Source organism: Ruegeria sp. BG11 (assembly GCF_056538565.1).
Map to the genome: position 1 here is coordinate 1 of NZ_JBQFTH010000020.1, position 47,421 is coordinate 47,421.

Below are 47,421 nucleotides of genomic sequence, written 5' to 3' on the forward strand. Positions count from 1 at the left end.
TGACAAACACGCCGAGGCACCACAGGCCGCAGAATAAACCCACCAAAACACAAACAAGCCAAGCGCCGCCCAAACACAGGGCGGCGCTTTTTTTGTTGATACAGTTGGACCCCGTAGAAAGGGCGCTTTCGGTTATCCGGCGACGACACGCTGCCGTTGCTCACCCAGCCCTTGTATTCCAAGCTCCATGCGGTCGCCCGGCTTGAGGTAGGTCTGCGGGTTCTGTCCCATGCCAACGCCCGGAGGCGTCCCGCTCGAGATCACATCACCGGGTTGTAGTGACATGAATTGCGACAGGTGCGAGATTACCTTCGCAACACCGAAATGCATCGTTTTGGTCGAGCCGTCCTGATACTGGTGCCCGTTCACCTCAAGATACATCGGCAGGTTCTGCGGGTCGGGCACCTCGTCGCGCGTCACTAAACAAGGGCCGATGGGGCCAAACGTGTCGGCGGACTTGCCTTTAACCCACTGGCCCGAGCGGTGCAGCTGAAAATCACGCTCGGACAGGTCGTTGACGCAATATCCAGCCGCATGATCCAGCGCTTCTTCCTCCGAGAAATACTTGGTCTTTTTCCCGATGACGACGCCCAGTTCGACCTCCTAATCAGTTTTGACCGAGCCGCGCGGAATTTCGACGGTATCGTCCGGGCCATTGATCGCTGAGGTGGCTTTGAAGAAAATCACCGGCTCTTGCGGCAGTTCCATACCGCTTTCGGCGGCGTGATCTGCGTAATTCAGACCGATGCAGATGAACTTTCCCACCTGACCACCGCAGGCTCCGATGCGGGGTGCCTTCGACCACTGGCAAGTTGGCGGGATCCAGCGCCCGCAACCGTGCAAGCGTTTCGTCCCCCAGCGCCTCGCCCGAGATGTCACCGACCGCCCCCGAAAGGTCACGGATCGTACCTTCGGTATCCAGTAGTCCGGGTTTCTCAGCACCCTTCGGACCAAAGCGGAGCAGTTTCATATCGAGTTCCTTCGTTGCTTGGATCGTTCAGCCACCGCCAAGGGCAAACGGCTTTTCGATGGTATTTCTGCTGACATCGCTCTCAAGGCGCATTCGGCGGTGTTAAACACCCTCGGGAAGCAGATCAGTGGGAATGTCCTGATAGCAGACCGGCCGCAGGAAACGACGGATCGACAGAGTACCAACCGATGTCGCGCCGAAATTTGTCGATGCCGGGTAGGGGCCGCCATGGACCATGCTGTCGCAGACCTCGACCCCAGTGGGGAAGCTGTTGGCCAGCAAGCGCCCAGCTTTACGCTCCAGCAGTGGCAGCAACGCCTGTGCATCGGGCTTGTCGCCCGGGTCCAGATGCAACGTGCAGGTCAGCTGGCCTTCGATCGCGCGGGCGATATGCTGCATCTGCGCCGTGTCGCGGACGCGGACGACGATGCCGAGCGGGCCAAAGACCTCCTCTTGCAGTTTGTGATCCGCCAACCAGTCATCGCCGGACACCGTGAACAAGTAGGAGGCCGCATCGCGGGTCGTGCAGCTGGTGCCCATGATCTGAGTGACTCCGGTGCCCGCCGCGACTCGAGAAACCCCCTGACGGAAGGCTTCTGCAATACCATCGGTCAGCATGGTTTGCTCGGCTATGGCGGACAGGCCAGCTTCGGCGGCGGACTGGAACGCATTCGCCTCGGGGCCATCGGTGATGACGGCAATGCCGGGATTGGTGCAGAACTGACCTGCTCCCATTGTCAAAGATCCAGACCAGCCGGTCCCGATCTCAGCCCCGCGCGCGGCGGCGGCTTGCGGCAGGATGAACATTGGATTGACCGAGCCAAGCTCACCGAAGAACGGGATTGGTTCGTCGCGTTGCGCACATAGATCGAACAGGGCGCGACCTCCAGCAAGGCTTCCGGTAAACCCAACCGCCCGGATCAGAGGATGCTGCACCAGACGCGTTCCCACGTCCCGTTTGCCGCCTTGCACCAATGAGAGCACACCGGGATGAACGCCTGTCGCATTGATGGCAGCATCAATGGCCTGCGCGACGAATTCACCCGTGCCTGGATGCGCCGAATGGCCTTTGACAACGACGGGACAGCCTGCGGCCAAAGCGGCCGCCGTATCGCCCCCCGCGACCGAGAAAGCCAGCGGGAAGTTGGACGCGCCGAACACAGCCACAGGCCCCAGCGGGCGCTGGATCATGCGCAGGTCGGGGCGGGGCAGGGGTGCGCGGTCGGGCATGGCCGGGTCGTGACGCATGTCCAGATAGTCGCCCGCCTCAATATGATCGGCGAACAGACGCAGCTGACCGACGGTGCGGCCACGTTCGCCTTGCAAACGGGCCTCGGGCAGGCCGGTTTCTTGCGTTCCGATTTCAGTGATCGCTTCGCCGCGTGCGTCAATCTCATCCGCGATCTTGCGCAGCAACTCGGCGCGCTCGGCCCGGGTTGACCATCCGAATGAGACAAAGGCCTCCTCGGCGGCGTCTACGGCACGGTCAACCAGCGCGGGCGTGCCCACTGCAAAGTCATAGCTTGGGCCATGGGCAGGTTCCGATGCGAAAGTGGCGTCTGCGCCGACCCATTCGCCAGCGATTAGGTGTTTTCCGGTTAACATGTTGGTTCTTTCTTAAAGCAGGTCGCGTTGGGCGAGGTTTCGCATCAGATGTGAGGCCCCGAAGGTCCATTCAGGGCATTCCGTGGACAGGCGCACCGTGTTTGTCAGTGCCCCAAGCTGGCCGTTGGCGATGGTGACGATATCGCCCAATTTATGAGTGAAGCCGCCTCCGGGTGTGTCGCGGTCCTGGGTTGGAGCAAAAAGCGTGCCCAAAAACAGCATCAGCCCGTCCGGATATTGGTGGTGCCGCCCGATTGTCTGTTTCACAAGATCCGCCGGATCGCGGCTGATCTGGGACATCGAAGACGCGCCGTTCAGAACAAACCCATCGGGCCCGGTGACAGTCAGCGTCAACTCGGCCTTTCGCACGTCGTCGAGGGTGAAGCCATCATCGAAGAGCCGGATCATCGGCCCGATCGCGCATGAGGCATTGTTGTCTTTGGCTTTGCTGAGCAACAGCGCCGAGCGCCCCTCGACATCGCGCAGATTCACATCGTTGCCCAGCGTCGCGCCCTTGATTTCGCCGCGTGAGGTAACGGCCAGAACCACCTCGGGTTCGGGGTTGTTCCAGGTGGAAATCGGATGCAGCCCGATATCCGCGCCCACGCCAACCGAAGACAAAACCTGCGCCTTGGAAAATACCTCGGCATCCGGTCCGATCCCGACCTCGAGGTACTGGCTCCAGAGACCTTCTTCGATCAGCGCCTCTTTGACCTTCGCGGCCTCATCCGAGCCGGGCGTGATATTGGACAGGCTGTCGCCGATACGCGCGCCGATGCGCGACCGTATCGCGTCGGCTTTGGCTGGGTCGCCTGCGGCCTGTTCCTCGATCACGCGCTCGACCATGGAACCGGCAAATGTGACGCCGCAGGCTTTGACCGCTTGCAGGTCACACGGCGCCAGCCAGTGGTGATCGGCGTCAAAAGGGCCAAGGTCTTCGCCTTGCGTCGCACGGACGTAGTCTGCTGCATCGTCCCGCTCAAGAATATCCCGAACGGTTGGCGCGGTTTTCGATGTGATATCGACCACGCGACCATCGCGCATGGTCACAACGCAGGGGCCAATCCCGGCGCGCTCAATACGTCCGAGCCACAGCCCGTTGGAGTCCAGATTTGGTAGAGTCATGTCAATCCCTGAGGTTATAGGCCCGCGCGGCGTTGCCACCCATGACAGCATCGCGTTCGGAGCTGCTGAGCTGGCTCAGCAAAAGGTCTGTGGTTTCAAGCCAGCGTTCGTAGCTGCTGGCCAAGGTGCAAACCGGCCAGTCGCTGCCCCAGATCAGGCGGGACGGGCCAAAGGTGTTCAAAAGGTGGTCCACGTAGGGGCGGAGATCATCGACGGTCCAATCAGGTGCGGCTTCGGTGACAAGACCAGACAGTTTGCACCATGCGTTGGTCTCACTGGCCAGCGCTACCATATCCGCGGCCCAACCCTCGAGTTTTGCGTCCCGGATCAGCGGCTTGGAACCGTGATCAATGACAACTTTCATATCCGGATGACGGGACAGTAGCTTTCTGAGCGGTCCCAGATGCTGCGGCAAGGTCAATGCGTCGAACGTCAGCCCCCGCGCTGTCAGTTCGGTAAAAGCGGGGGTCAGAGCGTCGCCGAGCATCCAGAGCGGGTCGGTAATGTCCTGAATCATCGGACGAAGCCCAACCAGTGCCGGGTGCTTGTTCAATGCTGCGATTTGAGGCGCCGCATTCGTGGCTTCGAAATCGGCCCAACCCACAACACCTTTGATAAATGAGGTCTCGTCCGCCAGGGACAGCATATATTCCGTCTCGGCCACCGTCGGAGCAGCCTGCACCAGCACGGTGCCTTTAATGCCAGCGTCTTGCAGCAATGGGGCCAGATCATCAGGAGTAAAGTCGCGGTATATCACGTTCAAGTCAGGCGTCAGCCAGCCATAGTCCCCCCGCGCCACGGCCCAGAAGTGCTGATGCGCGTCAATCTTCATCCGATCACGCCCTTTTTCAGGATGATATTGCCATAGAGCCTGCGCTCGCCCGTTTGAACGATGGCAAATGCATTGGCCGCACGCTCATAGAAGGCAAACCGCTCGAGCCCCTGAATCTTAGCAGGGTTGTCCGCTGTCGCGTCGATGATGTCCTGAAAATCGCCGACGGCTTCGGGAATTGCGTCCGGATCACCGACCACCTGCATGGTCAGGGCGGGGTCGATCACGAATGTATCCAGAGGCATCAAGGATAGAACGGCCCGCAGCATCTCACTCGCGGTTGAGCCATCCGCTCTGATACACTCAGGGCCGGTGCTTGTGCCGGGAAAATTCGCATCCGCGATCACGATTTCATCACCGTGTCCCATGGCTCTGAGCGCATGTAGCAGGCTGGGCGACAGAATGGGGTCGATGTTACGCAGCATCGGCGGCCTCGCTCGGCAACGGTGCATCCGGACGGATCAGCCCCTCGGACCGCAGATCAGACCAGAGGCCCGGGGGCACTTCCCGCTCTAGCAGGGCCACGTTGGATTGCACTTCGGCTGCGCTGACAGCGCCCGGCACGACTGTTTTGACGCACGGATGGCCCAGAACAAATTGAAGGGCCGCCGCGATCAGAGGAGTGTCATGCGCGGCGCAAACGGCCTCGATTTTGCGGACGCGCGCCATTATGTCCTCGGGCGCATCGGCATAGTTGTATTTTGCACCCGGCACGGCTCCGGTTGCGAGGATGCCGGAGTTGTAGGGCCCGCCCAGAATGATCCCCACGTCGCGCTTTTCACAAAGTGGCAGGAAGCTGTCCAATGCCTCTTGCTCAAGCAACGTATAACGGCCGGCTAGCAGGAAGCCGTCGAAATCACCCAAGCCCAGAAGCTTTTCACATACCTGCCATTCGTTCACACCTGCGCCGATGGCGGCGATCTCTCCGGCGTCGCGCAGCTCAACCAGTGCCTTGTAGCCGCCACCGTCGAACAGCTCACGCACTTTGGCGTCCGACATTTCCTGACTGCCCTGGCTGAACACGCAGACGTCATGCACCAGAAGGATGTCGGCATTGGCGACTCCGATCCGCTCACGGCTGGCCTCGTAGGACCGCATCACCCCGTCGTAGGTATAGTCGAACACGATCCGTTTTTGCGGAACGTCCACAAATGCTTCGGGCGTGACCTCATGGGGTTCGCAATCCAGCAGCAGACGCCCGATCTTGGTGGACAGCTGGATATTCTCCCGCCCAAAGCGGGCAGTCGCCTCGCCAAAGCGGCGCTCGGACCGCCCAAGCCCGTATTGCGGTGCGGTGTCAAAGAACCGAATGCCCGCATCGTAAGCGGCCTGAAGCGCGGCCTGCGCATCCTCATCCGGCACTTTGCGGTACAGGTTTCCCAGCGGGGCACCGCCAAATCCCATCCGGGTCAGCGGAACGGGCCGCGCGGTGCGGTGATTGAGCAATTCTGTCTGTGAAACGGTCATCCTGCCTCGCTGTGCGACTGTTGGGTGAGATTGAAAAGGTGGGGTTTTTGCTGCCTGAGTTCCTCGATGCGCGGCATCAACTGTCCCAAATGGGCGCGCATTGCGTCCTGAGCGGCCTGTTCGTTGCGGCTGCAAATCGCGTCAAAAATGGCTTTGTGTTCCGCCAGTGTTTCCGCAATCCGGCCGGGGGTCGGCAGCAACAGCATCCGCGCCCGGCTCACTTGAAGGGAAACGTTCTGCGCAACGTTGGCGAGGTGACGGAAGCCGGTGAAGTCCATCAGCATGCCGTGAAGCTCTTCGTCGGCCTGATAGAAGCCAGGAACATCGTCATCTTCGATCAAAAGTTCTTGCAGGCGCATATTGCGGCTGAGGCGTTTGCGCTGATCTTCGGTCAGGTCCCGCGTCACTTTGGCGACGGTTGCCAGTTCGAGTGCTTCGCGCAGAAAGGCACCTTCGCGGATCTCATCCATCGAGAAATAAGACACACGCGTCCCGGATTGCGGGACTACATCCACCAGACCTTCAGATGCCAGTCGGGCGATGGCGTCCGCAACAGGCGCGCGTGACACGCCTAAACGCTCGCAAACCGGGGCCTTCCGTAGGTTCGCGCCTGGCGGAAAGTCCAGCGCTAGAATCGCCGTTTTCAAAGAGTGGTGAACCCGCTGAGCCAGCGATCCTTCGGTGGTCGTAATCTCGGGCAGGAGAGAGGCATCAATATCTTGGAGCTTGTTCATGGTCAGAGTTTAACATTCTAACATGTTAGTTGACAAGAGAAGATGTACCACTTAGCAACATGGACCAAGCAAGCGGGGAAGTGATGCAAGCACACGACGGCATAAATGTTCTGGAAAAGGCGGCGCGGGACGTCGTTCAGCTTAACCCTGATGACAATATTGTTATTGCCCTGCGTGACTTGCAGGCGGGCGAGCAGCCGTCACATGTGTCGACACCTCTGACCTCGCAAGTGGCCCGCGGGCACAAGATTGCGACGATGCCGATTCGGGCTGGCGAAAACGTGATCCGTTACGGCCAGATCATCGGTCAGGCCAAAAGCGACATCGCACCGGGTGAGCACATCCATGTCCACAATCTGGGGATGGGCGCGCATCAACAGGACTATGCGCATGCCAGCGCCAATGCTCCGCTGCCAGCGCTCGGCGCGGATCGGACGTTTGACGGGTATCATCGTGCCGACGGTCGGGTAGGGACCCGCAACTATATCGGCATCCTGACCAGCGTGAATTGCTCGGGCTCGGTTGCAAGGTTCATTGCCGAGGCGGCCGAGAAGTCCGGGCTGCTGGACAGCTTTCCCAATGTCGATGGAGTGGTGCCCATTGTGCATGGCACGGGCTGCGGCATGTCCGGTAAGGATGAAGGCTACGCTACCCTGTTCCGAACATTGGCTGGTTACGCGCAGCACCCGAATTTCGGGGGTATCCTGCTGATTGGTTTGGGCTGCGAGGTCATGCAAGTCGCAGATCTTGTCGGAGGACGCCCGATCCGGTCAGACGGCGCGTTGCGCTACATGACCATCCAGAACGAGGGCGGCACGCGCCGCACCATCGAACGCGGGCTAGATGAACTGCGAGGAATAGCCGAGCTGGCCAATCAAGCCGAGCGCGCGCCCGCGCCTATCAGTGCGATCACCGTTGGAATGCAGTGCGGTGGATCCGACGGGTATTCCGGGATCACGGCCAATCCAGCCCTTGGGTATGCCTCAGACCTGCTGGTGCGCCACGGCGGAACGACGATCCTGTCCGAGACGTCCGAGATCTATGGGGCGGAGCATCTGTTGACCCGCCGCGCCGAGACCACCGAAGTGGGTGAAAAGCTTATCGAACGTATCCACTGGTGGGAAGACTACACCGAACGCAATGGCGGTGAGATGGACAACAACCCAAGCCCCGGCAACAAGCGCGGCGGGCTGACGACTATTCTGGAGAAATCGTTGGGCGCTGTCGCCAAAGGCGGCACGGCACCGCTGCGCGACGTCTACAAGTTCGGCGAGAAGGTGGACAAACACGGGTTCGTCTTCATGGACAGCCCCGGATTTGATCCATGCTCGGTTACAGGGCAGGTGGCATCAGGCGCGAACCTGATAGTGTTCACCACCGGCCGCGGTTCGGTGTCGGGTTACCAGCCGACACCCTGCATCAAACTGGCGACCAACTCGGAAATGTATGCCCGGATGGCAGAAGACATGGATCTGAACTGCGGCGACATCGTCACCGATGGCGTCAGCATCGAAGCCAAAGGCGAAGAGCTATTCGAGATACTGATCCGTGTCGCCTCAGGTGAGAAAACCAAAAGTGAGGAACTTGGCTTTGGGGGCGTGGAATTCGTCCCCTGGCAAATCGGCGCGGTGATGTAAGCCGCACCGCCCTTGGGGAGAGGGACAGAATGGGAGGAGAAATGACGAAACTGGTCGACATGACGGGGATTGATAAGCACTTCCCCGGTGTGCATGCGCTAAAATCCGTGCAGTTCGATCTGTTTCCGGGTGAAGTTCACGCGCTGATGGGCGAGAACGGTGCCGGGAAAAGCACGCTGATGAAGATTCTCTCGGGCATCTATCAGCGTGACGGCGGCGATCTGGTGATCGAGGGGCGATCTGTCAGCCCAACCACCCCGCGCGAGGCGCAGGATCTGGGCATTGGCATCATCCATCAGGAACTGAGCCTGATGAATGACCTGACCGTCGCGCAGAATATCTTCATCGGACGCGAACCGCGCAAAAGCTTTGGTCGTCTGGACGAAGCCGCGCTGAATGCGCAAACAGCCGATATCTTCGCCTCGATGAACCTGAACCTCGATCCCAAGGCGCTGGTCGGCAGCCTTACCATCGCAAAACAGCAGATGGTCGAGATCGCCAAGGCTTTGTCCTTCCGGTCGAAAGTTCTGATCATGGATGAGCCGACCGCGGCCCTGAACGACGCCGAAATCGCCGAGCTGTTCGTGATCATCCGCCGCCTCAAGGCAGAAGGTGTGGGCATCGTCTATATCAGCCACAAAATGGATGAGCTGAAGCAGATCTCGGACCGGGTCACGGTCATGCGCGACGGAGAATATGTCGGCACGGTGGGGGCCGCAGAGACCCGAATCAGCCAGATCATCGCAATGATGGTGGGGCGTGAGGTGAACGAGGAGCCCTTGGACGTTCCCGATCTGGGTGATGCCGAGGTTTCGCTACAAGTCACTGGCCTGAGCCGCAGCAAAGAAATCCAAGATGTCAGCTTTTCGGTTCAGAAAGGCGAGATATTCGGCTTTGCCGGACTGATGGGCGCTGGCCGGACCGAGGTCGCGCGAGCGATCTTCGGCGCTGATCCAAAAGATGCCGGTGAAATCCGGGTGCATGGTCAGGTGGTCTCGATCAAGTCGCCGACCGACGCGGTGAAGGCCGGGATCGGGTATCTATCTGAGGACCGCAAGCATTTCGGCCTCGCCACGGGGATGAATGTGCGGGACAATATCGCGCTGGCCTCGATGGATCTTTTCACAAGTACCGGCGGTGTTCTGAATGACAGTGAAATCAGCACCACCGCCAAAGGCTACATCGCGCAGCTGGGCATTCGGACGCCATCAGATGTGCAAGAGGTTCGGCTGCTGTCCGGCGGTAATCAGCAAAAGGTGGTCATCGCCAAATGGCTGCTGCGCGATTGCGATATCCTGATCTTCGATGAACCCACACGGGGCATCGACGTCGGTGCAAAATCCGAAATCTACAAACTGCTCGAGGAGCTGGCAGAGCAGGGCAAGACGATCATCGTGATCTCGTCCGAATTGCCCGAGATCATGCGCCTCAGCCACCGCATCGCCGTGATGTGCGAAGGCCGGCTGACCGGCATTCTGCCCGGCGGAAAAGACACCACACAAGAAGACATCATGCATCTGGCCACGCAACGTGCGGCGGCGATGCAGGTAACGGGGACAATTCAATGACCACAGCTACGGATATCGACAAGAAAAAGCCCCTTGGGGGTTTGTCGGAAAGCGGCGCCTACCAGAAAATGCTGGCCTTCGCGAGCTTGATCGCGTTGCTGATCGGCTTTTCGATCGCGTCGCCGAACTTCATGCAAACCTCCAACATGATTGCGATTTTGCAGGCGACCTCGGTCAACGGTGTACTGGCGGTTGCTGCGACTTTGGTGATCATCACCGGAGGGATCGACCTGTCGGTGGGCACGTTGATGACCTTTTGCGCGGTGATCGCGGGGGTGGTGCTGACATATCTGGGCATGCCGTTGCTATTGGGTGTTGCGGCCGCAATCGCGGCTGGCGCGTTCTGTGGCCTGTGTTCGGGGACCTTCGTCGCCAAGATGAAAATCCCGCCCTTCATCGCCACACTCGGCATGATGCTGATCCTCAAAGGTCTCTCGCTGGTGATCTCGGGGACACGACCAATCTACTTCAACGACACACCGGGCTTTGACCAGATCTCGCGCGGATCGTTGATCGGAGAGGTCTTCCCAGCGCTGCCCATCCCCAATGGCGTGCTGATCCTGTTCATCGTCGCGATCGCCGCCTCGTATATACTCAGCCGCACAGTTCTGGGCCGCTATACCTTTGCGCTCGGGTCAAACGAAGAGGCCGTGCGCCTGTCCGGTGTCAACACCGATATGTGGAAGATCCGCATCTATGCGCTGGCCGGAGCTATCTGCGGCATCGGCGGCATCCTGATCGCCTCGCGTCTGAACTCGGCTCAGCCTGCTTTGGGCCTGGGGTATGAGCTGGAGGCCATCGCAGCGGTTGTCATCGGTGGCACATCGCTCTCGGGCGGTCGCGGCACGATCCTTGGCACTTTGATCGGCGCCTTGATTATGGCGGTGCTGACAAACGGGCTGCGTGTCCTGTCCGTCGCGCAGGAGTGGCAGACCGTTGTCACCGGCGCAATCATCATTCTGGCCGTCTATGCCGACATGGCACGGCGCAAGAAATCCGGCTGAATCAACTAACGACAAAACGACCAACTGTGGAGGAGAAAACATGTTTTCACGTCGTTTCATTCTGGGGGCGCTGAGTGCGGCCACCCTGGCAGGTCCCGCCTCGATGGCGGCTGCCGAAGAAATCTATATCCCGCTGGTGTCCAAGGGCTTTCAGCACCAGTTCTGGCAGGCGGTTAAGTCTGGCGCAGAGCAGGCAGCGGATGAGTTTGACGTCACCATCACCTTCGAAGGCCCTGACAACGAAACCATGGTGGACCGTCAGATCGACATGCTGGCAGCAGCACTTGCCAACAATCCCAAGGCCATCGGTTTTGCCGCGCTGGACAGTCAGGCCGCGATCCCGCTGTTGAAACAGGCCAATGACAAAGGTATTCCGATTATCGCCTTCGACAGTGGCGTCGACAGCGACATCCCGCTTTCGACCGCAACTACAGACAATCTTGCGGCGGCCGGTCTGGCAGCGGACAAGATGGCCGAGAAGATCGGCGGTAAGGGCAAGGTTGCCGTTGTCGCGCATGACCAGACCAGCCGCACAGGGATCGACCGACGCGACGGGTTCGTAAACCGTATCGCCGAGAAATACCCGGATATCGAAGTCGTTACCGTTCAATACGGTCAGGGCGATCACCTCAAATCGACCGAGGTGACCAAGGCAATCCTGACTGCAAACCCGGATCTGAATGGTATCTTCGGCACCAACGAAGGCTCAGCTATCGGCGTTGTGAATGGCGTTCAGGAACTGGGCACCGAAGGTCTGGTCATTATTGGATATGACAGCGGCAAGGCGCAGAAAGACGCGATCAAAAGCGGTCTGATGGCTGGTGCGATCACGCAGAACCCGGTTGGTATCGGCTATGAAACCGTCAAAGCTGCCGTTTCGGCCCTGAACGGTGAAGAAGTGCCGAGCCTCATCGACACGGGCTTCTACTACTACGATGCCTCGAATGTCGACGACCCGAAAATCTCGGCCGTTCTGTACGACTAAGACCCACCACTCACGATAACCTGTCCGGCCTGTCCTTACTGGGTGGGCCGGATGCTTTAGAGGTAGCTCGGGTCAACTACTGGCCATGTGTCCTACGCCTGGGGTACGGGCCCGAGTGACTCGCGTATCTTTGTCGTGGCTTCGAGCTGTACACTTGACCCCGCATCCTCACCTTTGCGCAAAGCGACCAGCATACGAGCGGCCCCTTTACCCATGTTTCGATGAGGAACATGAACCGTTGTCAGGGTCGGTGTTACGATCTCTGCTATTTCAATGTCATCAAACCCGGTGATGGACACATCTCTCGGCACTTCAAGGCCCATTTTCCGGGCCTGCCTCAGAGCACCGGCGGCAAGAACATCGTTGCCACATAGGATTGCAGTGGGTTTCGGTTCCAATTCCATCGCCGCCTCAAGGGCGCGCGCTCCGTTGTCGATCGAGTAGGGCGTTTCGATGACGTGCAGGTTGCCGACGTCCAGGTTCCGAGACAGCATCGCTTGTTGCACGCCCTCACAGCGCAACCGTGCCCTGTCGTTGCCGTCCCGCTCCGCAGTGACAAAGGCAATGGCGCGATGTCCAAGGTCGAGAACCTGTTCGGTCAGCGCGCGCATGGCGCTTCGGTTGTCGAACCCGATGGACAGGTGCGTTTGGTCAGGATCGTAAACCCACGCAACCACACACGGGATCCGTTGTTTCTTCAGGAACTCGTAAACCTGTGGGGTCCGGTCAAAACCAATCAGCAAAAGCGCATCCGCACCGCGTGCCACAAGGCTGCGGATCTGCTCTTCTTCAAGCTCAGGATTATATGAAGAGCTGGCGACGAGGAGGGTTATGCCATGCCTCTGAAGCTCTTCCTGAAACGCTTGGAGGCCACGTGCGAAGATGGCGTTTTCCATCGTCGGGATAATTGCGCCAAAGGTTCTGGTGCGTTTGGCGGCAAGGGCCTGAGCCCCGAAGTTCGGTGTGTAGCCAAGTGTTTTTACCGCACTGAGGACCCTTTCGCGGGTTTTCTGGGACACCATTTTGGGATTGTTGAGGCACCTCGAAACAGTGGCCGTCGAAACGCCTGCACGTTGCGCAACGTCTTCCAGTGTCGGTGACGTCCGGCTTGGCTCGTCTGGAAATGGTGCCTTCGTCATCTACCTAAATACACTCGTGGTTTTGGCGCTCCATTTGCGCTCTTCGGAATGCGGGGTCAACTAGGGTGCCATTCTAGGTACAGTGTAAGCGCTTGCAATGCAAAATGTAAGCGCTTACAGTGGCTTCGAATCGGAGAGGAGGGGGTTTGGCAATGTTCATATTCGCGGCCATTGCGCTTTTTCTGGCGTTCCTGATCAACGTCGTCGCGGGCGCATTTGGCTACGGCCAGTTCCTGGGCGACGTAGGAGAGATGGTGTTGCTGTTCGCGGCATCTCTCGCATTCGTTGTCGTCACGCTAAGGAAAGAGGCGGCCGCACAATCAAAAAAACAATAAATGACATGACCCATAGGGAGGAAAACATGGATCGTGAAAAGCAGGAATTGGCTTCGGCTTCACGCCGGAACTTCTTAAAGCTAGCAGGAAGCGGCAGCTTTACTGCAGCGTTGGTAGCGGGCGCTGCGGGGACCTTGTGGTCCACCGAGGCCGCGGCACAGACCGCCAAGGAAGAGCGTGAACGCGAGGATGCAGCGGAATTCACGATGACCCTCGCGACGGCGTATGTCTTGGGTGCATCGCGCAGCTATCCGATCATGCAGTTGGACCTGAAGGAAAACATCCAGAACGCCACCAATGGCAAGGTCTATGTCAAGCTGGCACCGGGTGGTCAGTTGGGGGCCGGTGGCGCCCTGGTGCAAGCGGTACAGGCTGGCACCATCCAATGCGCGCAGCATTCCCTGTCGAATTTCGCGCCCTATGCGAGCGCGGCTGACCTGATCAACATGCCCTATTTCTGTGGCTCCAACCAGCGCTTCACCAACCTAGTGACCTCGGATGCGTGGAAAGCCGAAGTACACCCCAAGATCGAAGCCGCAGGTTTCAAGGCGCTTTTCTACATCAATATCGACCCGCGCGTTGTGGCTGTGCGCAAGGGCGGAAACGCCGTGATCACGCCCGGCGACATGGCAGGGGTCAAGTTCCGCGTGCCCGGCTCGAAGATGCTACAGCAGTACTATCGCATGGTCGGCGCGAACCCGACGCCGGTGGCCTGGGGCGAAACGCCTTCGGCGATCAAGCAGGGCGTGGCGGATGCTCTTGACCCGTCTGTTGGCGCGCTCTTTGTGTTTGGTTTCAAGGACATCCTGAGCCATGTCACCTTTACACAGGCGGTGCCGGACAGCCAGATTTACTCGATGAATCTGGAATGGTTCAACTCGCTACCGGCAGATGTGCAGGAAGGCATCGAGTTCGCGGGCGAACTGACCTCGCATCAGAACCTGGCCAAGGTTCCGTCTGCACGCACCTACGCAATGGCGGAACTGCGCAAAGCAGGTGTCGAGTTCCACAGCCTCAGCGAGGATCAGCTTGCGGAATGGAAAGCCGCTGGTGGATACCAACTGTCCGATTGGGACGAGTTCAAGGTCGAGCTCGCCGGTTCCATGGACAACTTTGCCAAGCTGGAAGAAGCGGCTGGCACGAAAGGACGCTACTACGTCCACGATGCTTGATACGCCTCGTCGCGTTTCAGGGGCGGCATAGTTTCTGGCCGCCCCAAAATCTGACGACAACTTGGAAATCCGGCTGCCGGCTGCCCTTGAGGTGTCGGTGAACGGGAGGATTGCATGCAACGAATACTGCAAGAACTGAACCGGAATGCCGAGCGCTGGCTGCTGCTCGTGTTCTACACGATGCTGGTGGCGACGATGTTCATCGAAGTGCTTCGGCGCGAGCTGTTGTCCTATTCCTCGATCTGGGGCGAGGAAATCGTCCGGTACTCGTTCATCTACCTCGCATGGATCGGCGCTGCAGCTGCGGTTCGTGAACGCGGACATATCCGCATTGACGTGATCATGCACTATGTCAGCCCGCGGATTAAGGCGCTGCTCTATCTCTTTGGGGATTTTGTAATGGTCGCCGTGTCGGTCGTGGCGCTCTACTACTCGTATGAAACAGTCCACGTTTCCGCAAAATTTGGATCTGTAACAGACGGTCTGCGCATCAGCCGTGTCTGGTTCCTGATGGCCGTTCCAATCGGTTTCGCACTGGTTCTGCTGCGCCTCTTCCAATCCATCCTCCGCGACATCGCGGACCTTCGTGCGGGTCGCCCCGTTTACGAAGGTGACAAACTGTTCGACTGAGGGGGCTGGACATGCTTTGGAACCAACTCGATCAATCCGTTGTCCTCGGCTGGGATTTTTATGGCCCGGTCATCCTGTTCGTCGTCCTTGTCGCACTTGCTGTTCCCGTCTGGGCCGCCATCGGTTCGGCCGCGATCCTGATGCTTGTCTGGTCAGGGGCTCTGCCTTTGAGCCTCGTCGGGGAAAAGCTGTTCTCTGGCATCGACTTTTTCGCGCTGACGGCTGTGCCGCTGTTTATCTTAACGGGTGACGTCCTAGTCAGAACGGGGCTCAGTCGAAAATTTCTTGATGTGGCTGAGGCTCTAACACAATTCGCCAAGGGCGGCTTTGGATCAGCCACGGTGCTTGTCTGCGGTATGTTCGCCGCGATTTCGGGCTCGGACGCCGCAGGGGCAGCAGCTGTTGGCCGCATGACGATCGACCGACTGGTCGAATCCGGCTATCCCCGGCCATATGCTTGCGCGCTAGTTGCGGCGGGTGCCTGTACCGGCATCCTGATCCCGCCATCGATCGCCTATATCATCATCGGCCTTGTTCTGGGCATTTCTGCCTCGACACTGTTCCTGGCCGCTCTGATCCCCGGCATCGCGATCCTTCTGTCCATTCTTGCCACCAACATCATCATGAACCGCCTCAAGGGCTGGGAAGGTGGCGGCAACATCAGCATGGGAGAATACTTCTCGCGGCTAGGCAAAGCCCTGAAGTCAGGTTGGTATGCCTTCCTGGTGCCCGGCATCATCTTCTACGGCATCTTTTCGGGTCGACTGACGCCGACCGAAGCAGGCGCTACAGCCGTGGTGGTGACGATCGTCATGGGGTTCATCCTGCGCACTCTGAGCCTGAGCGATTTTCCAGCGATGCTGGTTAGTTCAGCCAAGGTGAACGGGGTCATTCTGCCGATCATCGCCTTTTCGGCTCCCTTGGCCGAAGCACTGGCCATCATTGGCGTCCCGCAAGGCTTTGTGGCAGCCGCCACCTCGGTCAGTGACGAACCGCTCGTCCTTATCCTGATGATGGTCGGCATCCTGATCGCAGCGGGCTGCGTGATGGAGACCACGCCGAACATCGTGATCCTCGCGCCGATCCTGAAGCCTCTGGCGGATGACATCGGCATGAACGAGATCCAGTTCTGCATCATGATGATCACCGCCTTGGGCGTTGGCTTTATCACGCCACCCTTGGGGCTGAACCTTTTCGTGGTCGCAGGAATAACGGGCGAATCGATCCTGAAGATCGCTTATCGCGCCATTCCGTTCGTCCTGTTCATGCTGATCGTCACCCTGTTCATCGCTTACGTGCCGACGATCTCGACCGTTCTTCTGCCAGATATTTATAAATAGGAAGCAATCAATGCCGAGAGAATATCTCAAAAAAGCGACGCTGACCTCGAAAAGCGATGCTTCGGAAACCAAGAAAATCGTCCGTGACATTCTTGATGAAATCGAGGCAGGCGGGGATGAAGCAGCCATGGCCTACGCCCGGAAGTTTGACAATTACGATGGCGAAATCCTGTTGTCACCTGAGGCCATCGAGGCTGCGTCGGCCCTCGTGCCCGAGAAGCTGAAGCAGGACATCCAGTTCAGCCACGCCAACGTCAAGAAGTTCGCCGAGGCGCAGTTGGGCACGGTCAAAGACTTTGAAACTGAGGTCGTGCCTGGCTTTATCGCGGGGCAGAAGGCGATCCCGGTGGATGCTGCAGGCTGCTATGTGCCCGGCGGGCGGTACAGCCATATCGCAAGTGCGATCATGACCGTTACAACGGCGAAAGTCGCCGGTTGTAAGCACATCGTCGCGTGTTCTCCACCACGCCCCGATGTGGGTATCGCGCCTGCCATCATCTATGCGGCGCATATCTGTGGTGCAGACAAAATCTTGGCCATGGGCGGTGTTCAGGGCGTTGCGGCGATGACGTTTGGCCTGTTTGGCTTGCCCAAGGCCAATATTCTCGTAGGTCCGGGAAACCAGTTCGTGGCTGAGGCGAAGCGGATGCTGTTCGGCCGTGTCGGCATCGACATGATTGCCGGCCCGACCGACAGCCTGATCCTGGCCGACAATACAGCCGATCCGATGGTGGTTGCAGCCGATCTCGTGGGTCAGGCCGAACATGGCTATAACTCGCCGGTCTGGTTGGTCACCGATGACCGCGCCCTGGCCGAAGACGTCATGCGGCTGGTGCCAGAACTGATTGCCGATCTGCCAGAAGTGAACCGCGACAATGCCACCGCCGCCTGGCGCGATTACGCAGAGGTCATCCTTTGCGCGGACCGTGAGGAAATGGCCGCAACATCCGATGCTTATGCACCCGAACACCTGACGGTTCAGGCGGTGGATCTGGAGTGGTGGTTGGATCGCCTCAGCTGCTATGGCTCGTTGTTTTTGGGCGAAGAAACCACCGTGGCCTTTGGCGACAAGGCGTCAGGTACGAACCACGTCCTGCCGACCTCTGGGGCGGCCAGCTACACAGGTGGCTTGAGTGTACACAAGTACATGAAAATCGTGACCTGGCAGCGCGCGACCCGTGAAGGAGCCAAGCCCGTCGCTGAAGCGACCGCACGGATTGCACGCCTCGAAGGTATGGAAGGCCACGCGCGCACGGCTGACATCCGCCTGAAGAAGTACTTCCCAGACGAAGAATTCAACCTGACGGCGCAAGGCTAAAACACTTGTCTTCCTCACGATTATTTAGCGTTGACGGTCACGTGGCCGTTGTGACCGGGGCCAGTTCTGGCCTCGGACAACAAGCGGCAACGATCTTGGCAAAGTCCGGTGCAAAGGTGGTGGGCGTCGCCCGCCGCGCCGACGCCTTGGCAAGCTGGGCGGACGAGATGGGCGGAAACGTTGCCGTGGTCGCAGGCGATGTGGCCGATCTTGAAAACCAACCGGAGCTGGTGCGCGAAATCGCTGCTCCGTTCGGCGCGCCGGATATTCTTGTTCACGCTGCGGGTCTCAACCCAAGATTGCCTGCCGAGGACCTGTCACCAGATATTTGGAACGCGACCCTCGCGGTCAACTTGTCTGCCCCATTCTTCCTGAGCCAGGCTTTCGTCCCGGCCATGACGGCGAAAGGCTGGGGGCGGATTATCAACTTTGCCTCGCTGCAGTCATTTCGGGCCTTTCCAAACGGTCTTCCCTATGGCGCTTCAAAGGGCGGCGTGGCCCAAATGACCCGCGCCATGGCCGAGGCGTGGTCATCTGCGGGGATCAATGTGAACGCAATTGGTCCGGGCTTTTTTGAGACCGAACTGACTGCGGCGGTCTTTGCTAATCCCGAACGGGCCGAACGTAACGCAGCTCAAACTTGCATTGGCCGCAACGGGGCGCTTGGAGATCTCGATGGGCCTCTGCTCTTTCTGTGTTCAGAAGCCTCTCGCTACGTGACCGGCCAAATCCTGATGCTGGATGGAGGGTTCACCGCCAAATGAAAGCTCTTGTTTATACAGACGTTAAAGCCCTGTCTTACGAAGAGACCAGGGACCCAACCCCACAGCTGGGCGAGGCGCTGATCCGGGTGGAAAGCGTCGGTATCTGTGGCTCTGACATGCATGCCTATCTGGGTCACGACAACCGCCGCCCAGCCCCTCTTATCCTTGGGCACGAGGCGGCTGGCACCATCGTTGACGGACCCCGCGCAAATGAGCGTGTGACGATCAACCCTCTGGTCAATTGCGGTGCCTGTCCTGCCTGTGTTTCCGGACGTGAAAACCTGTGTCCGACGCGGCAGATCATCTCGATGCCCCCGCGCGAGGGCGCTTTCGCCGAGCTTGTACGCATCCCCGAAGCCAATCTGGTCACGGTTCCTGACGATGTGTCGCTGGCCAAAGCAGCACTGGCCGAACCCATCGCCGTTGGTTGGCACGCGGCTCGACTTGGCGTTGAGGCGCTGCATCCATCGGAACCGCGCCAAGCGCTTGTCATTGGTGGTGGCGCAATTGGAGTGGCCGCCGCTTTGTCCCTGCAAGCGATGGACTTTGAGGAAATCGTGATCGTCGAGAGAAATGACATCCGCCGAGAATACCTCGCCGCCACCTGCGGGATGCAGGTCGCCAAAGAGGTTCAGGGCGAATTCCCTGTTGTTGTCGACGCTGTTGGATTTGCGCCAACAAGGGCGGCTGCTTCTGCAGCTGCCAAGCCCGGAGGTGTAGTTCTGCATATTGGCCTGGGTGAAGACACAGGCGGTCTGGATGTGCGTCGCATGACCCTGCAAGAGATCACCTTCATTGGCACCTACACGTACACCGCACAAGATTTCCGCGACACAGCCGCAGCCATGTTCGAGGGCAGGCTGGGCGCACTGGGCTGGGTGGAAAGCCGTCCGTTGTCAGATGGCGCAGATGCCTTCGAAGACATTCTGGCTGGGCGCGTTGCGGCCCCGAAAATCATTCTAAAACCTGACGCCTGAGGAGACTACAAATGGCTGAAATCCCCCACTTGCTCGTCCACGAACATGCCGACAATGTCGGTGTTGTCGTGGTCGAGGGCCTGACGGCCGGCACCGATATGCTGGTCTGCGTAACTCATGACAATTCGACCTTCCGTCTGACATCGGGCGCTGATGTGCCAATTGGCCACAAGATCGCGCTGAAAGACTTCAAGGACGGCGATACCGCGATCAAATACGGCGAGGACATCGGCAAGATCATCGCGGACATTCCCAAGGGTGGCCACGTCCACACCCACAACTGCAAAACAAAGCGCTGGTAAGGAGTCCTCTTAATGGCACTCGATTTCAAAAATATGTCTGTGCATGCTTACCGTCGTGAGAATGGCCGTGTCGGCGTTCGAAACCACGTGGTTATCCTGCCGGTCGACGATATCTCGAACGCGGCATGCGAAGCCGTTGCCAATAACGTCAAGGGCACACTGGCCATCCCGCATGCCTATGGCCGCCTGCAGTTTGGCGCGGATCTGGAGCTGCACTTCCGGACCATGATTGGCACCGGGGCGAACCCCAATGTAGCTGCTGTTGTCGTGATCGGCATTGAGCCCGGTTGGACCAAACGGATTGCAGACGGCATTCGCGAAACCGGCAAACCGGTAGCCGAATTCTCGATCGAGCAGAAAGGGGATTTTGAAACCATACGCCAAGCCAGCTGGGCCGCTAAGGAATTCGTGCATCTGACCTCGGAATACCAGCGCGAAGAGTGCGCGCTGAACGAGCTTTGGATCTCGACCAAATGCGGTGAATCCGACACCACCACCGGCCTGGGGTCCTGCCCGACGGTTGGCAATATGTACGACAAGCTGCTACCCGAAGGCATCACCGGCTTTTTTGGCGAAACCTCCGAGATTACCGGCGCTGAGCACATCTGTCAGAAACGCGCGATCAACGAAGAAGTTGGCGAGCGCTGGTACAAGATGTGGAAAGCCTATCAGGACGACGTGATCTTTGCGCATCAGACCGATGACCTGTCGGATTCCCAGCCGACCAAGGGCAACATCGAAGGCGGTTTGACCACGATTGAGGAAAAAGCCTTGGGCAACCTCGAGAAGATCGGTCGGACCTCGCAATACATCGACATCCTCGATGCCGCCGAAGCGCCAAGCTCGGGCGCGGGGCTTTACTTCATGGACAGCTCCTCGGCCGCGGCGGAATGTGTGACCCTGATGGCGGCCGGTGGCGCAGTTATCCACACCTTCCCCACGGGTCAAGGCAATGTGGTGGGCAATCCGATTGTTCCGGTTATCAAGATCACTGCGAACCCTCGGACCGTGCGGACGATGGGAGAGCACGTGGACGTCGACGTTTCGGGTATCCTGCGCCGGGAACAGACCATTGACGAAGCGGGCGATGCACTGATCGACATGATCCGCCGCACAGCCAATGGCCGCAACACAGCCGCCGAAGCGCTTGGCCATCGCGAGTTTTCGATGACCAAGCTCTATCGCAGCGCCTAAGTCGGATAGGGGCGGCACAAAGGTGCCGTCCCACCCAAAAACAAAACCATGACACAAGTGGAAAACATCAGCCATTCCGAGGCAAAAGCCCTGGTTTTAGGGGCGTTGGTGGCTCAGGGGGTTTCTAAAGAACACTCTGAATCAGTCGCCAATGCACTGGTGGCCGCAGAAACCGAAGGCCAGGCAGGTCACGGGTTGTCGCGCCTCGGGGACTATGTCGCGCAGGTGCGCAGCGGAAAGATAAAGCGGGACGCAAAAATTACTTCTCGCCTAACCAGTAAAACGGCGATTTCCACTGACGCCGATTTCGGATTTGCATACCCAGCGCTGGATCACGCCATCTCAGAGGGCATAAGCGTGGCGCGCTCATACGGCACTGCAACGATGTCGATAAATAACTCGCATCACGCGGGGGCGTTGTCGGTGCAGGTCGAAAAACTCGCCGCTGAGGGTCTTGTGGGCTTGATGTTTGCTAATGCCCCTCCTGCAATCGCCCCTTGGGGCGCCGCGAGTCCGGTTTTTGGCACCAACCCCATCGCCTTTGCAGCGCCGCGCCGCGCCGCACCGCCTCTGGTGATTGACTTGGCGCTTTCGCATGTTGCGCGCGGCAAGGTCATGCATGCCAAAAAAACAGGTAAGCCCATCCCACCGGACTGGGCCTTTGACAAAGACGGGAAGCCCACAACCGACCCAGCCGCCGCATTGGCTGGTTCCATGGCCCCAGCCGGAGGGGCAAAGGGAACCGTCATCGCCTTGATGGTCGAGGTTCTCGCGTCGGTTTTCACCGGTGCAAACCCCAGCTTGGGCGTGGCTTCGTTTTTTGACGCAGAGGGGCCTTCTCCGGGGTCCGGGCAGTTCCTGATTGCTATGAGTCCAAGCAATCTGGGCGCCTTCACGGATCGTCTCGAAATGGTGCTGACGGCCATCGAAAGCCTCGAAGGCGCACGGCTTCCGGGGGATCGGCGGGCAAATTCGATCAGCCGCGCGCAGGCGCATGGCATAGCGGTTCCCAGTCAATATCTTGATCTGGCTCGCGAACTCGCACGTGCAGAAGTCTGAGGCCGCCAAGATGATCGCCTCCCGCGGCACGGCCGCTACAAACGCCCCCTAAATCGACAAAGGAACTGACTATGTACAAGCACATTCTGATCCCGGTCGCTCTGGACCACGAAGGCGTCGTCGCCAACAAAATCGCCGCTGGGCGCCGTCTGCTTGCCGAAGACGGCCGGATGACCTTGTTGACAGTGCTGGAAGACATACCCGGTTTCGTCGCCGAATTTGTCGAGTCGAAACCCGAGAACCACCTGACAGCACGTATCAAGGACGAACTGGATCGCCTTGCGAGCGGCGCGGACGACATCTCGACCGAGGTTATCACTGGCAAGCCAGGCCTTAAGGTCGCGGAGTTTGCCCGCGAGAACCATGTTGATTTGGTTATTGTCGGATCTCACAAACCCGGCGTTCGGGACTATCTGTTGGGCTCGACGGCGTCGCGTATTTCACGCCGCGCGCCGTGTTCCGTCTTCATCCTTCGATGAGAGGTAAGGAGCCTCAGACCCTAAAAAGACCCGGTACTGGCCGCCCGGACAAAGAGACTCGGCTGTTGCTTGGCCAGAGCGACGGAACAAACTTGAGCGAGCAGCCCTATGATCGGCGCCGCTTGTCTTATGCGTCCACATTCAGCAACCCGGTTCAACGATGGGCAATCAAAGCGATTGAGCTGGCTACAAGCAAGCTCCATTTGTTGCGTCGCATCCGAAAATTCGAGGCAATGGGCGTGCCCGCTGGGCAACCCTTCTGGGGGCTGGCCCTCAAGGTGATGGGCATCGCGCTGCAAACACCCGAAGAAGAAATTCGTCAAATCCCGAGCAAAGGGCCCGTGGTGGTTGTCGCCAATCACCCGCACGGACTTGTCGACGGCATGATCCTGGCGGAACTGATCGGTCAGGTCCGAACCGACTATAAAATTCTAACGCGGTCTCTGCTGACGGGTGTCGTTGAGATTGACCAGTTCATGATCCCGGTCCCCTTTGATCATGAACCCGACGCTCTTGAAAAGAGCCTGGAAATGCGCCGAAAAGCTGTGGAGCATCTTGCGAACGGAGGGTTAATCGCATTGTTCCCTTCCGGGGTTGTTGCCTCGTCGGACAGTTGGTGGGGGCCTGCGGTCGAACGCGAATGGAATCCCTTTACAGCCAAGTTGATCCAGCGCTCTGGGGCCACAGTTGTCCCCATTCGTTTTCCAGGACGCAACAGTCGTGCCTATCAAATCGCCAGCAATGTCTCTGCCACGCTGCGCCAAGGGTTGCTTTTGTACGAAGTACGGCATGCCTTGGATAAACCCCAGCGCCCGATCGTAGGCGACCCTATTGAGAGAGACGAAATTGATAAACGGGCCGGCAATCCACGGGAACTGCTCAACTTTCTAAGACGGCGCACAATCTCGTTGACCGGTGGATGCTGATCTCCCTTAGAGCCAATCAAAAGAGAGAGCGACTTGGGTAGGCGAGACTGTTAAGTTCCTGCAACTATTGCCTATTGCACCCTTCATATATCGTTTGGTTCATAGGTTTGGACGACATTCAGTTTGTTCTGCATTGTGGTCTACGCTTTTGCCGCAAACAGAGCTTCCAATACAAAGAATATCGACTGCGCAGACCATTCGAATTTTTGTCTGGAGCGGTGACAATAAGTCAACCGAAAGTTGAGCAGACAGCGACCAATGCCAGAAAACTAGGTCGCGCCCGGCCATATTTGACGACCCCGTTTCGGCCGATAGTGCCGAAATTCGTCACGCAATGAAGGAGCACCAAACAACAGGTTTTGCTTTAGGTTTGAGCATACTTGCAACTCCAAAGGCTTCCAAAGTGTGTCAAACCCATGCTTTTCCTATTGGCCTGAACGTAGGTTCTCATTCCAACTCATCTGGGATAGCGCCCGTCATGCGCCTTGGTGATCATGCAAATTCTATGCTAGTGAAAGGCGCGCTCTGGTTCTTGAAGTGCAAAACAAATTAGAACGAAGATTCCAACAAAGGGAGAAATTAAATGTTTGAAAACAAAAGAACTGTTCGTTCGCCTGATGGCCGTCTGATCACCATCGATCAATCCGGAGTTTTTGCTCAGCCCGGTACCAATTCTGCACATCGCCAATCTGCGATCACTACCGAAGACGTATGCCAAGGTGACCCTTCGCAGGTCGGTGCCAAGATTGATCCCGGCCAGCATGGAGCCAAAATTGACCCGTCTCAGCTGGGTGCAAAGATTGATCCGGGCCAAATCGGGGCCAAGATCGATCCAGGCCAAATTGGTGCCAAGATTGACCCGTCTCAACTGGGAGCAAAGATTGTTCCGGCCCAAGTCGGGGCGAAGATTCAACCAACTGCTTAAAACCAGTCCAAACAACGTATTTGAGTGTTGGCTCAAGCCTTTGAGCCAACATTCGTGTCGCGCAGTATGAATTATCATTGCGCGCACTGATAGGTTGTTCCCAGTCGCGTGAGAACTTGGTTTGAAACTATTTTTTGATGGGACACATCGCATTCGCTCGCCCAGGCAGACGGTTGAGCTTTTGCGGGACCTGTTTCCGGTTTTTGGCATCACGCGTATAGCGGATGTCACGGGGCTTGATCGTGTTGGGCTACCGACAACCGTCGTATGCAGGCCAAACTCGCGATCAATGGCCGTTTCTCAAGGGAAGGGCGTGACATATGACGCTGCGGTCGCTTCTGCTGTGATGGAGTCTATCGAGATTTTTCACGCCGAACGCATTGTGGCTCCGGTCATACTCGCGAGCCTTGAAGATATCAGATACACACACAGTGTTTTGCCAGTTGATCAGTTGCCGCTTAGCGATGAGGTGGAGTTTGATCCTTTCGCACGGAACCTCTGGATTGAAATGCAACTATTGACGGGTTCCGGAAATGTGTGGGTTCCCTACGAACTGGTTCATACAAATTACACACGCCCTCTGCCACCCGGGAGCGGGTTCTTCCTGTCCAGTTCCAACGGTCTGGCCTCGGGGAATTCACTTTCCGAGGCAAAGGTACACGGCTTGTGCGAGGTGATCGAACGGGATGCTGTGGCGCTATGGTCGCGTTTGCCGTGGCAAGAGCGTGATGCACGTCGGATTGACCAACGGACTATAGAAGATCTCGGTTTGTGCCAGACCCTGCGCAAGTTCAAAGACGCAGACATTTGCTTGGCGATTTGGGACGTGACTACGGAAGTCGGCGTGCCTGCCTACTTGGTTTGGGCATGCGAAAATGGAAATGTACCCGTACTTCTCTCGCGCCCATCTGTCGGCGCAGGGTGCCATCCGTGTCGGCAGATCGCACTCTCGCGCGCCCTGACAGAAGCTGCGCAGGAGAGGCTGACATTGATCACGGGCGCGCGCGATGATCTGCACTCGGACTATTACTCGGAGATGAAGTTCCAAGAAACGATTGCCCGGCCTGGGCGCTTGAGTTTTGACTCCAGACAGTCGTATGAAAGCACATCTCACGAGAGTGATCTTGTTTGGCTCAATTCGCGATTGACTGCAGCTGGGCTTGACAGCGCCTGCTTCATCGACATTACAGCCGACTATGTTTCCGACCACATTGCTGTTGTAAGGGTTCTCGTTCCCGGGTTGGAAGGACCGCATGACGACCCGCGCTACACGCCGGGATTGCGTGCGCAAAACGCGTCAGAGTTAATGCAATGACCGTTTTTGTTTTCTGCGGCCCCACCATTCACGAAAGTGAAGCTAAACAGATTTTGGCGGCTGAATACCTGCCCCCGGCGGCTCAGGGGGATGTATTGTATGCGGTCGCGCGAAAGCCACGCGCCATCGGAATAATTGACGGCTATTTTCAGTTCACACCCTCCGTGCTGCACAAGGAAATACTCTGGGCGCTTGATCAAGGTGTGCATGTATTCGGCAGTTCCAGCATGGGCGCGTTGCGGGCGGCGGAACTGCATAGTTTTGGCATGAAAGGGGTCGGCCGCATCTTTGAGGAATACCGCGACGGTCTATTGACGCGTGACGACGAGGTTGCCTTGAATCACGGACCTGCCGAACTGAAATACCCGTCGTTGTCAGAGCCGCTTGTAAACATCAGAGCAACGCTTGAGGTTGCTTCAGAAAACAAAGTCATTTCCCAAGAAACAGCCGATAAGCTCCTGAAGCTTATGGATCAAGAGTATTTCTCCAACCGCTCGTACAAACACATGCTGCACCTCGGCGAACAGCACAACGTGCAACCCGATGAATTGCTTCGGCTTGAAAGATGGCTCGAGAAAAACACAGTCAATCAGAAGAAAATTGATGCGCTCGAAATGCTTAGGTCTATGGACGCATTTTTACGCGAAACACCTGGTCCGTTCACTGCGCGCTTTCGGCTGGAGCGCACGTCAATTTTTGATCAGCTCACGTCATGATCGCCCGTCTCAAACCATCGCAACTATACGCCAATGGTCCAGCTTACTTTGCGCTAGGCGTGTTTTTTATGTCTGCGATGGATGCGGTCGCCAAGGTGCTATCCGAGACGTATTCCGGGCTTCAGATCATCTTGTTCGAAAGCACCTTTGGACTTTTGTTTTTCCTCTTGTTCATCGCGCCTCGAAACTGGAGATCATTAGCCTCACCGAGATGGCCGCTATTGATGGCCAGGGGGGTACTGACCTTAGGCACAATGTACTTTTTCATTTCCGGTCTTCAAAACTTGCCGCTTGCCGAAGTGACCATGATTTTCATGGTCGCGCCTATCTTTTCGATGGTCTTGTCTTCACTTGTGTTTCGAGAACATCCCGGGCTTCCACAACTACTTGCTCTAGTTTCAGGCGCTATGGGCGCTTTACTTTTGATACGCCCGCCGGGTTTAGGTCTTAACGCGGCAGCCTTTTTCCCATTGGCGGCCGCGTTGTGTAGCGCACTCGGCTTAATCACGGCGCGTGCCCTTTCACGACGGGATACACCGGAAGCAATCGCCGGATATGAATATCTCATGGTCTTTGCTGCGGCCGCTATTTTGGTGCCCTATGGGAGCTACGTTCCGGGTTTTTCCGACCTCTGGCTCGTTGGCTTGTTGGGTGTTTGTGGCGCTTTGTGTGTGTATTTCAGAACGTCAGCATGTTCGTTCTCACCGATTAGTACGCTGGCCTCGATTGAGTATTCCGGAATGCTCTGGGCGGTCTTCTTCGGGTATTTGATTTGGAATACCCTACCCGATTTGTGGGGCTGGATAGGCGCTGGTCTCATCACAATTGGCGGTCTTTTGGCCAACAAAACCAAAGAGAGCGAAACTCTTGTCTAAAGATACAATTTTTGGCGAAAGCCGCCTATTCGTATAGGAACCAGGGCGGACATATACTAACCCGCGTGACCTTATCCCATGGTGACAAGCGACTGGTAGGTCAGGCTTGCGACTTGCCCGTATAGAAATCAGTCAATTCTTCCGCCAGCGATTTGTAGAGTTGATGCACGTCTTCGATTCCCGGAACTTCAAGCTGATCGATCCTTTCCAAAAATGGGCAGTTCACGACGCTGATTGCCTGCCCTTCGTGGTCCAGCACAGGGTAGGCGAGGTTCGTCACCCCGACCGCTGTGGCTGATGGCATTTGTTCATAACCCCACTCGCGTATGCGGGCGACATGTTCCTTGAATTCAACGACGTCCAATTCCGGCTCACCTTGCGCAAGCCTGTGATTGTCCAGCAGGTCGTCAAGGTCGGCGTCACTGCGAAATGCGGCAAGAACACGGCCGGTGCCGGTATTCCCAAGGCCAATCACTGTTCCGACGCGCAATGCCAAACCCCAGTTCCCGGGAGAGGCAATCGAGGCGACAACAACTATATCTCCATTGCTCTCCATCCCCATATGGCAGGATTGCCAGGCCTTTCGCGTAGCGGCCCGCATTTTGGGTGTCGCCATCTCAAGCAACCGCTCGACCGGAGGATACCTTTGCGAAATCGCAAACATTTTCAGGCTGAGCGAATAGAGATCATCGTCAGAGGACCGGATCACATAACCGCGTCGCACCAGTGTGGACAACATCCGGTAAATCTCGCTCTGGGACCGATCCAGAGCGCGTGCAATGTCACCTTGCGCCAACCCGTCGGCATGCAGCGATAGCAACTCGATGATGTCCAAACCCTTCTCTAGGGCAGGGGCACGATATTTTTCTGACGTTGCCGACACCTATTCCTCCCAATTCGCGCTTGCGGGCGAATGCGTGGGCAAAGTGACTTGAATATGCAGCGCGAGTCAATGTTGATTTATTTGTAAATAAAAGTTTTAAATACGAACAAAAGCGATGTGGGAGAGTCGCCAAAATAGAATCTAGGGAGAAGCAAGTGATGAATTCGTATTGTAATATTAGTAGCTTGCTTGAAAGCTGCGCTGTTCTGCGTGCAGGGGCAACGCATGCCGAATCGAACTGTGGATCGTTCGTCGAAGCTGCAAAAAATACACGGCTTTGCGTATGATCACGGGGCTCGAAGATATCTCCGATGGTGAGATTTGTATCAGCAGTCGGGTGGTCAACGACCTGCCTCCGCGTGAACGCAACATCTCGATGATGTTCCAGAAAAGTGCGCAGTACCCGCATATGACCGCGCGCGAGAATCAAGGCTTCACGCTACAGATCGCCAATCGCCCCGAAGCCGAGGTCACCAAGATCGTGACCGAGGTCGCAGCGATCCTTGGGCCGGACGAATTAATGAACGACAAACCGGCAGAACTGTCCGAAGGTCAGCGCCAGCGCGTCGGCAATACCATCGTCTACGTGACCCACGATCAGGTTGAGGCGATGACGCTGGCTGGCTGCGTCGTTCTGAAGGATGCGCTCGCGTTCCCGGCCTCGACTCGCGACCATGTAAGCGCGGGACATGTGGTTCAATTCGGCGACAGCGCCGACAATCTCATGCAGGTCGGCCACGCAGTCGAGGAAAAGGGCGCTTTGGTCGATCGGGAGCTGCCGGTTGCACTGGAAGAACCATTGGGCGCCGGAACCTCGCTGTTTGCCGATCTGGCGGGGGTCGAGGTTCAGGCCAAGATGTTCAATCCGCGCCAGGTGGAGCAGGGCGAGACGCTGCGATTCCATCTGGTTCTCGACAAATGCCACGTCTGCGACGCGGCCACCGGCGAGGCGCTGAGAGGGTAAGCAACCATGGCCACCATCACCTATATCGAACTGCGCATGATCGACCTGATCCCAAAGGTGAAACGGGTTGACGCCATTCAGTCCTTTGTCAGTCAGGAAACGCCGATTGTGACCGTGACCGACAGCGACGGGGCAAAGGGTGTGGGCTATTGCTACACCATCGGTACCGGTGGCCCGTCGGTGATGGCGCTGCTTGAAAAAACGCTGGCACCCGCTCTGATCGGGCGCGATGCGGACCGGATCGAAGGCATCTGGCGCGATCTGTTGTTCCTGACCCATGCGACGGCGGTGGGGGCGATCACTTCGCTTGCTTTGGCCGCAATTGATACCGCTCTTTGGGATTTGCGCTGCCGCAAACAAGGGCTGCCGCTGTGGAAAGCCGCGGGGGGATCGCAGGATCGCATCCCGCTCTATTCGACCGAGGGCGGTTGGCTGCATCTGGACACACAGGCCTTGGTCGATGACGCGCTTGCAATGCAGGGGCGGGGGTTTCGGGGCTCGAAAATCAAGATCGGGCGAGACCACCTAAGCGAGGATGCCGCCCGTTTGGCTGCGGTGCGTGAAGCGGTTGGGCCAGGATATGAAATCCTAACCGATGGCAGTCAGGGCTTTACCCTGTCCGAAGCGATCCGCCGAGCTCAGGTTTTGGAAGACTATCGTATCGGCTGGTTCGAGGAGCCACTGCCCGCGGATGACGTCGCAGGCCATGCCGAACTGTCGCAACGGACCTCGGTGCCGATAGCCGTCGGCGAAAGCATGTACTCGCTGAGCCAGTTCAAGGACTATTTACACGCGGGTGCGGCCAGTATTGTGCAGGTTGATGTGGCGCGGATCGGAGGCATTACCCCATGGCTGAAAGTGGCGCATCTGGCCGAGGCGTATAACGTCACGGTCTGCCCGCATTTTTTGATGGAACTGCATCTGCCACTGGTCTGTGCGATACCAAATGCAAAATGGCTGGAATACATCCCACAGCTCGACAGCGTTACGACGGACGCGATACGCTTTGAGGATGGGCTTGCCTTTCCGTCAGATTTGCTTGGGCTTGGTATCGCGTGGGACTGGCAGGCAATCACTGCTCAGTCCACGCCGATTGAGATCAGGGAGGTCGCATGATCAACGTATGGGCATGGTGATCGGGGTGAGGCCCGAAAAGCTAGACAAATACAAGCGTCCGCACGCTGCCTTCTGGCCAGACGTGCTGGCTCAGATCGCCAAAAGCAATGTCCGCAACTACACGATCTTTTTGCGTGAACCCGAGAACCTGCTGTTTGGGGACTGGGAATATAACGACACCGATTTCAAAGGGGATATGGGCGCATGGCGCAAGACCCCATAACGCGAGAATAGTGGAGTTTCACCGACCCTTGCCAAAACCCTCTGCCCAGCCGCGCCGAAGGTTAGCAATGGGCACCCATGATTGAAGTATTCCATACGGATTGAGGACGACATGACCAAACCACAGGGCCGTCTGGCCGGAAAGAAAGCACTGATAACCGCAGCAGGGCAGGGCATTGGCCGCGCCAGCGTCGAGAAATATGTGGCCGAAGGCTCGCAGGTGATTGCCTGCGATATCAATGATGCAACGCTTGCGGAACTGGCTGCGATCGAAGGTGTGACGGCTCTGAAGCTGGACGTCACCGATGCGGACGCGGTGGCCGAGGTGGTTGCGACCGCCGGAGAGTTGGACGTGTTGTTCAACTGCGCAGGTTTCGTTGGCGCCGGTTCGATCCTTGAATGCGATGATGACCAGTGGGACTTCAGCTTTGATCTGAACGTCAAGGCGATGTACCGGCTGGCCAAGCTGGTTCTGCCCGGCATGTTGGAAAATGGCGGTGGCTCGATCATAAATATGTCTTCGGTCGCATCGTCGATGAAAGGCGTGCCGAACCGCTTTTCGTACTGCGCGTCTAAGGCTGCTGTGATCGGCTTGACCAAGTCCATCGCCGCCGATTTCATCACGCAAGGTGTCCGCTGCAACGCGATCTGCCCTGGCACCGTCGACAGTCCCAGCCTACACGACCGCCTACGCGCGGCCGGCGACTACGAGCAGGCGATGAAAGACTTCATCGCGCGCCAGCCCATGGGCCGTATCGGTCACCCAGACGAGGTCGCCGCCTTGGCCGTCTATCTGGGCAGCGACGAGACCGCATTCACCACCGGACAGACCTTCGCCATCGATGGCGGCTGGACCGTTTGATTAAGGAGATTTGAGATGAAGCTGCTGCGTTACGGTCCGGTTGGACAAGAAAAACCCGGCCTTATGGATGAAAACGGTGCGATCCGCGATTTGTCGGGTGTCATTGGCGATATCGCGGGCGACGCGTTGTCAGACGCTGTGCTTGATGCCCTGCGCGCGTTGGATGTGGATGCTCTGCCCATGGTCGACGGCTCACCCCGTATCGGCGCCTGCGTCGGTCATGTAGGCAAGTTCATCTGCATCGGTCTGAATTACGCAGATCATGCCGCCGAAAGCGGCATGGCCCTACCCGAAGAACCGGTGATCTTCTTCAAGGCGACCTCGGCGATCATCGGGCCTGATGACACTGTGGAAATCCCCCGCAACTCGGTCAAGACCGATTGGGAGGTCGAGTTGGGCGTCGTCATCGGCAAGCATACCAAATACGTATCCGTCGAGGACGCGCTGGACCACGTCGCGGGCTATTGCGTGGTCAACGATCTGTCCGAACGCGACTTTCAGCTGCACCGCTCGGGGCAGTGGGTCAAAGGCAAGTCTGCAGACACGTTTGGCCCCATCGGCCCATGGCTTGTGACGCGCGACGAGGTGCCGAACCCGCAGAATCTGCCGATGTATCTTGAGGTGAACGGACACCGCTATCAGGACGGTTCAACCAAGACGATGCATTTCGACGTGGCGACGGTGATCTCGCACCTGTCGCAGTTCATGTCACTGCAACCAGGCGATGTGATCTCGACCGGAACGCCTCCGGGTGTTGGCATGGGGCAGGACCCGCAGACCTACCTTAAGCCCGGCGACCAGATGGAATTGGGGATCGAGGGGCTGGGCGTTCAGCGTCAAACCGTCGAGGCCAGCAAATGACCCGGATAACCGGCATTCGAACCCAGGACTTGCGTTTTCCGACCTCGGACAGTCTGGATGGGTCGGATGCGATGAACCCCGACCCCGACTATTCCGCCGCCTATGTGGTACTGGAAACTGACGGCGCGCATGAGGGCCACGGACTGACCTTCACCATTGGCCGAGGCAATGAGATCTGTGTGGCCGCGATCGAAGCCCTCGGTGCGTTGGTCAAAGGGCTGGAGCTGGACTGGATCACCGAAGATATGGGCCGGTTCTGGCGTCATATCACCGGTGACAGCCAGCTGCGCTGGATTGGTCCCGACAAGGGGGCGATCCACCTATCGACTGGTGCGGTCGTGAACGCGGCTTGGGATCTATGGGCCAAAGAGGCCGGCAAACCCGTTTGGCAATTGGTCAGCGAAATGACCCCCGAAGAGATCGTGCGCCTGATCGACTTCCGCTATCTGACCGATGCGATCACCCCGGATGAGGCGCTGGTGATGCTCCGCGCCGCTGAACCGGGCAAAGCGGAGCGCATCGCTAAACTGAAGGCCGAGGGCTATCCCTGCTACACCACCTCGGCGGGCTGGCTGGGCTATCCCGACGACAAGCTGCGCCGCCTGTGCCATGAGGCCAAGGAAGCGGGCTTTACTCATACCAAGTTCAAAGTTGGCCGCGATCTGGATGACGACATTCGTCGCCTGACCATCGCACGTGAAGTACTGGGCGAAGACATGAACATCATGATCGACGCCAATCAGGTGTGGGAGGTCGATCAGGCGATCGACTGGGTCAAGGCGCTGTCTTTTGCACGCCCCTTCTTCATTGAAGAACCCACAAGCCCTGATGACGTGTTTGGCCACAAGGCGATCCGCGAGGGCGTCGCACCGGTCAAAGTAGCGACGGGCGAGATGTGTCAGAACCGGATCATGTTCAAGCAGTTCATCAAGGAAGGCGCGATCGACATCGTTCAGATCGACAGCTGCCGGATGGGTGGGCTGAACGAAGTGCTCGCGGTCATGCTGGTGGCGGCGAAATACGATCTGCCGGTTTGGCCTCATGCCGGGGGCGTGGGCCTGTGCGAATATGTCCAGCATATGTCGATGATCGACTACATCGCGATCTCGGGCGAGAAGGACAGCAAGCGGATCGAGTATGTCGAACACCTGCATGAGCACTTTGTCAACCCCTGCGTGGTGAAGAACGGGGCCTATTTCGCGCCGACGCAGCCCGGGTTCTCGATCGAGATGAAGCCCGACAGCATCAGAGAATTCCGGTTCCTGCCTCCAATGGCAGCGGAATAAACCCCTATGGCTTGCCTCTAATAGCAACATTAATCGGGCTGCGCTTTACCCGACCTGAAGGAGATACAAAACGTTCAACTTTGGGAAAACGGCCTTTGGGGCCGCCAGTATTGTTGCGCTCGGCGAAACCGCAGCTTTGTCGCAGCGCCGGTTTACTGCAAGAAACTTTGACCCGCCATGCGCTATACATGACATCATCCAAGTATTGGCTCAAGTTTTCGAACCATACCATGACGGATGGCCAGCTGATTCGTCATGCGGGTTATGAAAATATGTATATCTGCGAACTGACCGAGACTCCTCGACAGGTTTGGCTAAGTGACATCTAACGTGTTTTTCGCGCACGACTTTTGCGAAATTGGGGCAAGCCGCAGTTGCCCCCATGTTGCATTGCTTGATCGGAAAAACGGCAGCCTCTCATGCGGCCACGAACATTTCCTTGTACTGGTCACGTAGGATGTTCTTTTGAACCTTTCCCATGGTGTTGCGGGGAAGCTCATCCATCAGGATCAACTTGCGGGGGTGCTTGAACCGCGCGAGGCTGTTGCATACCGCAGCCTGCATCTGTTCAAGGTTGGGAGTCTCTCCCGGTTCCGCGACAATCACACCAAGAACCGTTTCTCCGAAGTCTGGGTGGGGTACGCCAACGACGGCGCTTTCCAGCACGCCGGGTTGGTCATCGAGCACCAGTTCAATCTCCTTGGGGTAGATATTATAGCCACCTGAGATGATCAGGTCTTTGTTTCGGCCTACGATCTGGACATAGCCCTCTTCATCGATCCGGCCCAGATCGCCGGTGATGAAAAAGCCGTTCTCCCGTAGCTCGGCCGCGGTTTTTTCCGGCATTTGCCAATAGCCTTTGAATACGTTTGGTCCGCGCACTTCGATCTCTCCGATCTCGCCACGGGGCAGGGTGTTTCCATCAGAGTCGCAGATTTTCAGTTCAACCCCGGGCAGAGGGACCCCGACGGTACCTGCGCGACGCTCCCCTTCATAGGGGTTTGACGTATTCATGTTGGTTTCGGTCATGCCGTAGCGTTCGAGTATGCGGTGTCCGGTGCGCTGTTCGAACTGCACATGCGTTTCCGCCAGCAAGGGCGCGGAACCGGAAACAAACAGGCGCATGTGTTCGGCCAGTTCCCTTGTGAACCGATCGTCATCCAACAAGCGGGTGTAGAAAGTGGGCACGCCCATCATTGTCGTGGCCTGAGGCATCTGACGGATAACCTCGTCCAGATCGAACTTAGGCATGAAAATAATGCTACTGCCCGCAGCCAGTGACACGTTAGTTGCCACAAACAGTCCGTGAGTGTGAAAGATCGGCAGCGCGTGCAGCAGCACGTCGTCGGATGTGAAACGCCATTCTTCAACGAGCGTTTCGGCATTCGACAACAGGTTGTTCTGGGTAAGCATCGCGCCTTTGGACCGGCCCGTGGTGCCCGATGTGTAGAGGAACGCCGCCAAATCCTCGCCGTCCCGATCGACAGTGTCGAAGCTAACAGGCATTGCCGATGCCTTTTCCATCAGGCTACCGCTGCCATCCGCGTTCAGGGTCTCTACGCGCGCGCTCAGTTGCGCGCCAATGGGGACAAGGTTTTCTTCACTTCCGGAGTCACAAACGATCAGTGAGGCCCCGCTGTTTTCAATAAAGTAGGTCAGCTCATCGACGGTATAGGCGGTATTCAAGGGTAGAAACACCAGGCCGGCCTGCGCGCAAGCGGCATAGAGGGCCAGCGCTTCGGGTGATTTCTCGATCTGCGCCGCAAGCCGGTCGCCGGGTTTCAATCCCAGCTGCTTTGTCAGATGGGCGATCTGCGCAGCGGTGTTCAGAAAATCCTGATGGGTAATCACCGAACCGTCGAATAGATGCAAAAAAGGTGTGTCTTTGCCGGCGTGAGCGCCGAACAAACCGTCATAGAGAGGATTGGCCATAGGGATTACCTTTCCTGTGTCGATGTGAGAGAGGCGGACGCGGCAAGCGATTTGACCTCGGTCGAGGCGATCACCTCGCGGGTATTCGCAAATTGCTCGTGGTTCTGCGCCACGCGGCTGAGGTCATAGAGATAGTTGACCATGGTGCCACCGGACTGTGCCCGACCCTTGTCTGAGGTGTCGGCATCGGCATGAACCGCGTGAACCAGCGCTCCGTTGCCAAGATGGAACCGCGCCACGGGATCGAACGGCATGCTGCCCCGGCCCTTGGCGTTCAGCAGGTAATGCGCCGCCAGTGCCTTCATCTGATCGGGCTGTTCGATGTCCCATTCGATGTTTTCCTGCCTCAGCCACTGGCTCAGGCCAGGAATGGGCGACAGGGTGACAAAGGTCTTCAGCCCCGACAACTCCGCCGCCAGATCCGAGGCCACCTGCTTGATCAGCGAGTTGCCGAACGAGATGCTGGCCAACCCGGCCTGACAGTTCGAGATCGAGTAGAACACAGCCGTATCCGCCTGATCCTGCGGCAGCGGATCGCGGTCTTCGGCGAGCAGCGCCTGCACCGAGCCCGGGATGCCTTGGTTCAGCGCCACTTCGACAAAGATCAATGGCTCATCGGGCATTGCGGGGTGGAAGAAGGCGAAACAGCGCCGGTCGGTGGGCTCGAGCCTGCGGCGCAGATCATCCCAGCTGTCGATGGCGTGGACCGCCTCATAAGCGATGATCTTTTCCAAAATATGCGCCGGGCTTTCCCAGTTGATCGGGCGCAGCACCAGAAAGCCACGGTTGAACCAGCTGGCGAATAGATGCCGGAAGTCCAGGTCAAGCGCCTGCAGTTCCGGTTCCTTGCCGCCCAGCCGCAGCAGATCGGCGCGCATCTGTACCAGTGCGCCGGTGGCACCGGGCACGCGGTTCAACCGGCGGATCAATTCCTGTCGGGCCGGTTCCACCGCAGCCGCAAAGCTGCGATAGGTGGCTTTCGAGGGGTCGCGCTCGTATTCATCCAGCGACGACCGCACCGCCTCGGGGTCGATATTCATGGCCGAGGCGATATAGCGGAAGAACTCCAGCTTTTCCTCGTCGCCCAGAGTGTCGAACCGGGTTAGGATTTCCTCGGCCAGCGCCAGCCCCGAAGTCTCGCCCGCTGACCCGACCAGCGCATCGGCCAGTTCGGTCAGCGGGCGGCCGTCGAGGGCCGCCGCGCCCGAGCGGCGATAGCGCCGCTCGAACACAGTGGACAGAAGATCCGCCAATAGGGTCATACCGTCGCTCCCATCACCAGGTCTGGCAGCCAGGTGGCCAGACCGGGGAACAGGCAGAGCAGGACAATTGCGATCACCATGCAGGCCACGAAGGGGAGAGAGCCTGTCAGGATGGTCTTCAGCGAGATGTCGGGCGCGATGCCGTTGATCACATAGAGGTTCAAGCCGACGGGGGGTGAGATCAGACCAATCTCCATGTTGATAGTCAGTACAACCGCAAACCAGATCGGATCAAAGCCAGCGGTAGTGATAATAGGCAACAGGATCGGTGCCGCCATCAGGATTACAGCGACGGGGGGCAGGAAGAACCCGGCGATCAGCAGGAAAACATTGACCGCACCCATCAGAACCCAGCGGTTCACATCCAGCGTACCGATCCATTCAGCAATCGCCTGTGTAATGAACAGCGAGCTGAGCATGTACGAGAACACACCGGCAGCGGCGATGATGAACAGGATCATCACGCTTTCCTTGGTGCTGTCGCGCAGCACGACCCAGATGTCCTTGGGGTTCCACAGCTTGTAGATGATCATTGCGATCAGCAGGCAGAGCAGGGCACCAACGGCAGCCGTTTCCGATGGCGTGGCGATACCGCCATACATGGCGTACAGCACACCCAGAATGATGCCGAGGAAGGGTAGAACCCGCGGCAGAATCTCGAAACGCTCACGCCAAGTGTAGCTGCCAGACCCCAGACGGGTGGCGTCACCGGATTTCCAGGTCGAATACAGCGACCAGGCCATGAACAAGCCAACCAGCATCAGGCCAGGAATGACGCCAGCCAGGAACAGACGGCCAATCGAGGTCTCAGTAGCGATACCGTAGACGATCATGGTGACCGAGGGCGGGATCAAGATGCCCAGTGTACCACCCGCGGCGATGGAACCCGCAGCAACGCCGTCGGGATAGCCGCGCTTGCGCATCTCGGGGATGCCCATCTTACCGATGGCGGCACAGGTTGCGGGTGACGATCCAGACATGGCGGCGAACAAAGCGCAGGCACCAAGGTTTGATACGACCAACCCTCCGGGTACGCGGGTCAGCCAGCGTTCCAGGGCTTCGTAGAGGTCGGCTCCGGCCCTCGTCGACGCAATGGACGCCCCCATTATGATGAACATCGGGATCGACAGAAGGGCAAAGTTATCCAGCTTTCCGAACAAAATCTCAGGCATCAGTTCCAGCGAGCGCGGACCGTCGAAGACAATCAGAAACCCGGCTGAAACGATCAGCAAACCGATGGCGACCGACACGCCCGAAAACAGAACAAGGATGGTGGCGATGGCGACAATGGCGCCGAGTAGGAGAGGGTCCATCGGCTTTACTCCAGACCAAAGGGTTTATCGATGCCAAGCAGGACGGCGACGAGGTCAGCAATCAGCTGAAGCAGCAGCAATCCAAAGCCGACCGGGATGGACAGGTAGGGAATCCACAGGCGCACACCCCATACGGTGTCGGATTTCCAGCCACGCTCCCATGCGAAGTGCCAATACTCGTAGCCGTAGAACAGCATGACCGAGACGATGGCGATGGACAGGGCCGAGGTCAGGATCGCCATAAAATAGCGGGGGCGCGGGGCCAGCGAGATCGGGATCAGGTCGACATTCACATGCCCGCGCAGGCGTTGCACATAAGGTAGACCGACGAGGGTGGCGGCGATGACAAGATAGATGACCGCTTCGGTTTGCCAGATGGTCGAACCATTCAGGACAAAACGCACGACGATCATTTGGCAGGTGATGGCGACGGCAGCAACGATCATGGCTGCGGAACACCATCCGGCCAGAGTTGAAAGAGCAGCGACAAGACGAAGGAAGGGATTGTTCCCGGTATGGGAAGCAACGGCAGAGCTATGGCCAGCCATTTGCGTCTCCTAGTGATTGAGATGCAATTAAGTCTGAAGATCAGAACAGAGATCAGTGCCGGGCGGCTGAGGGGCCGCCCGGGCGAGAAAAGGTCACTCGACCGCCAGGGCCTTATCCAGCAGCTCCTGCCCGTCCGGCACTTCTTCCACGAACGCCTTGTAGGATGTTTCCTGCGCCAGAGCGCGCCATGCTTCGAAGTCTTCCGCGCTCATTTCGGCGATCTCGACGCCCGCTTCGGCGAAGACTTTGGCCGAGTTTGCGTCCTGTTTCTTGGCTTCTTCCAGATAGTAGGTCTGTGCCTTTTCAGACGCGGCCAGCAATGCAGCTTGCTGATCTTCATTCAGCCCGTCGAAGGTGGATTTGTTCATCAGCAATGGCTGGTACATGAACCACAGGGCAACGTCGCCCGCTGGCGTGTAGCAGCTGACCTGTTCGTAGATGCGATAGCTGACAAATGACGATGACGAAGTGTTGGCCGCCTGCAGAACACCGGTTTGCATGGCGTTGTAGATTTCCGATGACGCCATCGAGGCGATCGAGGCATCGGCCCCGGCCAGCATCTGCTCAAAGGATTTACCTGCTGCGCGGGTCTGTAAGCCTGCGATATCTTCGGGCTTGGTGATGCACTTGTCCTTTCCGGCAAAACCACCGGCCAGATACCCATGGACCAGAACCATCACGTCATCCTCGGCCATCTTCTCTTCCAACGCCTCCATGAAGGGAGATTCGGAGAGACGCGCTGCGTGGTCGTGGTTTTTCACCAGACCGGGCATTAAAGTCAGGTTATAGGCGGGCTGCTGACCACCGGCATAGCTGAGCGGCAGAACGGTCATGTCCAGCTGACCTCGGCTGAGCGGCTTGTACTGCTCGCGAGGTTTGAACAGCGATTTTGAGCCGAAAATCTTAATCTCCAGATCAACATCGGCGGCGGCAACCTCATCGGCCACGATCTGGGCGACCTGGTGACGGATGTCCTTGTTGGACCACTGGTGCGACAGGCGCAGCTCTTTTGCGGATACAAGCGTGCCAGCAGATACAAGCCCTGCTACAGCAACGGCTGTCTTAAAAATGGTTTTCATTATTTCCTCCCTGGTTCGACCCGGCGTACCGGGGTCAGGGTATGCTTAAGCCGGTTCTGTTTTTTAGTCAACTTTTTTGTATACAAGATCATTGCTCTTGAATTTTTCGTAGATTGAGTCCTATACATAATCCCATGGACTTACGACTTGCCGATAATATCGCCCAGGAACTGGAAGAGTTGATCTTTGACGGTACATTCTCTGACGGCGACCGTTTGGATGAGGTCAAACTAGCCGAACAGTTTGGAGTCTCAAGAACGCCACTTAGAGAAGCATTTCAACGGCTTGCGCTGTCGGGCCTAGTCGACCTTATCCCACGCCGTGGTGCTTTTGTGCGACAGCCGGGTCCCGTAGAACTAATGGAGATGTTCGAGGTCATGGCCGAGCTCGAAGCTGTCTGCGGCCGACTTGCCGCTATGCGTATCTCCGAGGAGGCGTTGAAAGATCTGACGGCCGCCAACACGAGATGTCAGCAGGCCGTCGATGCCGGTGATCCAGACACGTACTACCTCGAAAACGAACGGTTTCATCGCATTATTTACAAGCAGTCCGGGAATTCGTTTCTGGAACAAGAGGCCTCCAAGCTACATCGGCGCCTCAAACCTTTCCGGCGGCAACAGCTTCGATTTCGTGGCCGCATGGCGCAGTCGATGTCCGAGCATGAGGACATCGTTCGCGCTCTTGAGGACGGCTTGGCGGACGATACTGCCAACGCCCTTCGTTCCCACGTCGCCGTACAAGGCGAGAAGTTTCATAACCTGATGGCATCTCTAAAAAACACAACCGAGCGATAAGAGGGAGGGGGTTCACCACCTCCAGCCACGCAGCCCAATTCTATTCCAGCACGGGGAAATGCCATGTGACAGGAATGGCATCTTTCAGAACGCGGTTGTTCGCCTCACATTCAAAATATCGCATTGAGTAGCGGCACGGTTCTGGCAAAATTGCTACGGCAGTCAAAATGGTGGGATTATCGGCTATGGAATACTCTTGGATTGATAAGTTCAAAGGTCTCAGCCGCCTACCGGATACAGTGCGCGCTGATCTAATCAGCGGTAGCCAGATCGTCAACGTTCCCGCAGGAACGCAGATATTTGCGCCAGGCCAAACGGCTGACAACCTATTGCTTCTTTTGGAGGGAACCGTCCGGGTTCAGCAGAAATCTGAGACCGGGCGCGAGGTGTTCCTCTACCGTGTTCATGCCGGTGAAAGCTGCGTGCTGACCACGGCGTGTATGCTGGCCTTTGAAGACTATTCCGCCGACGGCATTGCCGAGACTGACGTTTCAGCGGTAGCTATCCCGCGCCAAACGTTCGACGATCTGGTTGCGAAATCCCCTGTGTTTCGCGAGTTCGTCTTTGCAGCGTATTCTCGCCGGATCACCGATCTCTTTACTTTGATCGACGATATCGTGTTCAAGCGTATGGATGTTCGGCTGGCCTCGCGATTGTTAGAGCTGGCCGGGATGGGCGAGACGGTGCACGCAACGCATGCAGCGTTGGGGACCGAGCTGGGCACAGCGCGCGAAGTGATCTCTCGTACCTTGGCGGAATTCCAGCGCCGTGGCTGGGTGGAACAGTCGCGTGGCGAAGTCTGCCTGACCGACCGCGAGGGGCTGGAACGCTTGGCAAGATCGGCGACTCCCGAGGTCTGAATACAAACTTTGTATTTGCTTCGGCAGTTTGGTGACCATGTCACAAAAGCTGTGAGCTGCGCCGTGCAATTGTCATTTCATAGATTCCCGATGGAGTGTGACATGACAATAAATATGGGCAAACTTGACCGCGCGTTGCGCATTCTGATTGCTGCGATGCTTCTATACATGGCTTTGGGCACGAGCGTGCTGGGAGGCGCATTCCTGTTCTGGCTGGCGCTGATCGTTGCGGGTGTGTTCACCTTCACGGCCTTTGTCGGCAACTGCCCGCTTTACCGCATCGTTGGCCTCAAGACATGTCAAGACTGCTGATGATCGAGACGGCATTTACCCCTTGGGCGTCGCTGACCGGCGGCGTTCTGATTGGAGTGGCCTCGGTGCTGCTGATGTTGCTGATGGGGCGCGTGATGGGCGCAACCGGTGTTTTGGCCGGGCTGCTGCGGCCTGCATCGTCCGGTGATTTTGCCTGGCGCGCCGCGTTGCTGGCAGGCATGGCAACCGGCCCCTTGGTGGTGAGGTTGATGTCCGGGCAGATGCCTCAGGTTCAGGTGCCGGTCTCCACTGCCGCGTTTGTTCTGGGCGGTGTGGTTGTCGGTGTCGGTGTGACCCTGGGCGGCGGCTGCACCTCGGGCCACGGTGTGTGTGGAATGGCGAGACTAAGCGTTCGCTCGATCACAGCCACAGCAACGTTCATGCTGCTCGCCTTTGCCACCGTTTTCGTCACACGCCACGTTTTCGGAGGATAAAGCGTGAAACTCATCTCAACCTATTTGATCGGTCTGGTCTTCGGTGTTGGAATCTCGCTTTCCGGCATGGCGAACCCAGCCAAGGTGCTGAATTTCTTTGACCTGTTTGGTGTCTGGGACCCGTCCCTGATCTTTGTCATGGGAGGTGCACTGATAACCACCTTTGTTGGCTACAAGATGGTCTTCGGCCGTGCCGCACCCCTGCTTGAACCTGCGTTTCATTTGCCGTCGGCGCGAAAGATTGACTTCAAGCTCGTCGGTGGGTCCGCCTTGTTCGGTATCGGTTGGGGCATCGCCGGATTCTGCCCTGGTGGCGCATTGCCCGCACTGGGCACGGGTCGCTGGGAGGTCTTCGCCTTCGTCGGCGCCTTGGTTGTGGGCATCGCCCTCGGCAAAGGCCTGCAGGCGGCGCTGGCTCCTGATTTGCAAGCACATACCTGAATTGAGACCCGGAGGAGACAAGATATGGCCACTTACCCCGTAAACATGGCGATCAAACCCAACGTATTTGCGTTCTTTGACGCGGCAACGAACACGATCAGCTACATCGTGAAAGACCCGGACTCGAGCGCTTGCGCGATCGTCGACAGTGTCATGGATATCGACTATGCGGCCGGGCGTATCACCTTTGATCACGCGGATGAGCTGATCCGGTCTGTGGTCGACAAGGGCCTGCAACTGGAGTGGATTATCGAAACCCATGTGCATGCCGATCATCTGTCCGCCGCGCCGTATATTCAGGAAAAACTTGGGGGCAAGATCGGGGTCGGCTCCAAGATCACCGTGGTGCAGGACACGTTCGGCAAGGTCTTCAACGAAGGAACCGAGTTTCAACGTGACGGCTCGCAATTCGATGCGCTGTTCGAAGATGGCGACACCTATATGATTGGGAATATGCAGGCCTATGCCATGTACACGCCAGGACATACGCCAGCCTGCATGGTTCATGTCATGGGTGATGCGGCCTTTGTTGGGGATACGCTTTTCATGCCGGACGGGGGTTCCGCCCGGGCCGATTTTCCGGGCGGCGACGCGGGCGTTCTATATGACTCGATCCAGAAAGTCCTGGCATTGCCGGATGAGACGCGTCTGTTCATGTGCCACGACTATGGGCCGAACGGGCGCGATATTGCCTGGGAAACCAGCGTAGCCGAGGAAAAGGCCCACAACATCCACGTTGGCGGTGGCAAGACAAAGGAAGAATTCGTCAAGTTCCGCACCGAACGTGATGCAACGCTGGCGATGCCAAACCTCATTATCCCTTCACTGCAGGTCAACATGAGAGCAGGCGAGGTGCCCAAGGATCCCGACGGCAACCCGATGCTCAAAGTGCCTGTAAACGCCCTCTGACAGGCCAGAAGGAGAACAGAGATGGAGTTTCGCACGTTATCACCCAAATTCACCGTCAGCCCTCAGATCTCGGTCGAGGATGTCGGGACAATCGCTGCGCAGGGTTTCCGCGCGATCATCTGTAACCGGCCGGATGGCGAAGGGGCGGATCAACCCTCGTTTAAGGAAATCGCCGCCGCAGCCAAGGCCGCAGGGATCGAGGCCCGCTATGTTCCCGTGCAATCCGGCATGGTGAAAGATCAGGATGTCGAGGCGTTTGGCGCAGCGCTTGAAGACGTCCAACGCCCGGTGTTTGCCTATTGCCGCACCGGGACACGCTCGGCCACACTGTGGTCCTTTCACGAGGCTATGAAACGGCCGATTGCCGAAGTCCTGACAGCCACCAAGGCAGCGGGCTACGACATGAACGGCGTGGCCCGCCGGATCGCAAATGGAGGCAAGACCCCAACAGATACGGGCGATGCCCATTTTCAGGTTGTTATCGTCGGCGCGGGGGCAGGGGGGATCTCGGTCGCAGCCAGTCTGAAATCGCGGCAACCCGATCTGGACATTGCCGTGATTGATCCGGCAGATGTTCACTACTATCAGCCCGGCTGGACCATGGTGGGCGGCGGTATCTTTGATGCCCAGACGACGGCCAAGACCATGGGCAGTCTGATCCCCAAGGGCGTGCATTGGATCAAGGCGGCCGTCGCTGCATTTGAGCCGGAAAGCAACGCCGTCGTTCTGGATGGCTGCCGAGTGGTGAAATACGACCGACTTGTCGTCTGCCCGGGTCTGAAGTTGGATTGGGGCAAGGTCGAGGCGCTAGAGGAAACTCTTGGCCGCAACGGCGTAACCTCGAACTATCGCTATGATCTTGCCCCATATACGTGGCAGTTGGTGCGTGAGATGCAAAAGGGCAGGGCAATTTTTACCCAGCCTCCGATGCCAATCAAATGTGCCGGTGCGCCGCAAAAGGCCATGTACCTGTCCGGCGACGCGTGGTCCCGGCGGGGCGTACTGAGCGACATTGACATCCAGTTCATGAACGCCGGTGGAGTGCTGTTCGGCGTCAAGGACTATGTCCCGGCGCTGGAGGGCTATGTTAAAAAATACGGCGCTTCGTTGAACTTCTTCCACAACCTCGTTGCCATCGACGGGCCAGCAAAGACGGCAGTATTCGAGGTGACCCAACCAGACAATGAGCCGTGCAGGGTCGAAGTCTCCTTCGACATGATCCATGTCTGCCCCCCGCAAACCGCTCCGGATTTCGTGCGTGTGTCGCCGCTTGCGGATGCGGCGGGGTGGGTCGATGTCGATCAGGCCACGCTGAGGCACAAGAGCTTTGACAATATCTGGTCCTTGGGTGATGTGATGAATGCACCGAATGCCAAAACAGCAGCGGCGGCACGCAAGCAGGCGCCTACTGTGGCGGACAATATCGTGGCTGACATCGCAGGTCGCTCTGCGACGATGCAATATGACGGTTATGGCTCGTGCCCTCTGACCGTCGAACGCGGCAAGATCGTATTGGCCGAGTTCGGCTATGGTGGAGCGCTCAAGCCCAGTTTTCCGCGTTTTCTAATAGATGGCACCAAACCCAGTCGCTTGGCGTGGATTCTGAAGGAAAGCCTGCTGCCGCCGATCTACTGGAAGGCAATGCTGCGCGGCAAGGAATGGATGGCGCGTCCTGAAAAGCTGAACGTGGCCCCGGAATAGTCCTGCGCAACGAAAGACCGTAGATGATCAACCATGTTCGCCGATTTGTCCCCATTCTGGATTGGGGCCGGAGTTATACGCGCAGTGCATTTTCAAACGATATGATTGCGGCCTTGATCGTGACGATCATGTTGATCCCGCAATCGCTTGCCTACGCTCTGTTGGCAGGATTGCCGCCCGAGGCCGGTATCTACGCGTCGATTGTTCCGATTGTGCTTTATGCGATCTTCGGGACAAGCCGCGCGCTGGCGGTTGGGCCGGTGGCGGTGGTGTCGCTTTTGACCGCCACCGCGATCGGGCAGGTAGCCGAGCAGGGCACTGCAGGTTACGCCGTCGCAGCCCTGACCTTGGCCTTTCTGTCTGGCGCGTTTTTGGTGCTTATGGGCTTGATGCGGTTGGGATTCATGGCCAATTTCCTCAGCCACCCGGTGATTGCCGGGTTTATCACAGCCTCCGGCGTTTTGATTGCGACCAGTCAGCTCAGGCACATTCTGGGTGTCGATGCGCATGGGCACACACTGCCTGAAATGATCGGATCAATCCTTACACATTTGCCTGAGACAAATTGGGTGACGCTGGGAATCGGCAGCCTTGCCACCGGCTTTTTGTTCTGGGTCCGCAAGCGCCTCAAACATTTTCTTGGGCTCTTGGGGGAAGGGCCGGTTCTTGCCGACATTCTAACGAAATCCGGACCTGTCGCCGCCGTGGTCGCCACAACTGTTACCGTATGGGTTTTGGGCCTGAATGCTAAAGGGGTGCAGATTGTAGGGACGGTGCCACAGGGCTTGCCTCCGTTCACAATGCCCAACCTTTCGTTCGATCTTGTAGAAGAACTGATCGCTCCGGCGATCCTGATTTCGATCATCGGATTTGTTGAAAGTATCTCGGTCGCACAGACACTGGCCGCAAAGAAACGCCAGCGGATTGATCCGGATCAGGAGTTGATCGGTTTGGGCGCGGCCAATCTGGGGGCAGCGTTTACAGGGGGCTATCCGGTTACGGGTGGGTTTGCGCGTTCGGTCGTCAATTTTGACGCCGGAGCCGAAACCCCTGCTGCCGGAGCATTCACGGCCGTTGGCCTTGCTATTGCCGCCTTTGCACTGACCCCGTTAGTTTACTTCCTGCCCAAGGCCACTTTGGCAGCAACGATCATCGTGGCCGTACTCAGCCTTGTAGATTTTTCAGTTCTGAAAAAGACATGGGTCTATTCTCGCGCAGATTTTGTAGCGGTAGCCGCCACCATTGGCCTAACGTTGGGGCTGGGGGTCGAGGTTGGGGTTGCCTCGGGTTTGGTAACCTCGATCCTACTGCACCTTTACAAGACTTCGCGTCCGCATGTCGCCGAGGTGGGGCTTGTGCCTGGCACGCAGCATTTCCGCAACATTCGACGTCACGAGGTTGAAACGATCCCTTCCGTCGTGAACCTACGCGTGGATCAAAGCCTGTACTTCGTTAACGCACGGTTTCTGGAAGATCTGATCCAGTACCGTGTGCCTGAAGGCTGCAGTGTCAGTCATGTGATCTTGATGTTTTCTGCGGTGAACGAGGTTGACTATTCCGCGTTGGAAAGCCTTGAGGCGATCAACCAACGCCTGTCTGATATGGGCGTCGGTCTGCATCTGTCCGAGGTCAAGGGGCCGGTCATGAACAGACTGAAGCGATCTCATTTCCTTGATCAGTTGAACGGTCGGGTATTTCTATCGCAATATGAGGCTTGGATCACTGTCGGCGCGCATGACAAAGTTGTTGAGACAGTCCGAAACAATTCGACGCTGTAGATTTGTTATCCTCTACGTCCTCTTGGAGCGCCCCGCTTACGCCCCGTATCGCGAGCGCTTAGCAGGCAATAAATGACGGTCACGAACCCTCTAGCGGTGTGTCTCCCCTCGACATGCGGTAGTCGCATTGCCAAAGTCTTCGTATGAAATAGACAATCGTTCGTCAGTTCCTCAAACAGTTCCCTAGCGAGAAAGCCTGCCTTTGGCATCTGTAAAACGCCCTTTTCGGTCAGGGTAACGAATGCACCAAGTGTAAACGTCCGGCCAATATGCAATCTTCTAGCCAAGAATAGTGAAGCCCCGACTTGTATTTGCCCTGAAGGAGTGCACTTTTTACCATAATCATAATTATAAGATTTCAGTAGCGAAATCATGCCTTTTGTCGGAGTACGTAAATAATGGGACTGAATTATTGAGACTCGCCTCCCATTGAATTCAACACCTTAGGTTTTTTCGCTTGTTTAATGTTT

General features: G+C 57.6%; 47 protein-coding genes and 1 pseudogene. 34 read left to right on the forward strand and 14 right to left on the reverse strand.

What is annotated here, in order from left to right:
- Positions 1-132: 132 nt before the first annotated feature.
- The 7 genes and pseudogenes from ACR0JF_RS21960 to ACR0JF_RS21990 form a co-directional block, all read right to left on the reverse strand.
- Positions 133-970 (reverse strand): annotated as a pseudogene (locus ACR0JF_RS21960) (fumarylacetoacetate hydrolase family protein).
- A gap of 102 nt (positions 971-1,072) precedes the next feature.
- Positions 1,073-2,575: an aldehyde dehydrogenase (NADP(+)) gene (locus tag ACR0JF_RS21965; protein ID WP_170659250.1), complete on the reverse strand. Its 1,503-nt coding sequence runs from the start codon at positions 2,573-2,575 to the stop codon at positions 1,073-1,075.
- Positions 2,576-2,587: 12 nt separating this feature from the next.
- A complete protein-coding gene (locus tag ACR0JF_RS21970; protein ID WP_170659249.1) occupies positions 2,588-3,700 on the reverse strand; it encodes a fumarylacetoacetate hydrolase family protein in 1,113 nt (370 codons plus the stop codon).
- 1 nt (position 3,701) lies between these two features.
- Positions 3,702-4,532 (reverse strand): amidohydrolase family protein, encoded by an 831-nt coding sequence (locus ACR0JF_RS21975; RefSeq protein WP_170659247.1) that lies wholly within the window; start codon positions 4,530-4,532, stop codon positions 3,702-3,704.
- Positions 4,529-4,957, reverse strand: coding sequence for an RbsD/FucU domain-containing protein (locus tag ACR0JF_RS21980; RefSeq protein WP_170659245.1), 429 nt, complete (start codon positions 4,955-4,957; stop codon positions 4,529-4,531). The genes ACR0JF_RS21975 and ACR0JF_RS21980 overlap by 4 nt, the downstream gene beginning before the upstream one ends.
- Positions 4,947-5,999 carry an aldo/keto reductase gene (locus ACR0JF_RS21985; protein WP_170659243.1) on the reverse strand — a complete coding sequence of 351 codons (1,053 nt, stop codon included), beginning with the start codon at positions 5,997-5,999 and terminating at the stop codon, positions 4,947-4,949. The genes ACR0JF_RS21980 and ACR0JF_RS21985 overlap by 11 nt, the downstream gene beginning before the upstream one ends.
- Entirely contained in the window at positions 5,996-6,733 is a 738-nt protein-coding gene (locus ACR0JF_RS21990; protein ID WP_480669907.1) for a GntR family transcriptional regulator, read from the reverse strand. Before ACR0JF_RS21990 ends, ACR0JF_RS21985 begins: the two co-directional genes overlap by 4 nt.
- A gap of 83 nt (positions 6,734-6,816) precedes the next feature.
- Here ACR0JF_RS21990 and ACR0JF_RS21995 point away from each other — a divergent pair, with 83 nt between their 5' ends.
- Genes ACR0JF_RS21995 through ACR0JF_RS22010 form a run of 4 tightly spaced genes read left to right on the forward strand, consistent with a single transcriptional unit; the run spans position 6,817 to position 11,927 of the window.
- A complete protein-coding gene (locus ACR0JF_RS21995; RefSeq protein WP_170659432.1) occupies positions 6,817-8,370 on the forward strand; it encodes an altronate dehydratase family protein in 1,554 nt (517 codons plus the stop codon).
- Positions 8,371-8,411: 41 nt separating this feature from the next.
- On the forward strand, positions 8,412-9,938 hold the full coding sequence (locus tag ACR0JF_RS22000) for a sugar ABC transporter ATP-binding protein (protein ID WP_170659242.1): 1,527 nt from the start codon (positions 8,412-8,414) through the stop codon (positions 9,936-9,938).
- Positions 9,935-10,942 carry an ABC transporter permease gene (locus tag ACR0JF_RS22005; protein ID WP_170378165.1) on the forward strand — a complete coding sequence of 336 codons (1,008 nt, stop codon included), beginning with the start codon at positions 9,935-9,937 and terminating at the stop codon, positions 10,940-10,942. The genes ACR0JF_RS22000 and ACR0JF_RS22005 overlap by 4 nt, the downstream gene beginning before the upstream one ends.
- 40 nt (positions 10,943-10,982) lie before the next feature.
- Complete coding sequence (locus ACR0JF_RS22010) at positions 10,983-11,927, forward strand: ABC transporter substrate-binding protein (protein ID WP_170659240.1); 945 nt, start codon at positions 10,983-10,985, stop codon at positions 11,925-11,927.
- Between the two features lie 92 nt (positions 11,928-12,019).
- Here ACR0JF_RS22010 and ACR0JF_RS22015 read toward each other — a convergent pair whose 3' ends face one another.
- A complete protein-coding gene (locus ACR0JF_RS22015; protein WP_170659238.1) occupies positions 12,020-13,066 on the reverse strand; it encodes a LacI family DNA-binding transcriptional regulator in 1,047 nt (348 codons plus the stop codon).
- Positions 13,067-13,218: 152 nt separating this feature from the next.
- Between ACR0JF_RS22015 and ACR0JF_RS22020 the strand changes: the two genes are divergently transcribed.
- The 16 genes from ACR0JF_RS22020 (at position 13,219) to ACR0JF_RS22095 (ending at position 27,393) form a co-directional block, all read left to right on the forward strand.
- The gene (locus ACR0JF_RS22020; RefSeq protein ID WP_170467628.1) at positions 13,219-13,401 is read left to right on the forward strand and encodes a hypothetical protein; all 183 of its coding nucleotides are present in this window, start codon (positions 13,219-13,221) and stop codon (positions 13,399-13,401) included.
- A 26-nt stretch (positions 13,402-13,427) separates the two neighbouring features.
- Positions 13,428-14,573, forward strand: coding sequence for a TRAP transporter substrate-binding protein (locus ACR0JF_RS22025; RefSeq protein ID WP_170659236.1), 1,146 nt, complete (start codon positions 13,428-13,430; stop codon positions 14,571-14,573).
- Positions 14,574-14,687: 114 nt separating this feature from the next.
- Complete coding sequence (locus ACR0JF_RS22030) at positions 14,688-15,203, forward strand: TRAP transporter small permease (RefSeq protein ID WP_170378174.1); 516 nt, start codon at positions 14,688-14,690, stop codon at positions 15,201-15,203.
- An 11-nt stretch (positions 15,204-15,214) separates the two neighbouring features.
- A complete protein-coding gene (locus tag ACR0JF_RS22035; RefSeq protein ID WP_170378176.1) occupies positions 15,215-16,543 on the forward strand; it encodes a TRAP transporter large permease in 1,329 nt (442 codons plus the stop codon).
- Between the two features lie 10 nt (positions 16,544-16,553).
- Positions 16,554-17,861 (forward strand): histidinol dehydrogenase, encoded by a 1,308-nt coding sequence (hisD, locus tag ACR0JF_RS22040; RefSeq protein WP_170659235.1) that lies wholly within the window; start codon positions 16,554-16,556, stop codon positions 17,859-17,861.
- A gap of 41 nt (positions 17,862-17,902) precedes the next feature.
- Positions 17,903-18,625, forward strand: a complete 723-nt coding sequence (locus ACR0JF_RS22045) for an SDR family NAD(P)-dependent oxidoreductase (protein ID WP_480669912.1) — start codon at positions 17,903-17,905, stop codon at positions 18,623-18,625.
- Positions 18,622-19,602 (forward strand): alcohol dehydrogenase catalytic domain-containing protein, encoded by a 981-nt coding sequence (locus ACR0JF_RS22050; protein WP_170659231.1) that lies wholly within the window; start codon positions 18,622-18,624, stop codon positions 19,600-19,602. Before ACR0JF_RS22045 ends, ACR0JF_RS22050 begins: the two co-directional genes overlap by 4 nt.
- 11 nt (positions 19,603-19,613) lie before the next feature.
- Complete coding sequence (locus tag ACR0JF_RS22055) at positions 19,614-19,904, forward strand: UxaA family hydrolase (RefSeq protein ID WP_170378184.1); 291 nt, start codon at positions 19,614-19,616, stop codon at positions 19,902-19,904.
- 12 nt (positions 19,905-19,916) lie between these two features.
- Positions 19,917-21,098 (forward strand): UxaA family hydrolase, encoded by a 1,182-nt coding sequence (locus ACR0JF_RS22060; RefSeq protein WP_170467617.1) that lies wholly within the window; start codon positions 19,917-19,919, stop codon positions 21,096-21,098.
- 48 nt (positions 21,099-21,146) lie between these two features.
- Positions 21,147-22,157 carry an Ldh family oxidoreductase gene (locus tag ACR0JF_RS22065; protein ID WP_170659229.1) on the forward strand — a complete coding sequence of 337 codons (1,011 nt, stop codon included), beginning with the start codon at positions 21,147-21,149 and terminating at the stop codon, positions 22,155-22,157.
- A 71-nt stretch (positions 22,158-22,228) separates the two neighbouring features.
- Positions 22,229-22,636 (forward strand): universal stress protein, encoded by a 408-nt coding sequence (locus ACR0JF_RS22070; RefSeq protein WP_170549829.1) that lies wholly within the window; start codon positions 22,229-22,231, stop codon positions 22,634-22,636.
- A gap of 281 nt (positions 22,637-22,917) precedes the next feature.
- Entirely contained in the window at positions 22,918-23,562 is a 645-nt protein-coding gene (locus ACR0JF_RS22075; RefSeq protein WP_480669915.1) for a lysophospholipid acyltransferase family protein, read from the forward strand.
- 583 nt (positions 23,563-24,145) lie between these two features.
- On the forward strand, positions 24,146-24,487 hold the full coding sequence (locus ACR0JF_RS22080; RefSeq protein ID WP_170659226.1) for a hypothetical protein: 342 nt from the start codon (positions 24,146-24,148) through the stop codon (positions 24,485-24,487).
- Positions 24,488-24,608: 121 nt separating this feature from the next.
- On the forward strand, positions 24,609-25,802 hold the full coding sequence (locus tag ACR0JF_RS22085; protein WP_170659224.1) for a YcaO-like family protein: 1,194 nt from the start codon (positions 24,609-24,611) through the stop codon (positions 25,800-25,802).
- Positions 25,799-26,518, forward strand: a complete 720-nt coding sequence (locus tag ACR0JF_RS22090; RefSeq protein ID WP_170659222.1) for a TfuA-like protein — start codon at positions 25,799-25,801, stop codon at positions 26,516-26,518. The genes ACR0JF_RS22085 and ACR0JF_RS22090 overlap by 4 nt, the downstream gene beginning before the upstream one ends.
- The gene (locus ACR0JF_RS22095; RefSeq protein ID WP_170659220.1) at positions 26,515-27,393 is read left to right on the forward strand and encodes a DMT family transporter; all 879 of its coding nucleotides are present in this window, start codon (positions 26,515-26,517) and stop codon (positions 27,391-27,393) included. The genes ACR0JF_RS22090 and ACR0JF_RS22095 overlap by 4 nt, the downstream gene beginning before the upstream one ends.
- A gap of 100 nt (positions 27,394-27,493) precedes the next feature.
- Here ACR0JF_RS22095 and ACR0JF_RS22100 read toward each other — a convergent pair whose 3' ends face one another.
- Positions 27,494-28,276 carry an IclR family transcriptional regulator gene (locus ACR0JF_RS22100; protein ID WP_170659219.1) on the reverse strand — a complete coding sequence of 261 codons (783 nt, stop codon included), beginning with the start codon at positions 28,274-28,276 and terminating at the stop codon, positions 27,494-27,496.
- A gap of 277 nt (positions 28,277-28,553) precedes the next feature.
- Here ACR0JF_RS22100 and ACR0JF_RS22105 point away from each other — a divergent pair, with 277 nt between their 5' ends.
- From ACR0JF_RS22105 to ACR0JF_RS22130, 6 genes are all read left to right on the forward strand, one after another.
- On the forward strand, positions 28,554-29,240 hold the full coding sequence (locus ACR0JF_RS22105; protein ID WP_480669919.1) for an ATP-binding cassette domain-containing protein: 687 nt from the start codon (positions 28,554-28,556) through the stop codon (positions 29,238-29,240).
- A 6-nt stretch (positions 29,241-29,246) separates the two neighbouring features.
- Positions 29,247-30,356, forward strand: coding sequence for a mandelate racemase/muconate lactonizing enzyme family protein (locus tag ACR0JF_RS22110; RefSeq protein WP_170659217.1), 1,110 nt, complete (start codon positions 29,247-29,249; stop codon positions 30,354-30,356).
- Between the two features lie 7 nt (positions 30,357-30,363).
- Positions 30,364-30,579, forward strand: coding sequence for an L-rhamnose mutarotase (locus tag ACR0JF_RS22115; RefSeq protein WP_480669922.1), 216 nt, complete (start codon positions 30,364-30,366; stop codon positions 30,577-30,579).
- Between the two features lie 111 nt (positions 30,580-30,690).
- A complete protein-coding gene (locus ACR0JF_RS22120; protein ID WP_170659215.1) occupies positions 30,691-31,440 on the forward strand; it encodes an SDR family oxidoreductase in 750 nt (249 codons plus the stop codon).
- A gap of 15 nt (positions 31,441-31,455) precedes the next feature.
- Positions 31,456-32,301, forward strand: coding sequence for a fumarylacetoacetate hydrolase family protein (locus ACR0JF_RS22125; protein WP_170659213.1), 846 nt, complete (start codon positions 31,456-31,458; stop codon positions 32,299-32,301).
- On the forward strand, positions 32,298-33,587 hold the full coding sequence (locus ACR0JF_RS22130) for an L-fuconate dehydratase (RefSeq protein WP_170659211.1): 1,290 nt from the start codon (positions 32,298-32,300) through the stop codon (positions 33,585-33,587). Before ACR0JF_RS22125 ends, ACR0JF_RS22130 begins: the two co-directional genes overlap by 4 nt.
- Before the next feature lie 417 nt (positions 33,588-34,004).
- Here the strand turns inward: ACR0JF_RS22130 and ACR0JF_RS22135 are convergent, their stop codons facing one another.
- The 5 genes from ACR0JF_RS22135 to dctP form a co-directional block, all read right to left on the reverse strand.
- Complete coding sequence (locus tag ACR0JF_RS22135) at positions 34,005-35,519, reverse strand: malonate--CoA ligase (protein WP_170659209.1); 1,515 nt, start codon at positions 35,517-35,519, stop codon at positions 34,005-34,007.
- A 5-nt stretch (positions 35,520-35,524) separates the two neighbouring features.
- Positions 35,525-36,781: a malonyl-CoA decarboxylase domain-containing protein gene (locus ACR0JF_RS22140; RefSeq protein ID WP_170659207.1), complete on the reverse strand. Its 1,257-nt coding sequence runs from the start codon at positions 36,779-36,781 to the stop codon at positions 35,525-35,527.
- On the reverse strand, positions 36,778-38,094 hold the full coding sequence (locus ACR0JF_RS22145) for a TRAP transporter large permease (RefSeq protein WP_170659206.1): 1,317 nt from the start codon (positions 38,092-38,094) through the stop codon (positions 36,778-36,780). The genes ACR0JF_RS22140 and ACR0JF_RS22145 overlap by 4 nt, the downstream gene beginning before the upstream one ends.
- A 5-nt stretch (positions 38,095-38,099) precedes the next feature.
- Positions 38,100-38,642, reverse strand: a complete 543-nt coding sequence (locus ACR0JF_RS22150; RefSeq protein WP_170378218.1) for a TRAP transporter small permease — start codon at positions 38,640-38,642, stop codon at positions 38,100-38,102.
- 93 nt (positions 38,643-38,735) lie between these two features.
- A complete protein-coding gene (dctP, locus tag ACR0JF_RS22155) occupies positions 38,736-39,722 on the reverse strand; it encodes a TRAP transporter substrate-binding protein DctP (protein ID WP_170659204.1) in 987 nt (328 codons plus the stop codon).
- 134 nt (positions 39,723-39,856) lie between these two features.
- On the opposite strand from dctP, the gene ACR0JF_RS22160 reads away from it, so the two are divergent.
- The 8 genes from ACR0JF_RS22160 (at position 39,857) to ACR0JF_RS22195 (ending at position 46,951) form a co-directional block, all read left to right on the forward strand.
- On the forward strand, positions 39,857-40,516 hold the full coding sequence (locus ACR0JF_RS22160; RefSeq protein WP_170659202.1) for a GntR family transcriptional regulator: 660 nt from the start codon (positions 39,857-39,859) through the stop codon (positions 40,514-40,516).
- Between the two features lie 185 nt (positions 40,517-40,701).
- Complete coding sequence (locus ACR0JF_RS22165; RefSeq protein WP_170659201.1) at positions 40,702-41,376, forward strand: Crp/Fnr family transcriptional regulator; 675 nt, start codon at positions 40,702-40,704, stop codon at positions 41,374-41,376.
- Between the two features lie 102 nt (positions 41,377-41,478).
- A complete protein-coding gene (locus tag ACR0JF_RS22170; RefSeq protein WP_170659199.1) occupies positions 41,479-41,688 on the forward strand; it encodes a YgaP family membrane protein in 210 nt (69 codons plus the stop codon).
- The gene (locus tag ACR0JF_RS22175; RefSeq protein WP_480669927.1) at positions 41,673-42,122 is read left to right on the forward strand and encodes a YeeE/YedE family protein; all 450 of its coding nucleotides are present in this window, start codon (positions 41,673-41,675) and stop codon (positions 42,120-42,122) included. The genes ACR0JF_RS22170 and ACR0JF_RS22175 overlap by 16 nt, the downstream gene beginning before the upstream one ends.
- A gap of 3 nt (positions 42,123-42,125) precedes the next feature.
- Positions 42,126-42,563, forward strand: coding sequence for a DUF6691 family protein (locus tag ACR0JF_RS22180; RefSeq protein WP_170659197.1), 438 nt, complete (start codon positions 42,126-42,128; stop codon positions 42,561-42,563).
- A 24-nt stretch (positions 42,564-42,587) separates the two neighbouring features.
- Entirely contained in the window at positions 42,588-43,472 is an 885-nt protein-coding gene (locus ACR0JF_RS22185) for an MBL fold metallo-hydrolase (protein WP_170659195.1), read from the forward strand.
- Positions 43,473-43,493: 21 nt separating this feature from the next.
- Positions 43,494-45,173, forward strand: coding sequence for a bifunctional protein tyrosine phosphatase family protein/NAD(P)/FAD-dependent oxidoreductase (locus ACR0JF_RS22190; protein ID WP_170659193.1), 1,680 nt, complete (start codon positions 43,494-43,496; stop codon positions 45,171-45,173).
- A 23-nt stretch (positions 45,174-45,196) separates the two neighbouring features.
- A complete protein-coding gene (locus ACR0JF_RS22195; RefSeq protein ID WP_480669930.1) occupies positions 45,197-46,951 on the forward strand; it encodes a SulP family inorganic anion transporter in 1,755 nt (584 codons plus the stop codon).
- Positions 46,952-47,421: the final 470 nt, after the last annotated feature.

Bases quoted from the DNA above. Each gene is read 5' to 3' on its own strand.
- ACR0JF_RS21965 (WP_170659250.1), bottom strand. From the start codon at position 2,575: ATGTTAACCGGAAAACACCTAATCGCTGGCGAATGGGTCGGCGCAGAC.
- ACR0JF_RS21970 (WP_170659249.1), bottom strand. From the start codon at position 3,700: ATGACTCTACCAAATCTGGACTCCAACGGGCTGTGGCTCGGACGTATT.
- ACR0JF_RS21975 (WP_170659247.1), bottom strand. From the start codon at position 4,532: ATGAAGATTGACGCGCATCAGCACTTCTGGGCCGTGGCGCGGGGGGAC.
- ACR0JF_RS21980 (WP_170659245.1), bottom strand. From the start codon at position 4,957: ATGCTGCGTAACATCGACCCCATTCTGTCGCCCAGCCTGCTACATGCG.
- ACR0JF_RS21985 (WP_170659243.1), bottom strand. From the start codon at position 5,999: ATGACCGTTTCACAGACAGAATTGCTCAATCACCGCACCGCGCGGCCC.
- ACR0JF_RS21990 (WP_480669907.1), bottom strand. From the start codon at position 6,733: ATGAACAAGCTCCAAGATATTGATGCCTCTCTCCTGCCCGAGATTACG.
- ACR0JF_RS21995 (WP_170659432.1), top strand. From the start codon at position 6,817: ATGCAAGCACACGACGGCATAAATGTTCTGGAAAAGGCGGCGCGGGAC.
- ACR0JF_RS22000 (WP_170659242.1), top strand. From the start codon at position 8,412: ATGACGAAACTGGTCGACATGACGGGGATTGATAAGCACTTCCCCGGT.
- ACR0JF_RS22005 (WP_170378165.1), top strand. From the start codon at position 9,935: ATGACCACAGCTACGGATATCGACAAGAAAAAGCCCCTTGGGGGTTTG.
- ACR0JF_RS22010 (WP_170659240.1), top strand. From the start codon at position 10,983: ATGTTTTCACGTCGTTTCATTCTGGGGGCGCTGAGTGCGGCCACCCTG.
- ACR0JF_RS22015 (WP_170659238.1), bottom strand. From the start codon at position 13,066: ATGACGAAGGCACCATTTCCAGACGAGCCAAGCCGGACGTCACCGACA.
- ACR0JF_RS22020 (WP_170467628.1), top strand. From the start codon at position 13,219: ATGTTCATATTCGCGGCCATTGCGCTTTTTCTGGCGTTCCTGATCAAC.
- ACR0JF_RS22025 (WP_170659236.1), top strand. From the start codon at position 13,428: ATGGATCGTGAAAAGCAGGAATTGGCTTCGGCTTCACGCCGGAACTTC.
- ACR0JF_RS22030 (WP_170378174.1), top strand. From the start codon at position 14,688: ATGCAACGAATACTGCAAGAACTGAACCGGAATGCCGAGCGCTGGCTG.
- ACR0JF_RS22035 (WP_170378176.1), top strand. From the start codon at position 15,215: ATGCTTTGGAACCAACTCGATCAATCCGTTGTCCTCGGCTGGGATTTT.
- hisD (WP_170659235.1), top strand. From the start codon at position 16,554: ATGCCGAGAGAATATCTCAAAAAAGCGACGCTGACCTCGAAAAGCGAT.
- ACR0JF_RS22050 (WP_170659231.1), top strand. From the start codon at position 18,622: ATGAAAGCTCTTGTTTATACAGACGTTAAAGCCCTGTCTTACGAAGAG.
- ACR0JF_RS22055 (WP_170378184.1), top strand. From the start codon at position 19,614: ATGGCTGAAATCCCCCACTTGCTCGTCCACGAACATGCCGACAATGTC.
- ACR0JF_RS22060 (WP_170467617.1), top strand. From the start codon at position 19,917: ATGGCACTCGATTTCAAAAATATGTCTGTGCATGCTTACCGTCGTGAG.
- ACR0JF_RS22065 (WP_170659229.1), top strand. From the start codon at position 21,147: ATGACACAAGTGGAAAACATCAGCCATTCCGAGGCAAAAGCCCTGGTT.
- ACR0JF_RS22070 (WP_170549829.1), top strand. From the start codon at position 22,229: ATGTACAAGCACATTCTGATCCCGGTCGCTCTGGACCACGAAGGCGTC.
- ACR0JF_RS22075 (WP_480669915.1), top strand. From the start codon at position 22,918: ATGGGCATCGCGCTGCAAACACCCGAAGAAGAAATTCGTCAAATCCCG.
- ACR0JF_RS22080 (WP_170659226.1), top strand. From the start codon at position 24,146: ATGTTTGAAAACAAAAGAACTGTTCGTTCGCCTGATGGCCGTCTGATC.
- ACR0JF_RS22090 (WP_170659222.1), top strand. From the start codon at position 25,799: ATGACCGTTTTTGTTTTCTGCGGCCCCACCATTCACGAAAGTGAAGCT.
- ACR0JF_RS22095 (WP_170659220.1), top strand. From the start codon at position 26,515: ATGATCGCCCGTCTCAAACCATCGCAACTATACGCCAATGGTCCAGCT.
- ACR0JF_RS22110 (WP_170659217.1), top strand. From the start codon at position 29,247: ATGGCCACCATCACCTATATCGAACTGCGCATGATCGACCTGATCCCA.
- ACR0JF_RS22115 (WP_480669922.1), top strand. From the start codon at position 30,364: ATGGGCATGGTGATCGGGGTGAGGCCCGAAAAGCTAGACAAATACAAG.
- ACR0JF_RS22120 (WP_170659215.1), top strand. From the start codon at position 30,691: ATGACCAAACCACAGGGCCGTCTGGCCGGAAAGAAAGCACTGATAACC.
- ACR0JF_RS22125 (WP_170659213.1), top strand. From the start codon at position 31,456: ATGAAGCTGCTGCGTTACGGTCCGGTTGGACAAGAAAAACCCGGCCTT.
- ACR0JF_RS22130 (WP_170659211.1), top strand. From the start codon at position 32,298: ATGACCCGGATAACCGGCATTCGAACCCAGGACTTGCGTTTTCCGACC.
- ACR0JF_RS22135 (WP_170659209.1), bottom strand. From the start codon at position 35,519: ATGGCCAATCCTCTCTATGACGGTTTGTTCGGCGCTCACGCCGGCAAA.
- ACR0JF_RS22140 (WP_170659207.1), bottom strand. From the start codon at position 36,781: ATGACCCTATTGGCGGATCTTCTGTCCACTGTGTTCGAGCGGCGCTAT.
- ACR0JF_RS22145 (WP_170659206.1), bottom strand. From the start codon at position 38,094: ATGGACCCTCTCCTACTCGGCGCCATTGTCGCCATCGCCACCATCCTT.
- ACR0JF_RS22150 (WP_170378218.1), bottom strand. From the start codon at position 38,642: ATGGCTGGCCATAGCTCTGCCGTTGCTTCCCATACCGGGAACAATCCC.
- dctP (WP_170659204.1), bottom strand. From the start codon at position 39,722: ATGAAAACCATTTTTAAGACAGCCGTTGCTGTAGCAGGGCTTGTATCT.
- ACR0JF_RS22160 (WP_170659202.1), top strand. From the start codon at position 39,857: ATGGACTTACGACTTGCCGATAATATCGCCCAGGAACTGGAAGAGTTG.
- ACR0JF_RS22165 (WP_170659201.1), top strand. From the start codon at position 40,702: ATGGAATACTCTTGGATTGATAAGTTCAAAGGTCTCAGCCGCCTACCG.
- ACR0JF_RS22170 (WP_170659199.1), top strand. From the start codon at position 41,479: ATGACAATAAATATGGGCAAACTTGACCGCGCGTTGCGCATTCTGATT.
- ACR0JF_RS22175 (WP_480669927.1), top strand. From the start codon at position 41,673: ATGTCAAGACTGCTGATGATCGAGACGGCATTTACCCCTTGGGCGTCG.
- ACR0JF_RS22185 (WP_170659195.1), top strand. From the start codon at position 42,588: ATGGCCACTTACCCCGTAAACATGGCGATCAAACCCAACGTATTTGCG.
- ACR0JF_RS22190 (WP_170659193.1), top strand. From the start codon at position 43,494: ATGGAGTTTCGCACGTTATCACCCAAATTCACCGTCAGCCCTCAGATC.
- ACR0JF_RS22195 (WP_480669930.1), top strand. From the start codon at position 45,197: ATGATCAACCATGTTCGCCGATTTGTCCCCATTCTGGATTGGGGCCGG.